We start from the raw sequence: 48572 nt of genomic DNA, 5'->3' as shown, positions 1-48572 counted from the left end.
GCGGCATGGCGCTGATCTCCATTCGTGTCCCGGAACGCTTGCAGACGTCCAGGATCGAGTAGAATCAACGCCATGCGCTCTGTCCAATAATTTTGAACCGGACAGCCGTGGGCTTGTCCCGGGCATCTGCATTTGTGCCGTCATTCCGGGGTGATGCGAAGCATCGAACCCGGAATCTCGAGATTCCGGGTTCTCGCTAACGCGCGCCCCGGAATGACGCAGCTCACTGCTTCTCGATTCCCGCGTCCCTGATCAGCCGCTCCCACAGCACCAGCTGCTCGTTCACGAACGTGCCGAGCTGCTCCGGCGTGCCGGAAAACGCGTCCATGCCGAGCGTGGCCAGCTGGGCCTTGATCTCCGGCTTCTCGACGATCTTCCGGATCTCGGCGTTGAGCCGCGTCACGATCTCCTTCGGCATGCCGGCGGGGCCGAAATAGCCCTGCCATGACGAGATGTCGAAATCCGGCACGCCGGCCTCCTGCATCGAGGGCAGGTTCGGCACCAGCGGCGTGCGGTCCTTGGTGGTGACGGCGAGCGCCCGCAGCGCGTTGCCCTGGACGTGGGGCAGGCCGGTCAGGATGTCCACGAACATCATCGAGACGCGGCCGCCCATGACGTCGTTGAGCGCCGGCGGCGAGCTCTTGTAGGGCACGTGCAACAGGTCGAGCCCGGCATTGTGCGCGAAGGTCGCACCCGACACGATCGCCGAGGACGAGCCCGAGGCGTAGCTCAGCTTGCCCGGATTGGCCTTGCCGTAGGCGACGAGCTCGCCGACGGTCTTGGCCGGGACGTCGGGATGAATCACCAGCATGAAGGGCAAATCGCCGGTGCGTGCGATCGGGGTGAAATCCTTGACGGGGTCGTAAGTGAGGCTCTTGAGCAGATAGGGATTGGCCGAATGCGTGGTGTTGGTGGTCACCAGCAGCGTGTAGCCGTCGGGAGCGGCGCGCGCGACATAGGTCGCGGCGATCATGCCGTTGGCGCCGGCCTTGTTCTCGATGACGATGCCGACGCCGAGCGCCTGCGCGAGATGCTGCGAGATCAGCCGCGTCGTGGTGTCGGTGCCGCTGCCGGCCGCGAAGGGCAAGACCAGCGTGATGTTGCGGCTCGGATAAGTGTCGGCCTGCGCGGTGGAGGCGGCGGCAAGGCACAGCGCGGCGGTGCCGATCGTGCGCAGGTTACGGATCAACGCTGAAAGCATGTCTGGACGTTCCCTCTTTTTCGTTGGCGGGGAACCTAGCGCCTCCTCGTTGAAATCGGAAGGCGCGAGTTAACTTGCTCCCGTGCCCCGGGCGCAGTGCAGCGCGCCGCTCTTCGCGGCGTGATGCGCTGCTGAACCGGGGCCCACGCTTGCGGCAATCTGGGTCCCGGCTCTGCGCTGCGCCGCTTCGCGCTGCATCGCGTCCGGGACACGGGAGCGCAACGTCCGCGTCGCGGAATTACTTCACCGTCGAGCCCTGGCGCGATGCGGTCACGACGCCGGCGAGCACCAGGGCGTAGCCGATCAGGTGGAACGGCTGGAGCTTCTCCCCGAGCAGCAGGATCGCCATCGCCGAGCCGAACACCGGCACCAGATGGAAGAACGGCGCGGCGCGGTTCGGGCCGATCAGCGCCACGCCGCGGTTGAAGAAGAGATAAGCCAGCGTCGAGGGAAAGATCAGGATGTAGCCCAGCGTCGCCAGCGTCATCCCGTCGAATTGCAGGACGCGGCCGCTTGCCGCCTCCCAGATCGCCGCAGGCAGCAGCATCGTCGCGCCGCAGCAGGTGGTGAAGGAGAGAAAGGAGAGCTGGTGGATCTTTGGCCGGCGCGGGATGTAGGCGGAGTAGAGTCCGAATGCCACCAGCGAGGAGGCGAACATGATGTCGCCCCTGTTGAAGCTGATGCTCGCAAGCGCGCTAAGATCGCCGCGCAGGATGATGATCAGCACGCCGAGAAGCGAGACCGCGATGCCGGCGAGCTGCCCGCCCGTCAGCCGCACGCCGAACAGCACCAGCGACCACAGCGCCACGAACAGGGGACCTGCCGACTGGATCAGCAGCGCGTTCAGCGCCTCCGTGTATTGCATCGCCCAGTAGGAGATCGCGTTGTTGAAGGCGAAGCCGACCAGCGACAGGAACAGCATCAGCGGCAGGCTCTTGCGCAAGGCAGGCCAGTCGCGCTTGAGATGCGGCCAGGCGAACGGCAACAGGATCAGGAACACGCCGAACCAGCGGATCGTGGTCATCGTCAGCGGCGGCACATGCGCGCCGACATGGCGCGCGAGCACGATGTTGCCGGCCCAGAACAGCGAGCTCAGGCTGAGCAACAGATAAGGCTGGTTGTTGAGCCAACTGGCCGGATTGGCGGCCGGTGGCGCGGGCGAAGCAATCGTCATTGGCGTCGGATACGAGCTTGCGCCGGATTGCCGTCGTGACACAAGCCACGCCGCCGCAATGCTACAATGCAGGCGTGAGCCGAGGAGATGCCGTTGGTGGCTAATATGTTGGACGCATTCCTGATGCAGTGCGTGCTTCTCCCCCGCTCCCCTTGCGGGACAGGGTCGCTCGCCGCGATAGCGGCGAGACGGGTGAGAGGTCTCTCTCAGCGAGTCCAACTCTTATTTGAGCGCGCGGATAGATATTCCTCCGGCGCCATAGCCGAAGCTTCGCTTCGGCGTTCCTAAGAACGGTGGCCGGGCGCCGCCTATGTCACCTTCTCCCACAAGCGGAGAAGGGAGAAGAACGCCGCGATACTCATTTTTTTCGCTCATTTTGAGCCATCACATCTACGGCAGCGTGGCAGGCCGTCTGCAACAGGCGGCAGACCTCCTCCGTCGACCGCTGCGGGCTCAGCGCTGCAAAAGTCGGATAGCTCGTCAGCACGAAGATCAGATCGACCGAGTCCCGCATGGCGCGCTTTGCCGCGTGTTTGCCGACGATGCGCGACAGCAGCGCGGTCAGCAATTCGCGTCGGCGCTCGTTGCGTTCAAGCAGCGCCTCGCCGAATTCGGGATCGGTTGCAATGGCCTGGTTGAGCCCGCCGACCGCGGCGTCGTGCCCCCAGAACGCACAGAATATTTCGACGACGCGGTCGAGCGCGGCGCGCGGATCCGCCATCGCCATCACCTCGGTCAGTTCGAACAGCCCGCCCCGGCGGGCGATGTCGTCGAACACGGCTTCCAGCAATCCACGCCGCGAGCCGAACTGATTATAGACGGTCAGCCGCGTGACGCCGGCCGCTTTCGCCACCACGTCGAGGGAGAAGTTTGCGATGCTCGCGTCCTTGCGCAACAGGCCCGCGCCGGCCCCGATGATGCGTTCGCGCGTCTCCGCCGCCGCGGAAGCCCGCGCGGAGCTTACATAATTGCGCTTCGGCATGGCCTTGCCATCCTGTTGACGTATTGACTATACATAGTGTATATCAAATTCAGAAGTCGGTTCGGAGTTCGCCATGCAAACTGCCCTCGTGATCGCCCTGTCGCTTCACGTGTTGTCGTCCGTGTTCTGGGCGGGATCAAGCTTCGCGCTGGCCCGCACCGGCGGAGCCGGCGGCGAGCAGCTGGTCTTTCCACAACTCGGCGCGGCGACGATTGCGATTCTGAGCGGCGGCTATCTCGGGCATCTCGCTCATTCTGGCAGTTTCGGCACGGCCGAGCAGGTGCTTGCAGTCGGCGCGGTCTGCGCGCTGATCGCGGCCGGCGTTCAGGCGGCCATCGGTCCCCGTGCGCTCATCACCTTGCGTCGTGGTTCCGGCAATCCGGCGGACCTGCGTTCGCGTATCGCCACCGCCCAGCGCGTGGCGGCGGCCCTGCTCGGCATCGCCGCGCTCTGCATGGGCGCGGCGCGCTACATCTGAATGCGGTTGAGGGGCGTCCTGGAGGCCGACCGGCGGCTTCTTGAGGTGAGCGTTGAGAGTTTTCTGTTCCGCCGGTGTCAGACGATGGCACGTCTCCACCCGTCCTTGAAGGAAAAGCAATGTCCAAGATGATCCTGGTGAACCTGCCTGTACGCGACCTCGCTGCATCGACCGCGTTCTATGTGGCGCTGGGTGCCGCGGTGAATCCCCAATTCTCCGGCGCAAGTTCGACCTCACTGATGTTCTCGGACGCGATCGGCGTGATGCTCCTGATCCACGACCAGTATCGCGAATTCACCCAACGCGAGATCGGCGACGCGCGACGCGACAGCCAGGCCCTGTTCGCTCTTACGGTCGAGGACCGCGATGCCGTCGATGCACGCTGGCTCGCGCCGTGGCTGCGGGCGGTCGCGCTGATCCCAACCCGGCGCAGGATCTCGGCTTCATGTACAACCGACACATTGAAGACCCGGATGGCTATGTTTGGGAGATGGTATGGATGAACCCGTCAGCGAACGCCTGATCGCAGCGATCGACACTCAGCGCGACCGAGGTCGGACCCATCCCGACATGTGCAACTTGATGGGTCCCGAGCCTAACCCGCCTGCTTCCGCGACGCGGCGAACACGCCCGACAGCACCAGCGCAAAACCGATGAAGTGGAACGCCTGCGGGTGTTCGCCCAAAAAGACCATCGCCATGATCGAGCCGAACACCGGCACGACGTGGAAGAACGGCGCGGCGCGGTTGGCGCCGATCAGGCGGACGCCGCGATTGAAGCAGAGATAGGCGAGCGTCGAGGGGAACACCGCGACGTAGAACAGGGTCAGAAGGTTCGGCCCGTCGAGCTTCATCACGGGACGCGCGGTCAGCTCCCAGATCTCCAGCGGAATGAGACAGGCGGCGCCGGCGCCGAAGGTGAAGGCGAGGAACGACAGGCCGTGCATCGGCGGCCGCTTCAGCGTCAGCACGGAATAGAGCGCGAAGATGATCAGCGCGACGATGAAGATGAGGTCGCCCTTGTTGAACTCGATGTTCGACAGCGTGGTGAAATCGCCGTGCAGCAGGATCGTCAGCACGCCGCACATCGACAGCAGCACGCCGAACGCCTGCGCCGCGGTGAGGCGGATGCCGAGGATGACCAGCGACCACAGCGCCACGATCAGCGGCGCGGCCGACTGCAGCAGCAGCGTGTTGAGCGCCTGGGTGTGCTCCAGCGCCCAGTATTGCAGCGTGTTGAAGGCGCCGATGCCGGTGATCGAGAGCGTGACCATCAGCCCGAGCCTGCCCCGGATCGCCGGCCAGTCCTGTGCGAGATGTTTCCAGGCGAACGGCAGCACGAGGAGGAAGGCGAAGAACCAGCGCAGGAACGACAGCGTGACCGGCGGGATGTGGCCGGCGGCGAGCCGTCCGACGATGGCATTGCCGGCCCAGCACAGCGCGGTGATGCTGAGCAGCAGATAAGGCTGGTTGGCGATCCAGTTGTGGCCGGATGTCTCAGTGCCCGTGGTCTGGCCGGTGGCGGACATTGTGATTGTTGTGGCCCCGCATCATACGCCGGAGCCCCGGCCCGGAAAGGTCCGGGCCGGTTCGTCCCCGGCACGGTCCAAAGACACGGAAACAGGCCCGATATCAATGGGGCGGGGCGCATCGCCTCCATGCGCGGTGCGATGCGACAGGAACCTCTCTCAGCCCTTGCGCCCAGGGCGGATCGCGAACGGCTTCAGCAGTTCGGCGCAGGCGAGATAGAGGACGACGAGCAGCGCGATGCCGGCGATGACGATCGGCGGCGGTGCGACGAAGCCGAGCCAGGTCCCGAGCGGCGTGAACGGCAGGACCATCGCGACGAGCAGCGCGATCAGCGAGGACGCCGCGAGCGCGGGATCGGGCCAATTGCGCCAGGGCCGTCCGTTGGTGCGGATGACGAAGATCACGAGGATCTGCGTCGCCATGGATTCGACGAACCAGGCGGTGCGGAATTCCTCCGGCGAAGCCTTGAACAGGAACAGCAGCGTGACGAAGGTCAGGGCGTCGAACACCGACGACAGCGGTCCCATGATCGCGGCGAACCGCACCAGGCGCGACATGCTCCACACCTGCGGCTGCGCCGTTGCCTGCGCCGATACCCGGTCGAAGGGAATGCCGAGCTCGGAGAGATCGTAGAGCAGATTGTTGAGCAGGATCTGCGTCGGCAGCATCGGCAGGAACGGCAGCGCGATCGAAGCCGCGGCCATCGACAGCATGTTGCCGAAGTTCGAGCTCGCGCCCATGCGGACATATTTGAGGATGTTGGCGAAGGTGCGCCGTCCTTCCGCGACGCCGTCGGCGACGACTTCGAGATCCGAAGCCAGCAGGATCATGTCGGCTGCGGCCTGCGCCACGCCGGTCGCGCCGTCGACCGACAATCCGACATCGGCAGTCTTCAACGCCGGTGCGTCGTTGATGCCGTCGCCGAGGAAGCCGACCACCTCGCCGCCCGCCTGAAGCGCCTTCACGATGCGCGACTTCTGGTCCGGCGCGAGCCGGCCGAACGCATCGGTGGAGCGCACCTGCACCGCGAGCGCCTCGTCGCTGAGCTCGGCGATGTCGGCCCCCGACAGCACCCGTTCGGGGTTCAGCCCGACGAGCCCTGCGAGCCGCTTCACCACCACGGGATCGTCGCCCGAGAGGATTTTCAGCCGCACGCCGCTTTCGGCGAGCCGGGCAATCGCCGCCGCAGCCGTCGGCTTCGGCGGATCGGCGAACGCGCAAAGCCCTTCGAAGACGAGATCGGTCTCGTCCTCGGTCTCGACCTCGCGCAGTGAGCCGCTCCATGTCCGCGAGGCGATGGCGACGGTGCGCAGGCCCTCGCTCGCGAGCCCGCCGACGCGTGCCATCGCGGCCGTGCGGGCGTCCTCGTCCATCCTGCACAAGTCGAGCACGGCTTCCGGCGCGCCCTTGACGATCAGCAGCGCGCCTTCGGGGCCGGTCGTGAGCACCGATCCCAGCCGGCGCGAGAAGTCGAACGCCTGCCGGCCGGCCAGCGTCCAGCCTTGCGCGGCGTTCGGCCGTCCGGCGACGAGCGCGGCATCGAGCGAGCCGCGATCGCCGCCGAGCGATGCCGCGATGGCGCCGAGCTCCGCGGCGCGGGCGTCGTCCTTGCCCTCGGCGTCGAGGCTCCTGGCGAGCGTGATCTCGGCCGAGGTCAGTGTGCCCGTCTTGTCCGTGCACAGCACGGTCATGGCGCCGAGATCGTGGATCGCGGCCAGCCGCTTCACGATGACCTTGCGGCCGGCCATGCGCAGTGCGCCGCGCGACAGCGTCACCGTGGTGATCATCGGCAGCAGCTCCGGCGTCAGCCCGACCGCGAGCGCGACCGCGAACAGCAGCGAGTCGAGAACCTCGCGGCCGGACACCACGCGAACGGTGAGCACGACCAGCACCAGCGCCAGCGTGGCGCGCGCGACCACGAGGCCGAATTCGCGCAAATCGCGTTCGAAGGGGGAGCGCGCCTGCGTCTCGGCCAGCGCGGAGGCCGCTGCTCCGAACACGGTGTCGCGGCCGGTCCTGACCACGAGCGCGATCGCCTCGCCGGTCTGGGCCACGGCGCCGCGGAACAGCGCGTTCGACCTGTCGTCGGGATCGGTGACGGCGCCGGCGCGCTTCGGCACGGGATAGGGCTCGCCGGTGAGCGCCGCCTCGCCCGCGGTGAAGGCGGTGCTCTCCAGGATCAGCGCGTCTGCCGGGATGATGTCGCCGGCCCGGACGCGCAGGAGATCGCCCGGCACGACCCGATCGACGTCGATCTCTCCGAAGGCGCCGTCGCGCCTGACCTCGGCCTTCAGCGCCACCGAGCGGCGGAGGATCTCGGCGGCGCGGACCGCATGGCCCTCCTGGACGGTGTCGAGCCCGATCGAGAGCGAGAGAATCAGGACGATGATGAGCCCGCCGATGTCGTCGCCCGTCAGCATCGAGACGATGCCGGCGACCAGCAGGATCAGCGAGAGCGGCTCGAGCAGCCGGCGCAGGATCGCGCGGGCAGCGCCCTCGATGCGTGGCGGCGCGTCGCTGTTCGGCCCGAAGCGGCGGAGGCGGCCGGCGGCTTCGGTCGCGCTTAGGCCCTGCAGGGAGCAGCCGAGCCGGGTGCAGAGCGCGTCGGTCGACAGGCGCCAGAATTGGCTCGAGAATTGGCTCGCCTGGTTGCTCGGTGGCTTGGTCACGGCATGTCCGATACGGAGGCCTCGGGGCCGGGGGAGGGTAAGCTGCCGAGGTGTCAGCCCTCCTTTGGCGCAATCCCGCCCCGGAACGGTTGATGCGCGTCAATTCTGCCGCCCCCGGATCCCGAAGGTTGCGAGATTTTAAGGGGATATCAAAGGCTTGGGCCCCGCCTTGCCCCGTGAAAATGCCCCGTTCTTGCTTGCCTAGAGGGGCTGCTTCCTTTATCCGGTTGGCTGCCTTGCGTGCGGGCGGCTTCGGCCGCCGATAGGGCTGGGCGCAGGCATGATCCCGGAAAAGTGGGCACCGGTTTTCCGCGAGGATCATGCCTCCTAGAGACAGATTGAATAGGGATTACCCGCGAATGGCCAATGTTGTCGTCGTCGGCGCCCAATGGGGCGACGAAGGGAAGGGCAAGATCGTCGACTGGTTGTCGGAGCAGGCGGACATCGTCGTCCGTTTCCAGGGCGGCCATAACGCCGGCCACACGCTGGTCATCAACGGCAAGACCTACAAGCTGGCGCTGCTGCCCTCCGGCGTGCTGCGCGAGCACAAGCTGTCGGTGATCGGCAACGGCGTGGTGTTCGACCCCGCCGCCTTCCTCGACGAGGCGAGCAAGCTCAGGGCGCAGGGCGTTGCGGTCTCTCCGGAGAATCTGCGCATCGCCGAGAACGTCACCCTGATCCTGCCGCTGCACCGTGAGCTCGATGCCCTGCGCGAGTCCTCCAACGCGGCGACCGCGATCGGCACCACGCGCCGCGGTATCGGTCCCGCGTACGAGGACAAGGTCGGCCGCCGCGCCATCCGCCTGATGGACCTCGCCGACCTCGACACGCTCCCGCACAAGATCGACCGGCTGCTGGCTCACCACAACGCCTTGCGCCGCGGTCTCAATCTGCCGGAGTTCGACGGCAAGGAGATTTTGAAGGAACTGAGCGCGCTGGCGCCGCAACTGCTGCCTTACGCCGAGACGGTGTGGCGGCTGCTCGACATCAAGCGCCGTGAAGGCAAGCGCATGCTGTTCGAGGGCGCGCAGGGCGCGCTGCTCGACGTCGACCACGGCACCTATCCGTACGTCACCTCGTCCAACACGGTGGCGGCGCAGGCCGCGACCGGCGCCGGCCTCGGGCCGGGCGCGGTCGGCTACGTGCTGGGTCTCTGCAAGGCCTATACGACCCGCGTCGGCCAGGGCCCGTTCCCGACCGAGCAGGACAACGAGACAGGCCGCAAGATCGGCGAGCGCGGCCGCGAGTTCGGCACCAATACCGGCCGTCCGCGCCGTTGCGGCTGGTTCGACGCCGTGCTGGTCCGCCAGGCGGTCCGCACCTGCGGCATCAACGGTCTCGCGCTGACCAAGCTCGACATCCTCGACGGCTTCGACACGATCGAGGTCTGCACCGGCTACAAGCTCGACGGCAAGGAGATCGACCATTTCCCGGCCGGCGAGGGCGCCCAGGCCCGGGTCGAGCCGATCTACGAGACCATCGAGGGCTGGAAGGAGCCGACCGCCAACGCCCGCTCCTGGGCCGACCTGCCGGCCCAGGCCATCAAATACGTCCGCCGGATCGAGGAATTGGTGGGGTGCCCGGTCGCACTGCTTTCCACCAGCCCCGAACGCGAGGATACTATCCTGGTGCAAAATCCGTTTGAGGCTTAACGATCTCTTACCGGGACGCGCGTATAGTTGAGTAGAAATGGCTGATTACTACCCGCTGATCGCCCGCGCTATTGCCGCCCTGGACCCCAACGCTCCCGGCGAAAGCCGTCGCGCGCTCTATGAGCGGGCGCGCACGGCGCTGATCGCGCAGCTGCGCAGCGTGCAGCCGCCGCTCTCCGAATCCGAGATCACCCGCGAACGGCTGTCGCTGGAAGAGGCCGTCCGCAAGGTCGAATCGGAAGCCGCCCAGCGTGCCCGCGAGGCCTCGCGCCCCGGTGGCGGTGCCCGTAGCGGCGGCAGCGGCGACGCCTTCCGCCGGGCCAGCACCCGTGCGACCGAGGGCAACTCGCCCGCACCTCAAGGCGCTGCCCCGCCGCGTACCCGTCCGGCGCCGCCGCCACCGCGCGCCGACCGCCCGTCCTTCAACGTCGATGATCAGGGCGACGCCCAGCGTCCGCCGCGGGCTCCGCGTTTCGACGCCCCGCGTCAGCAGGGTCCGTCCGCTCCGCCGCCGCCGGAGCCGCCGGCGCCTCCGCCGGCTGGTCGTGATCGCGCCGGTGGGCGCCGTCCGCCGGACGTCGGTCCGCCGCCGCCGCTGCCGCCGGCACCGGGCGTGCGCGGCTTCCGCGACATCACGGCCGATGCCAACGATCTCGGCGGCGCCGCCGCGCAGGCGAGCCGCGCCGCGCGCCGCACCTACGCCAACGTGCCCTCGCCCTCGCCGGAATTCGACCGGCTGGAGCCGAGCCTTGAAAACCGCGCGGGCGAAGGCGATGCGCCCTATTCCTACGACGAGTCGATCGAGGAGGCGGAGCGCTACACGCCGCAGCCGCCGTCGCCGCGTCCGCGCATCGCGCCCGAGCGTGAAGCCAAGAAGCGCGCCCGCACCGGCTCGATGTTCCCGTTCAAGAGTGCGATCGCCGTCGGCATCGTGCTGATCCTGGTCGGTGCCGGCATTCTCTGGGGCAAGCAGCTGGTCCAGACCGTCAACGGCTTCATCAAGCCGTCCGCGACCCAGGTGGTGGAGGCGCCGAAGGATCCGTCGCAGCCGCAGAGCAAGCCCAAGATTCCCGACCGCGTCGGCCAGCCTTCCGCGAGCGACCAGCCGGTCGCGCCTGTCGCGCAGAAGGTCGTGCTCTATGACGAGGACCCGTCCGATCCGAAGGGCAAGCAATATGTCGGCTCGGTGGTGTGGCGGCTCGAGCCGATCAAGGCGTCGGGCGCCCAGAAGGCCGACGTCGCCGTGCGCGCCGACATCGAGATTCCCGACCGCAAGTTCAAGATGACGATGTCGTTCCGCCGCAACACCGACTCGTCGCTGCCGGCGAGTCACACCGCGGAGCTGACGTTCATCCTGCCGCCGGATTTCCCGGGCGGCAGTGTCTCCAACGTGCCGGGCATTTTGATGAAGTCGAACGAGCAGGCGCGTGGCACGCCGCTCGCGGGCCTCGCGGTCAAGGTCACCGACGGCTTCTTCCTTGTCGGCCTCTCCAATGTCGACGCCGACCGCGCCCGCAACGTGCAGCTCCTGAAGGAGCGCTCGTGGTTCGACGTGCCGCTGGTCTACGCCAACCAGCGCCGCGCCATCATCGCCATCGAGAAGGGCGCCCCCGGCGAGCGCGCCTTCAACGAGGCCTTCGCGCAGTGGGGCGATTGAGCTCTTCTCTTGCTACCGAAGAAGATCGTCATGCCCGGGCTTGTCCCGCCTGCGCGGCCGAAGCCGCTTCGGCGAGGCGAAGGCCCGGGCATCCGCGTTCTTTGTGCCTTGGAGCGAGGCGTGGATGGCCGGGACAAGCCCGGCCATGACGGACGCTACGGGATAGCCGGCGCTACTGCGCCGCAGCTTCGCGCTTGCGCGATGCGGCTGTGGCGGCGTGCTCGCGGTCCATCACGGCGCGGCAGCCGGGGCTGACCTGCGACTTGTTCCGCACCATGCAGGCGGTGATCCTGGGGATGTCAGGGATTTCACTGGAGCACAGCCGCATCGCATCGGCCGAGCACATCTGCTGCGCTTCGGACGAGAAGGCGAGGCCGGGCGATGTCTGGAGTGCGAGGGTGGTGGTGGCGAGAGCGAAGAGAGTTGCGATCGTTTGATAGCGTGCCATGAAGAATACGTCCCCGAGTTCCGTGGGCTTGAGCCACTTGGTTTTGGGACGCCGCACGCGGCTTGATCTGCCGCATGTCGCAGCCTTCACGCCGGGAACTCAATCCCGCATGTGGTCGCTCGATTTCTTGATTGTCGAATCGAAAAGTGCTGCGCCGCCCGAGCGAAGTATGCGCCATTGTCACGCGGCTGCAATGGTCGGCGCGAAGGAATTCGCAATTGTTGCACGTGAGTCACGTCGCGTGCGATCAGATCGGTCGATCAGAGGATGCGCTCGCTTGTTCCTCGCTCGCACCGAGTGCTGCGGCGTGTTCCTCGACGGCGGTGGCGCCCTTTGCGGTGAGCTCGAACAGATCGCCGTCCTTCATCACGTAGCCTTCGGCGATCAGCTGCCCCATCTTGCCCTGCCTGTCGTCGGCGAAGGCGACGGATAGGCTGATGTCCCTGAGGATCGAGAGCTGTTCGTCGCGCAGCATGGCTTCAGTCTCCGTTCGCCAAAGGATGGTTTGCCAAGAATGGTTTGCCAAGAATGGTTTGCCAGGCGTGGTTCCGGTCTCCTCACATGCCGTGGCTCTGAAAGACCTTGCTGCAGGACCGCGACAGCTTGGCCCGGTTGGCTTGCAGGCAGCTCTGCACCGCACCGTCATTGCCGAGGTCCTTGCGGCACAAGCGCGATGCGTCCCGCGAGCAGGCGTTCTGTTCCTGCGGCGTGCCGGAATGGCCTTGCGCGAGAACGGGTGCGTTCGACAGCCCGCTCAGGGCTGCCAGCGCGATCGTCGCCAGAACAAATTTGCGGACCATCGGCGGCTCCAGTCTGACAGGGAAATTCAAGTCCTGTCTGAACTCGTCGCCTTGCCACTTGTTCCCCTGAAGGCAGGGCCTGCGGCCCGCTATTCAAGGTTCCCGCGGCGCTGCTATAACACTGGCGAAGTGTGAGGGTGTTTGATGAAACGCTATCTGGTGTTTGCGCTGGTCGGCCCGTTCGTCGGCGGGTTCCTGCTGCTGCTGACGACGACCTATCAGTCCGGCTACTGGGCCCAGACCAGCCTCGGCGAGGTCGGCAAGCTGTTCGTGGTGTTCTTCAAGACCCTGCAATACAGCTATCTGTTCGGCTTCCTGCCGTCGCTGATGATCGGCGCGGTCGACGACATCCTGATCCACATCCGGCGGATCGGACCGGGCTTGCGGATGCTCCTCGTCGGCCTGTTCGCCTTCGTGCTGGCGTCGCTGACCTACAGCTCGCGCGGGCCGGATTCGGGCGCGGTGCAGTTCATCCTGTACGGCCTCGTCGGGTTCGCGCCGGCGGTGATTTCGTCCTGGCTCGTGCATCGATATATCGAGGAGCCGCAACCGGCGGCGGCACCGACCTGAACGCGCGGCGTTCGGGCGCAGTGCAGCAACCTCCGCCGCGTTGGCGCGTTTCCCTCAGGTTATGACCATGTCTGACGACGACATTCTTGCGCCGCGAAAATCCCGTTCCGGGGGCCATTCGCGCGCGACCTTCTCGGGCGGCGAGGCGCGCGGGCCGATCATCGATCAGGAGGGGCACGAGATCCGCCCCGAAACGCTGGAGCAGGGCTTTCGCGAGTTTCGCTTCGAGTTCGGCAAGGACAATCCGTTTGCCGGTAGTCCGTTCGGCAATCTGACGCGCGAGCAGCGCATCGCGCGGATCGAGGCGATCGCAAAGCTGCTCGACGTCGCCTTCATCCTGCCCGGCACCAACATCCGTTACGGCATCGACGGGCTGATCGGCCTGATCCCCGTCGTCGGCGACATCATCACCACCGCGATCTCGCTGTGGCTGGTGCGCGAGGCCCGCACGCTGGGGGCGCCCTGGTACATCACCGCGCGCATGCTCGGCAACGTCGCGGTCGACGGCGTGGTCGGCATCGTGCCTTTCGTGGGCGATGCCTTCGACGTCATGTTCCGCGCCAACATGCGCAACGTGCGCCTCTTGCGCCGCTGGCTCGACAAGCAGCCAAGGATGTAGGAGCACTGCTCTCCGAAATTGAATATGCCCGAATGGTCGTCATGCCCGGGCTTGTCCCGCCTGCGCGGCCGAAGCCGCTTCGGCGAGGCGAAGGCCCGGGCATCCAGGTTCTTCGTGCCGCGGTCTAAGACGTGGATGGCCGGGACAAGCCCGGCCATGACGCTGGGGAGGCATGGCACTCCAAAGCCCCAAAACGCAAAAAGCGCGACGGCCTTTCGGCCATCGCGCTTTCAGCGCACATCGGGCTTGGCGAAAAACTTACGCCGCGTCGGCGTCGGCCTCGACGGCCGGCGCCGGCTTGGGACGGCGGGGCAGCGGGAAGGCTTCGCTCTCATAGAGCGAGCGAATGCCGTTCTGGTCGAAGCGCGCTTCCTCCACCTGGAGATAGGCGCCGTTCAGCGAATCCGTCGGCAACTGCTCCATGGCGAACTGCACGGCCTCGGCCGCGGTGCCGAACCGGCGATAGGTGAAGCCGGCACGCTTCTTCTTGCGGATCGCGGCGGGGAAGAGTTCGGCGGAGGTGTTGAAGTTGAACGGACGCAGTGGACGCATGGTCAAAGACCTCGTGATCTCTCTGGGGCTTTAAGCGCGTGGGGTTTGGGAGGGCAGCAGCCGCAATCGAGCGGGCCCGCCGCACATGTCATTCTCGTCCACTAATATAGGCCGATTTGACAAAATTGCGACCCCTGCGATGGGAGATGATGAATCCGCGCATGGCTGCCCCGCAGGCGAAATAAACCAAATAAATTCAATAAGTTATATGGTCTATAGCTTGCCAAGAAGCAGCAGCACGACCAGCACCACCAGCACGACGCCGCCAATCCCCATGCCGGAATGGCCGAGGCCATAGCCATAACCGCCGATCCGGCCGGACATGCCGCCCACGAGGTAGATGATCACCAGGATGATCAGGATGGTCCCGATTGACATGGCATCCTCCCTGGCGGCCGCCGGACTGCGATGGTCGGCCAGGCCGCCAGAGGAAGAAAAGCACATCGCGCCGCCGGGTTCCATGAGGGAACCCGGCAGCGCGCCTGGTTTGCTCGATTATTTCGGCTCGAGCTTCAGCGCCGCCGAGTTGATGCAGTAGCGCAGGCCGGTCGGCCCGGGGCCATCGGGGAAGACATGGCCGAGATGGCCGCTGCATTTGGAGCACAGCACCTCGGTGCGGATCATGCCGTGGCTGACGTCTCTTTCCTCGTCGATATGGCTCTCGGCGGCAGGCGCGGTGAAGCTCGGCCAGCCGCAGCCGGAATCGAACTTGGCGTCGGATTCGAACAGCACGTTGCCGCAGCCGGCGCAGACATAGGTGCCGGCGCGGTGGTCGTGCTCGTACTCGCCCGTGAAGGGGCGCTCGGTCGCCTTCTCGCGCAGCACCGCGTATTGCATCGGCGACAATTCGTGCCGCCACTGCTCTTCGCTCTTGATGACTTTGCCGTCTGTTGTTTTTGCCTTGGTGTCGGGCATGGGTCTCCCGTTTGTTTCGGTGATCTCGCGATCAGTTGGTGGCCTTGCTGGCACTCACCAGCGTCGGCTTCTCAATGTAGTTATCCGCGAACAGCTTTTTCAGGTTCTCGACCTTGGGCAGGTCGTTATAGGCGATGTAGGGCTGGTTCGGGTGCAGCGTCAGATAGTCCTGGTGATAGGCCTCGGCCGGGTAGAACGCCTTCAGCGCGCCGATCTTGGTGACGATCGGCTTGCTGAACACCTTGGCGCCGTTGAGCTGGGCGATATAGGCCTCCGCCACCTTCTTCTGCTCGTCGGAGGTGGTGAAGATCTCTGATCGATATTGCGTGCCGGTGTCGGGGCCCTGGCGGTTGAGCTGGGTCGGGTCGTGCGCCACCGAGAAGTAGATCTGGAGGATCTTGCCGTAGGAGATCTTCTTCGGGTCGAATTTGATTTCGACCGACTCGGCGTGGCCGGTCCGGCCGCTCGAGACGGTCTGGTAGTCGGCGGTCGCCTTGGTGCCGCCGGCATAGCCGGAGACCGCGTTGACGACGCCCGCGGTGTGCTGGAACACGCCCTGCACGCCCCAGAAGCAGCCGCCGGCGATCACGGCGGTCTGGATGCCGCTTGCGGGCGCCGCATCCACGGCGGGGGCGGGGATCACGACCGCATCCTCCGCGGCCCGGGACGGCGCGGCAAAGGCCAACGAGAGCGCGGTGGTTGCGGCGAGCAGGGACAGGATGGCAGGTCGGCGCATGACGATCCTCTTTCGAAGGGTATGACAGTCTAGGGCGGCGAGGGCCGGGCGAACAGCCTGCCCGGCCGCGTTTTCGCGTCATCCGAGATACGGCCACGGTCGCCGATTGTTACGCCGGGACGGACACGAGGCCGTGAACACCGCCGGGGTGAGACAGCCGGCTTGGCGGGATGCGGAACTCCGCGCTAGATGAACCCGCACGATCGATGATCGACTCAGAAAAATGGTGGCTGGAGCTGGCCTGACAACATGCTGCGCGTCGTTTCCCTGACCCTCGCCGTCCTGCTCTCGGTTCTGGCCACCGGCACGCCGATCGCGGCAGCCGATCCGCAAGCCGGCGACGACCTCGCCATTTGCCGCGACCGTCAGGCGGAGACGCAGGCCCGCGCGACGGCCTGCGACAATCTGTTGAAGGCCGACAAGGTCACCGGCAAGGACAAGGGCGTTGCGCTCTCCGTGCGCGGCAACACGCTGATCAACAAGCGCGACTACGTCCACGCCATCGAAACCTTGTCCATGGCCGTCGACCTCGACTCCGACAATGTCGTCACGCTCAACCTGCGCGGCCTCGCCTATGAGCGGACGGGCCAGGATGATTTGGCGATGGCCGACTACAACCTCGCGCTCCAGAAGCGCCCGGCCTACGGCGTTCCCTACAACAACCGCGGCGTCATCCATCTGCGCCGGAATGCGCTGCAGAGCGCGCTCGACGATTTCAACCTGTCGATCAAATACGCGCCGAAATTCCTGCTCGGCTACACCAACCGCGCCCGGGTCCGCACGCTGCTCAGGGATTATGACGGCGCGATCGCCGATTTCGCCGAGGCCGAGAAGATCGAACCGACTGCGCCGCAGATCTCCGGCCACCGCTGCATCACCTGGGGCATGATGGGCAAGTACGATCAGGCCCTTGCCGACTGCAACGGCCTGATCGAGAAGCAGCCGAAAAACGTGTACGCGATCAACAATCGCGCCGACGTCAGCATGATGAAGGGCGATCTCGACGCGGCGATGAAGGACTACAACAATGCGATCCAGATCAACCCCAACAACGTCCGCGCCCATTCCGGTCGTGGCCAGATCTACGAGCGCAGGAAAGATCTCGCCCAGGCGCGCGCCGACTACCGCGCGGCGGCCTATTCGCTGACGAAGTTCGACGAGCTCGACGTCGCGCGCGCCCGCGCCATCGCGCAGGAGCGGCTCGCGGCGCTGACGCCGCAAACGCCGGGAGGCGTGCCCACCGGGCGCCGTGTCGCGCTCGTGATCGGCAACGGCGCCTACAAGAACGTGCACGCCCTGCCCAATCCAACGCGCGACTCGAAACTGATCGCAGGCGTGCTGCGCGACGTCGGCTTCCAGACCGTGATCTCCGTCAGCGATCTCACCCGCGACAAGTTCTTCGAAGCGCTGCAGAGTTTCGCCGCCGAAGCGGAGAAAGCCGACTGGGCCGTGGTCTATTACGCTGGCCACGGCTTCGAGATCGGTGGGGTGAACTATCTCGTTCCCGTCGATGCCAAGCTCGCCGCCGACAGGGACGCCGAGACCCAGGCGGTGGCGCTGGAGCAGGTGATCGCCGCCGTCGGTGCCGCGCGAAAAATGCGTCTGGTGGTGCTGGATGCCTGCCGTGACAATCCGTTCGCGCCCACCATGCAGCGGACGTTGTCGCTGAAGCTGGTCGACAAGGGCTTTTCCAACATCGAGCCCGGCGCCGGCTTCATGGTGGTCTATGCCGCCAAGCACGGCGAGACCGCGATGGACGGTGACGGCAACGCCAACAGCCCGTTCGCCACCGCGCTCGCCCGCGAGATCAAGGAGCCGAAGGTCGAGATCCGAAAGCTGTTCGACATCGTCCGCGACGACGTCTGGGCCGTGACCAAGCACGAGCAGCAGCCGTTTTCGTACGGCTCGCCGCCGGGACGCGAGGATTTTTATTTTGTGGCGGGGAAGTGAGGGTTCGTAGGGTGGGTTAGCCCTGCAGATGCGCAAAGCGCATCTGCTCGGCGTAACCCACCATGTTGGTATCCGCGGAGACAGAAGAGGTGGGTTACGCCTTCGGCTAACCCACCCTACGGCAGCGTCACACCACGATACTCAACCGCTTCGCCGCCCGCGTGATGCCCGTGTACAGCCACCTGGCGCGGCTATCCTGAAACGCAAAACTCTCGTCGAACAGCACGACGTCGTCCCATTGCGAGCCCTGCGATTTGTGCACGGTCAGCACGTAGCCGTAGTCGAACTCGTCATAGGGCTTGCGCTGTTCCCAGGCGATCTGCTCGACGCCGCCCTCGAAGCAGTCGGCACGCACCGAGACCTTCGTCACCTTGTGCCCAAAATCCTCGTCCGGCGACAGCCGCATGCTGAGGATGCGCGATTTCGAGCGCGAGGCGTTGCGCGACTTCACGCGCCACAGGCCGCCGTTGAACAGCGCCTTCTTGCGGTTGTTGCGCAGGCAGACCAGCTTGTCGCCGGCGACCGGAAACGGATCCTCGATGTTCTGGCGCTGCCGCACCCGCATATTGTACGCGCGTCGCGTGTTGTTGCGGCCGACCAGGACCTGGTCGGCACCCATGACGCGATCGGGATCGAGCTCCTTGCGCGACACCACCTCGCTCTCGCCGTAGCGGCCGATGTCGAGCTCGCGTCCCTCGCGGACGTCCATCGACATCCGCACGATGGGATCGTCCTGGGCCTGGCGGTGCACCTCGGTCAGCATCGCGTCCGGTTCGGTGTTGGTGAAGAAGCCGCCGCCCTGGATCGGCGGCAGCTGCGCGGGATCGCCGAGCACGAGCAGGGGGCAGTCGAACGACATCAGGTCGCGGCCCAATTCGGCGTCGACCATCGAGCATTCGTCGATCACGATCAGCTTGGCTTTCGAGGCCGGCGCGTCGTCCCACAGCTCGAAGCTCGGCTGCTCCTCGCCGGATTCGCGGGTGCGGTAGATCAGGGAGTGGATGGTGGAGGCCTCGTCGCAGCCCTTGTTGCGCATGACGAGGGCCGCCTTGCCGGTGAAGGCGGCGAATTTCACTTCGCCGTCGACGCCCTCGGCGATGTGCCGCGCCAGCGTGGTCTTGCCGGTGCCGGCAAAGCCGAACAGGCGGAAGATCGGCGGCGTGCCATTGCGGCCCGGCTTGGCCTTCAGCCAGTCGCCGACGGCCTTGAGAGCGGCATCCTGATGCGGTGTGAAACTGGCCATATCTGTCTTGAGGAAGGGCGAAACGAGGCGATTCGCCATCCCCCAAAACTAACCATTCGCCCCGCCGGTTCAAGCGCAGGGCCATCGCATTCCAAGGCCGTTTCCCCGCGGCCCATCCTTCGAGACGCCCGCCTTTGGCGGGCCCTCAGGATGAGGACGGAGTGCGGGGCGGCAGTTTTCACGGGAAAAGATGCCGCCCAGCCTCATCCTGGGGAGACCGCGCAAGCGGTCGTCTCGAAGGACGAGGCGCTTGTTCAGGCCCCGCCAGGAGCAGATCGTCCTACTGCCAGCCCGGGACGCCGCGCATGTCGGGCAGGTGGTGGGCGATGCCCTTGTGGCAGTCGATGCAGGTCTTTTCCTTGGTGAACAGGAAGCGCTGGTGCGCCACCGAGGCCCGCGGCGACTGCTTGGTGATGTCCATGGAATCGGCGCTGTGGCAGTTGCGGCATTCCAGGGAATCGTTGGCCTTGAACCGCGCCCATTCGTGCGCGGCGAGCTCGAGGCGATGATCCTGGAATTTCTCGCGGGTGTCGATCGTGCCGAAGATCTTGCCCCAGACTTCCTTGGAGGCCTGCATCTTGCGCGCGATCTTGTCGGTCCAGTTGTGCGGCACGTGGCAGTCCGGACAGGTCGCGCGCACGCCGGAACGGTTGCTGAAGTGGATGGTGGATTTCAACTCGGCGTAGACGTTGTCCTTCATCTCGTGGCAGCCGGTGCAGAACTTCTCGGTGTTGGTGATTTCCAGCGCGGTGTTGAAGCCGCCCCAGAAGATCACGCCCGCAACGAAACCGGCGAGGACCAGGGTGCCGAGGGCGAACACCGAGCTCGGCCGGGTCAGCACCCGCCAGAGCTCCAGCGCAAAGTCCCAGCTTCGTGCGATGAAGCCGCGTTTGGCTTTCAGCTCCGCATCGGGATCATCGGCGGTCGTCGTCATCGGCGGCCACCGGGGCTGGCGCGCGACAGCAGCGTGTCGATGTCGGTGAAGTCGTTGCTGACGGGCGGATTGGCGGTGTTCTGCGGCACGTGGCATTCGGTGCAGAAGAAGCGGCGCGGCGACATCGAGGCCAGGAACTGGCCGTCACGGTCCATGAAATGCGTGATCGAGAGCATCGGCGCCTGCGATTCCGCCGTGCGCGCCCGCGCGTGGCAGGACAGGCACTTGTTGCCGTTGAGATCGATCTGGTAGCCGTCGATATTGTGCGGGATCACCGGAGGCTGCTCCGGATAGTTCCGCGACTCCCTCTCGGAGGTGTTGCGGTTCGGCAGCATCGGCGGCGCCGGGCCCTCGTCATTGAGCGGGGTCGGGCCGCGCAGGCCCGACGTCACCGTCTGCGCGGTCAGGGAGCTCGCGCCCGCGGCGATCGCGAAGGCGAGCAGGGCGATTGCGGATCGTTTCATCATGACAGGTTCACCCGCTCGATGCGCACGGCGCATTTCTTGTAGTCGGTTTGCAGCGAGATCGGATCGGTGGCGTCCAGCGTCACCTTGTTGATCAGCTTGGATTCGTCGAACCACGGCACGAAGACGAGGCCGCGCGGCGGCCGGTCGCGGCCGCGGGTCTCGACCCGGGCGCGGATGAAGCCGCGGCGGGAGACCACCTTCACCTCGTCGCCGCGGCGCAGCTTCATGTCCTGCGCGTCATCGGGATGCATGAAGCAGACGGCTTCGGGGAACGCCTTGTAGAGCTCGGGCACGCGGCGCGTCATGGTGCCGGAGTGCCAGTGTTCCAGCACGCGGCCGGTCGAGAGCCAGTAGGGATATTCGTTGTCGGGCGATTCCGCCGGCGGCTCGTAGGGCAGCGCGAAGATGCGCGCCTTGCCGTCGGGATAGCCGTAGAACTGCACGTCCGTGCCCTGCTTGACGTAGGGGTCGCTGCCCTCGCGGAAACGCCATTTCGTTTCCTGGCCGTTGACGACGGGCCAGCGCAGTCCGCGCTCGCGGTGATAGGTGTCGAACGGCGCGAGGTCGTGGCCATGGCCGCGGCCGAACGAGGCATACTCTTCAAAGAGTCCCTTCTGGACGTAGAAGCCGAACGCCTTGGATTCTTCGTTGCCGTAGCCTGCCTCGATCTCCGTCGCCGGAAACTTGTCGACCTGGCCGTTCTTGTAGAGCACGTCGAACAGCGTCTTGCCGCGAACGTCCGGCTTCTTGGCGATCAGCTCCTCGGGCCAGACCTCCTCGATCTTGAAGCGCTTGGAGAACTCCATGAGCTGCCACAGATCGGACTTGGCCTCGCCGGGCGCGGTGACGAGCTGGTGCCAGAACTGCGTGCGCCGCTCGGCATTGCCGTAAGCGCCTTCCTTTTCCACCCACATCGCGGTCGGCAGGATCAGGTCGGCGGCAAGCGCGGTCACCGAGGGATAGGCGTCCGAGACCACGATGAAATTGTCGGGGTTGCGGAAGCCCGGATAGGTCTCTTCGTTGGCGTTGGGACCGGCCTGGAGGTTGTTGTTGACCTGCACCCAATAGGCGTTGATCAGGCCGTCCTTCAGCATCCGGCTTTGCAGCACGGCGTGCGCGCCGTTCTTGTCGGGAATGGTGCCTTCCGGCAGCAGCCAGAGGTGCTCGGCGTGGTCGCGATGCGCCTTGTTGGTCACGACCATGTCGGCCGGCAGGCGGTGCGAGAAGGTGCCGACCTCGCGCGCGGTGCCGCAGGCCGAGGGCTGGCCGGTGAGCGAGAACGGGCTGTTGCCGGGCGAGGAAATCTTTCCGGTCAGAAGATGGATGTTGTAGACGAGGTTGTTGCACCAGACGCCGCGGGTGTGCTGGTTGAAGCCCATGGTCCAGAACGAGACCACCTTGGTCTTGGGATCGGCATAGAGCTCGGCCAGCGCCTCCAGCCGGTTCAGCGGCACGCCGGACATCTCGGCCGCCTTTTCCAGCGTGTAGTCCGACACGAACTTGACGTACTCGTCATAGCTCATGTCGGTGGAGTCGTTGGCCTTGGCCGCGCCGGTCGCCTTCTTCTGCAGCGGGTGCTCCGGCCTCAAGCCGTAGCCGATATCGGTCTGCCCCCGCCTGAAAATCGTATGCGCGGCAACGAAGTCCTTGTTCACCCGGCCGGTCTTGATGATGTGGTTGGCGATGGCGTTGAGGATGTAGAGGTCGGTCTGCGGCTTGAACACCATGCCGATGTCGGCGAGGTCGAACGAGCGGTGCTCGAAGGTGGAGAGCACGGCGACGCGGACATGCGGCGCGGACAGCCGGCGGTCGGCGAGGCGCGTCCACAGGATGGGGTGCATCTCCGCCATGTTGGAGCCCCACAGCACGAAGGCATCGGTCGCCTCGATGTCGTCATAGCAGCCGGGCGGCTCGTCGATGCCGAAGGTGCGCATCATGCCGGCGACGGCCGAGGCCATGCAATGCCGCGCATTGGGATCGATGTTGTTGGTGCGGAAGCCGGCCTTGAACAGCTTCGAGGCGGCATAGCCTTCCCAGATCGTCCACTGGCCGGAGCCGAACATGGCGACGCCGTTCGGCCCGCGCTTCTTGAACGCTTCCTTCCACTTCGCCTCCATGATGTCGAAGGCTTCGGTCCAGGACACGGGCGTGAACTCGCCGTTCTTGTCGTATTTGCCGCCCGTCTTGCGCAGCATCGGCTGCGTCAGGCGGTCGTGGCCGTACATGATCTTGGAGAGGAAGTAGCCCTTGACGCAGTTGAGGCCGCGATTGACCTCGGCCTTGATGTCGCCATGGGTGGCGACGACGCGATTGTCCTTGGTCGCGACCATCACCGAGCAGCCGGTGCCGCAGAAGCGGCAGGCGGCCTTGTCCCATTTCATTTCGCTGTTGTCGCGCTCCGTGACGAGATTGGCGGCGAGCGCCGGAGCCGGCATGCCTGCTGCGGCAGCCGCAATCGCGGCGGCCTCGAGCTTCAGCATCTGGCGGCGGTCGAGCTTTGGCGATGTCATGATGGCTCTCCCGGCCCTTAGGCGGTTTCGATGGCGTGGAAGACGAGCGCTGCGGAATAGACGTTGGGCAGCGACTGGATGGTGTTGAGCAGGGTGCCGAGGCTGCCGGCATCCGGCGCCTCAGTGACGACGACGAGCTTGCCGCGCGCGTCGCGGCCATGGATCTCGCAGCCGGGCAGCGCGGCGATCTCGGCTTCGAGTTCGGCGAGGCGCTCGGGCCGTGCCTGCACGATGATGCTGGCGATCTCGCAGCCTGGCGGAGAGATGACGCGGTCGGCGCTGAGCACCCGGCCGGTGATCAATGCGCGGCGGTTGAGTGAAGCTTGGGCCATGATGCCTGTCTTTCGCTTGGAGGAGATCAATGCGGGGAGGGCGGCGGGCCGGGAGGACCGGCAAACATCTGGTAGATCCAGACGCCGAGCCCATAGGAGCCGACCGTTCCGACCGCGAGGACGGGCATCACGATCGCGGTCAGGAACAGGAAAGCGAAAATCTCCATGCGCTTACGGCGCACGCGCGAAGTCGTGTCGTCAGGGGCCGACATATTCGGTCTCTTCGGGATGGTATGGGAAGCGGGACGGCATCCGGGCCGTTGCCTTGCCGCCCTTTTGCTGCAATCGGGCCGCGGTGGCGTTGATCTGGATCAACCTGTCGACTTGCGCGGATGTCGCAGCGGCGGCGCCGAGGCGGGTATGCGTCGCCATGCCGGGCTCGGGATCATTCTCCCGCACGGCGGAATTGCTGCTCCGTAGACAGCTCCGCCTCACACCTTAAGATGAGCTTAACAACAATAAGCGGGAGAGCGACGCCATGAAGTTCGGCATCTTCTACGAGCTGCAACTGCCACGGCCCTGGGTGGCGGGCGACGAGCTCAAGCTCTACCAGAACGCGCTCTCGCAGATGGAACTCGCCGACCGGCTCGGCTACGACCACGCCTGGGTCGTCGAGCATCACTTCCTCGAGGAATATTCCCACTCGCCCTCGCCGGAATCGTTTCTGGCCGCCGCGAGCCAGCGCACGAAGAACATCCGGCTCGGCCACGGCATCCTCCAGCTCACCACCAACCATCCCGCGCGTGTTGCCGAGCGCGTCGCGGTGCTCGATCTGCTCTCCAACGGCCGCTGCGAATTCGGCATGGGCGAGAGCGCCTCGATCACCGAGCTCACGCCGTTCGGTCGCGACATGGAGACCAAGAAGGAAGTCTTCGAGGAGGCCGTGGCCGCGATCTTCCCGATGTTCAAGGACGCGGGCTCCGAGCACCACGGCAAATACTTCGACATCCCCCTGCGCAATGTGGTGCCGAAGCCGGTGCAGAAGCCGCACCCGCCGCTGTGGATGGCCTGCTCGCAGCTGCCGACCATCGAGCGCGCCGGCCGTCACGGCTTTGGTGCGCTCGGCTTCCAGTTCGTCAGCGCCGACGCCGCGCACGCCTGGGTGCACGCCTACTACAACGCCATGACCAAGCGGCTGCACAAATTGGCCGACTACGAGATCAATCCGAACATGGCGCTGGTGTCGTTCTTCATGTGCGCGAAGACGGATGAAGAGGCGCGTGCCCGCGCCGACGGCGCCACCTTCTTCCAGTTCGCGCTGCGCTTCTACGGCGCCTCGCAAAACCGCCAACGTCCCGCGCCTTACACCGTGAACATGTGGGACGAGTACAACAAGTGGAAGCGCGACAATCCCGAGGCACAGGAGGCCGCACTGCGCGGTGGCCTGATCGGCTCGCCCGAGACGATCCGAAAGAAACTGAAGCGCTTTCAGTCTTCGCATATCGACCAGGTCATCCTGCTCAACCAGGCGGGCAAGAACAGCCACGAGCACATCTGCGAATCGCTGGAATTGTTCGGCCGCGAGGTGATGCCGGAGTTCCAGAACGATCCGGCGCAGGAGACCTGGAAGCGGAACGTGATGAGCGGCGAGATCGAGCTGGAAGAGATCGACACCGTGGCTTTTACGGATCGCTACGGCAAGCTCGCGATCAATGTCGCCCCAGTGAAAGCGGCGGCGGAATAAGCTGCTCGTTAAGTCATGCTGCTGACGCAATCTCTGTCTTAGTCGTGACAACGTAAAACACTGCGTGGGAACCACTCTGTTCGCACATCGGTTCCATAGCCAAGGGGTTGGCGCGAACCCGCAAAAGTCCGGTGCAAGCTTCATGAACGCTTCCGCGTTCGCTTGCCTTGTTTGCGGTGTCGGGAACCGGGACGACGAAAATCACAGGAGTTATGATGACGTTCCGCTCGAGCGCCGCACTTTGCGGCGCCCTGGTTGCGCTTGCCGTGTCTGTTACCGTTGCTAGATGTGAAACAAGTGGGGTTCACTCAAACGCCGTTGTCGATGCCGCCTCCGGGGATGCGGTCGTTGGCGCTGCATCCACGTACAATCCGTTCAAGCCCGGCAAGGAGGAGGGCGGTCCGCGCACAGCCTCGGGCGAGCGTTATGATCCCTCTGCCTGGACGGCTGCCATCAAGACGACTCTGCGCCGGAAATTCGGCGGGGTCCAATTTGGCGCGAGGCCGACATATGCCCTCGTCGAGGCCGCAGGCAAGAAGGTCATCGTCAAGATCAATGACGTGGGACCACTCAGGCCCGGCCGCATCATCGACCTCAACGAGCGGACGATGCGCCATTTCGATCCGAGCATGGAGCGCGGCGTCATTCATGACGTGAGAGTTATCCCGCTTTCAGGGGACGATTGGACATTGGGGCCGGTGGGCTGAACATCCACATGGGTGAAGGACAGTCGCGTTGGCGACTTCCGTTGGTGGCTGGGAATCGAGCCACGCTGATCCCGTTGTGATGTCGACCGTCGTCAGTAGAGCGGACGCGTGCGGCGCTCGCTTCTGCGGACAAGGCGGCTCACGCGAGGGGCGGATTTTCTTCGAGACGCTCGATCAACAATTCAGTAAGGGCCTGTACCTTCCTTGAGGGATGTTGGCCCGGCGGGCGAACGACGTATGCACCTGCCGAAGGTGGTGGATGGCGTGTCATGACCGGAACAAGCGAGCCCGATGCCACGTATTCATGGATCACGCAATCGGGGAGCCAAGCGACGCCGAGCCCTGCTGCCGCGGCGACGGCGAGAGCTGTGCCGTTGTCGGCCTTAAAGCGGCCCCGCGGATGAACCGTGACGATTTCGTCTCCATCCATGAATTGCCAGGGTTCGGTGCCTTGCATTAGCGCTTCATGGGCGATGAGCTCGTCCAGCGTCTCCGGTGCACCGTGCGCCTTGATATAGTCCGGGCTCGCGACAAGTTTCCCGTAGACCGGCCCGACACGTCTCGCGATCAGGTTGGAGTCTTGAAGATAACCAACCCGAATGGCGCAATCGAATCCCTCGGCAATGATATCGACGAAGCGATCGCTATAGGCGGTGTGGATGTGAAGCTGCGGGTGACGTCGCGCCATTTCTGCGAGTATGGGAGCGAAGTGGGTCGGGCCGAAAGAAAGCGGCACAGCAATTCGCAGGCGGCCGCGAAGATAGCCTGCGGGCCCGATTATTTCCTTGGCCGCATCGATCTCGGCGCGGACTATGGCTGCATGGTTTCGAAAGGTGATCCCGGCTTCTGTGAGAGCGGCGCCACGGGTGGTTCTTGCAAGAAGCTGGACACCTAGCTCCGCTTCAAGCCGGAATAGCCGCCGGCTGACGATCGACTTCGAGACGCCGAGCCGGCGCGCGGCGGCCGAAACGCCCCCAGCGTCGGCAACTTCGACGAATGTAATCAAGTCTTCAATGTCCAACTCGGCGTTCCCCACTTTGCGACACAGCTTCGCAGAATAGGGCGCTATCGTATCACAAATGGGAATGACAAGTGTCTGGGCACGGCGCCGCAGCCGGCGCACGTCTCACCACAAGAGAGGATAAATTCATGAGCTTTCGTAATGGGCTTGCTTCGCTTCTTCGCCCTGAAGATTCGGTGCTCGTTCTGATCGACCACCAGCCTTACCAGCTTGCGAATCTGAACAGCCACGATCCGCACATAGTGGTCAACAATTCGACGGCGCTGGCGAAGGCCGCGAAGGCCTTCGGCGTTCCTACCATCCTGACGAGCGTGATCGCCGATCGCGGCGGTCTCATCTTCCCCCAGATCACGGATGTCTTCCCCGGTCAGAAGGTGATCGACCGGACGTTCATCAACACCTGGCAAGATCGAAAGGTGGTCGACGCGGTCAAGGCCACCGGCCGCAAGCAGCTCATCATCGCCGGCCTATGGACCGAGATTTGCGTTGCGATGCCGACGATCCAGGCGCTCGGCGAAGGTTGGGACGTGACCGTTGTTACCGATGCGTCCGGCGGCACTTCGATCGAGGCCCACGAGGTCGCCATCCAGCGCATGATCGCGGCCGGCGCGAACATGATGACCTGGCTGGCCGTGGCTTCGGAGTGGCAGCGCGACTGGGCCCGGACTGAGCATGCCGCCGAGCTTTCTGAGCTGCTTGTGCAGCATGCCGCCGGCAGCGGCATCGCCTTCTTGTGGGAGCAGCAACTGCTCAATACGCCCGTGCCGAGCGCCGCAGGCTGATCTAACCGGGAGTGACGAGAACCACGAGCGAGGCGCCGCGAGACCTGACCGCTCGTCGAGCCTCGTCATTCCCCCTCCCTATGAGGTCGTCCGTGCCTGGAACGCGGGGTCATCGATGACGTAAAAGTCAGCCCGCTTTCAGGGGACGATTGGACACCGGGGCCGATGGGCTGAACGTCCCACGGGAAAGAGGTCGTGCAGGTCTTGGAAAACAGGTCTTGGAAAACAGGTCTTGGAAAACAGGTCTTAACTGCCGCCGAGCTGGTCTTGATCGTACGACTGCAGGATCCGGACGAAATCAGCCATGCTGGATCGATCCCGGTTTTCGGCGATATCCGCAACCTGGGAATCGGACGCGAGCTGGCTCCCTTGCCAGAACCGCATGAGGAGATCGGCGATGTTTCTCATGGCGTACTCTCCGCGACCAACCGTGGCAGTAGGCACCAATTGAGCGGCAACGCGCCGCTAAAGCATGATCCGGACCCGAAGGGGCGCGTCAGCGCAAAGTGCGAAGCGGTTTTCCGGAAAGATCATGCGTCAACAACAACCTTGAGGTCGAGAAAGACCGGCGGGCGTTACGCCGCCGACCCTGCTCCGCAACTGCCGGCCCGCGAGACCGGTTCCGTTGCTTTTCACTCTGGATTTATTGGTAGCATCAGCATTCGGTTGGCGCCATTGCGCACGGGTATGAAGGGGGCATACCTAGGTAGGCCTGGTCTGGTGGATCTGACTCAGTCGACCAGGTATCGACGTCCGTTGATGCCCCTAGCCGACCCGCCTGGCGCTTCCGGGCGCCCTTGCATTCCCCCGAAGCGTGATTGCGGCCTGTGTCCGCAGACGCTGGCCTCTCGGCCTTCCGCGGAAATCAGCTTGCTGCTATCCTCTCGCAAAACAACGTCTTGCGGAGGAAAACTATGCGGTCTCAGGCGGTGCCTGCAAATCCGTCGGCGGGTGATGTCACGTCCGCGGTGCTCGCCATCGGCCGCTCCGATTTCCCGAATGTTCTGATCGACACGCTGCGCCGGCAGGCCGATGTGGGCCATTGCATGGTGTTCGCGCTGCGCCGGGCCGGCGCTGCGAGTTGTCTGCTCGATGCCGGCAATATCCCGATCGGCGGCGATCTCGGCGCGGCCTATGCCGGCCAGTTCCACGAATCCGATCCCAATCGCGATACGCTGTTCGAAGGCGAGGGCGATGGGCCGATCATGCTGCCGGCCTTCGCCCCGCGCATGTACGGCGCGCGCTACCGGAAAATCTTCTTCCAGGACTCCAACATCGTCGATAAATGCGCCGCCGCGATCTGGACCGGCGACACCTGCTTCTACGTCAACTTCTACCGCATCACGGCGCAGGGGCGTTTCAGCTCCGCGCAGCGCGAACGGCTTCAGGTCATCGGACCCGCGATCGCCGCAAGTATCGCGCGCCATTTTCAGGAGAAGGCAGCGCCCGACCTCGCGACGCTGTTCGCGACGCGCGCGCCACTCTCCGCGTTGACGCCGCGCGAGCAGGATGTCTGCCGCCGCATCCTCGCAGGCTTCAGCTCCGAAGCGATCTCGCAAGAACTCGGCATCAGCCTGCATTCGACGCTGACCTACCGCAAGCGCGCCTATGAGCGGCTCGGCATCTCCTCGCAGAACGAGCTGTTTGCGATCGTGCTGCGCCTGCTCACGCGCAGTCTGAATTGAGGCGCCGGCAACCATGCCGCGCTCAATGAGCGCCCGCTACACGGAAAGTCGCGACCGATAGGGCGCGGTGAGCAGCAGCATGAACAGCGCTCTTTCGGCTTGGTACTTTGCGGCGGGTCGACTGGATTCCCGGCCCTGCATCACGACCGCGCCCTGGACGGTGCAGACGCTCCAGGTCCATTTCCTTCGCCTGCGCTGTGCCAAGGTCACTTCGAAAATCGAAAACTCCGGTCTTGCCATCCCCGCCGCTTCTCGTCAGACATCCAACTTGGGCGGAGTTGAACCCGGAGGGCGACCTGGTGTCTTCACCCATTTGGGTGAAGGGGAGCTTGCCGGTCTGGCTTGATTAGGCTTGGCCTCAATCATTAAGTGGCAATTTGGGGATGGCCCCGAACAGCGCAGCTGCGCTCTTCTGGTTGCGCGTACCCGTCTTGGCCAGGACTGCCTTGATCTGCGTGCGGATTGTTTCGCGACTTAGCCCGTGGTGCGCCGCGATGTCGCCGGTCGTCTGTCCTTGCGCGATTCCGCGCGCAACGCGCGCCTCGCTGGGGGTGAGATCGAACAGGCCACGAATGAGCGCCAGGCTCGGTGCCTGGGAGGCGGTGACTGGCGTCGCAATGAGGAGGCCAACCGCCCCATCAAATAGATCGCGTGCTTCACCCGGCATCGAAACGAGATGAAGGACCACCCGATCGAGATCGCTGGTGCGACGCGCGGCGAACGAGCACACGGCTTTGTCCGGCGAATCGAGTTGAGTCAGGCCGGCGCGAAGCAGGGCGTCGGCCGCGCGGTCTTTTATGGCGATCCGGTCCTTCGGCAACCAATGCAGAACGTCCGTCATGGCTTCGATCAAGGCGTTCGCTGCCAAAACCCGTCCGGAGCGCGTGATCGCGAGGGCTGGCAAACCGACCAGCGACAATGCCTCGGTCGCCGCCCGCATCCGCGTGAGACGCCAGCGCGTTGACAGCAGGGCTGCCCGCGCGAGATGGGGACGAAACCGGTCGAGAAAATCGAGATCCTGCCGCGAAAAAGCGGGGCGGCCGGCCAATCTTTCCATATGGAAAACGATGATCTCACCGGAAGGGCTACGGACGGCCGTCGCGCAAGCGTGCTCGAAGCCCCACACCTTGTTCCATTCCACGCGATATGGATCGCGCTCCCATTCCTCCGGCGAAAACGCCTCCTGCTCGCCGACGAAGCCGGGGTGATCAAGCGCCAGGAGTCGCGGGGTCGTCTCCGTCCGGCTGGAGAGGTCGCTACGCAGGAACGCCGAGAATGCCTCGCGGATCGACGGCGACGTCACGACGCCATTCCAGACGCCGGCCCACTGATCGGAGTCCGAAGTAATCATGACCATGCCATGCGCACCTGCGGCATGAGCGATGTCTTCCAGGACGTCCGGCCAGAGCTCCGGGACAGTCGCGGCCTCATGGATGCGATCCACGATGTGCTCGAAATCGATGCCCGTCATTGTTCGCGATGAACCCATCAGATTCGACCGATCCTTCAGAGGCGCGGCGCGCATTTCCGTATGAGCCGTTGTGCTTCGCTCGTCCAAGGCCCTTGATAGCAACCCGTTTCAGTGGAACTCAATTGCTACTTTTTCCCGAGTGGGCCTGGGTGGACGCATGGCAGAAGTCATGGTCATATTTCAACTATTTGAGAGTCCTCGGGTTTATCCCGGCGGCGCGATCTCAGGTCTCGGGGGCATGGCTCGCCGGTCAGGAATGGTTTGCAGCCTGCCTGCCCCAATCGCGGGGGGACAGACGGCCGCCTTCCGAAGGCGCTTGCCTTGGTGTCGAGGAGACGACAAGGGAGCGAAGCTCGAGCGCTGCGCCGCGCATCGACATTGGATTCTGGGCCGACCCCTGTCCGATGCTCGCGAAAGATGCGCAAGCACCCCGCCGGCGTCTGCGCCTCGCGCGCAATGATCACCGACGTCGCGCTGCCGACAGCGTTCGAGCGTGCCGGGCGCATCGATTGAGAAGACACCGGATGAGCACACCCTCGAAGGTGAGCACCAAAATGCGGCTGACACAATCAAGCAGCACGGTAGAACAGTCCGGCCGCGTCTCAACAACTGCTGGTCCCAACCTGTTGGCTGACGGATGCCTCACCATTGTACCGGCTTGGACGACTTGAGTGGCGCGGCAATCTAAGCTCTGATCCATTCAATACGCCGATGAAGACAATCCAAGGATTTTCAGCTCGTGTAGCAATAGTTCTATTTGGAGGCGGCGATGAAGGACGACGGCGCGGTATCTGGAGGGAGTTCAAGACGCGAATTTCTTGGGCTAGCCGGCGCGGCAGCGGCGGCCTTTGGCGGTACGACGTTGGATTCCGCGCTGCAGGCAGCGCAGGCGGAGACGTCGCCTGAACCACCGCGCCAGCGGACGAGCCGCGGCAGACCCAACATTCTCTTCATCTTCACGGACCAGGAGCGCTACAGCACGAAATGGGCGCCTGGTCTGTCCTTGCCTGCTCATGAGCGCCTGCAGAAAACGGGCGTGACCTTTCACAATCACTATTGTCCGGCGGTGATGTGCACGTCTTCGCGTGCTGTGCTCTTGACCGGGCTTCAAACACCCGACAACCGGATGTTTGAAAATTGCGACGTGCCATGGGTCAGGAATCTGTCGACCAAGATACCGACCATCGGCCACATGTTGCGGAAGGCGGGCTACTACACGGCTTACAAGGGCAAATGGCACCTCAACCGCAAGTTCGACAGCGAGGATCCGGACCGGTTGTTCACCAAGGAAATGGACGAGTACGGCTTCTCGGATTATTTCTCTGTCGGAGACATCATTGGTCACACGCTCGGCGGATATCAGTTCGATCCGCTGATCGCCAGCAGTGCGATCACCTGGCTGCGCCGCAATGGACGTCCGCTGACCGATGACAGCAAGCCGTGGGCCCTGTTCGTCAGCCTCGTCAATCCACACGACGTCATGTATTTCAATACTGATCGTCCCGGGGAAAAAGTCCAGGACACCGGAGCCTTGATCAAGCACGCGGCGCGCGCGCCTGAACACCAGATGTTCAAGGCCACCTGGGACGTCTCACTGCCGAAGAACATCAAGGAGCCCATGGACGCAGCCGGGCGCCCGAAGGCTCACGGCGAATTTCTGAAGGTCTGGGACTACGTGCTCGGCCATATCCCGCCGGAGGAGGAGCGTTGGCGGCGCTTCCACGACTATTACGTCAATTGCGTGCGTTCTGTCGATTTGCAGGTCGATCGGGTCCTGCAGGAGCTGGATGCGCTCGGGCTGACCGACAATACCGTCATCTGCTTCACCTCCGACCACGGTGAGATGGCGGGAGCGCATGGATTGCACGGCAAAGGCCCGTTCGCCTACGAGGAGACGACTCATCTCCCGTTCTACATGGTGCATCCGGATGTCCGCGGAGGCCAGGAATGCCGCGCATTGACCGGACATATCGATGTCGTGCCGACGCTGCTGTCGATCGCCGGAATACCCGCGAGCAAATCGGGCGAGATCGCCGGACGCACCTTGCCCGGGAAGGACATGACGAGCCTGCTGACGAACCCTGGTGCGGCGGATGTTCATGCGTCACGCGAGGCGGCCCTGTTCACGTATAGTGGCCTTGGTGCCAACGACAGCACCTTGTGGCAGGTCGTTGCGGATGCGCGCGTTGCAGGCAAGAAGCCCGCGGTGGAGCTCCTCAAGCACGGGTTCAAGCCTGATCTGAAGAAGCGCGGCAGCCTGCGTTCCATGTTTGACGGCCGCTACAAGTTCACGCGCTATTTCGCTCCCGGAGAGCGCAATCGTCCCGCAAGCCTGGATGAGCTGTACAAGCACAACGACGTCGAACTGTTTGATCTGAATAACGATCCTGACGAGATGAAGAACCTGGCCGTGGACAGGGCCGGCAACGCTTCGCTGATCGCCGCGATGAGCGACAAGCTCGAACGAACGATCAAGGCGGAGATCGGCGTCGATGACGGACGCGAGATGCCGAAACTTCCCTTGATCGACTGGAGCATCGAACGCGTCGATTTGTGAATTTGAGTGACACATGATTTCACTCCTGAAGACATGTCCCGAGGCCGCCTGTCCCAATTGATGGGGACAGACGGCGGGCCCCGAAGGCGCTAGCCTTGGTATCGAGGAGAACAACAAGGGAGCGAAGCTTGAGCACCGCGCCGCGCATCGACATCGATCCTGCCGCGTTCTGGGCCGATCCCTATCCGATGCTTGCCAAAATGCGCAAGGAGGCGCCGATCGCTTTCGTGCCGCAGCTCGGCTCGACGTTGCTCAGCTGCCGCGACGACATCTCGATCTCAGAGAAGCAGATCGACGTGTTCTCCTCGCACCAGCCCGCAGGCCTGATGAACCGGCTGATGGGGCACAACATGATGCGCAAGGACGGCGAGGCGCATCAGGTCGAGCGGCGCGCGATGTTTCCGACGGTGTCGCCGAGAACGGTGAAGGCACATTGGACCGCGCAGTTCCAGGCCCATGCCGATCGCATCATCGACGCGATCGAGCCGGGGCGGATCGATTTCATGCGCGACTTCGCGCTGCCGTTCTCAGGCGAATGCCTGAAGTCGATCACCGGCCTCACCAATATCGGCTTTCAGGACATGGATGCGTGGTCGCAGGGCATGATCGAAGGCATCGCCAACTATGCCGGCGATCCCGCGATCGAGGCGCGCTGCCATGCTGCGACGTCGGGCATCGATGCCGCCATCGACGACATCCTGCCGGTCATGCGCAAAAACCCGGATCAGAGCATCCTCGGCGTGCTGCTCGCTTCCGGCATGGCCATGGAGAGCGTGCGCGCGAACGTCAAACTCGCGATCTCGGGCGGCCAGAACGAGCCGCGCAAGGCCATCGCCGGCACGGTGTGGGCGCTGCTGGCCCATCCCGAGCAGCTCTATCTCGTGCGCAAGGGTGAGGTGACCTGGCTCGAGGCGTTCGAGGAATATGCCCGCTGGATCTCGCCGATCGGCATGTCGCCGCGACGCATCGCCAAGCCGTGGAGCATCCGCGACGTTGCCTTCGAGACGGACGAGCGCGTGTTCCTGATGTTCGGCTCGGCCAATCGCGACGAGAAGCATTTTGAGCGCGCCGACGAATTCGATGTACGTCGCGATACGTCCAAGAGCGTCGCCTTCGGCGCCGGCCCGCACTTCTGCGCCGGTGCCTGGGCCTCGCGCGCGATGATCGCCGACGTCGCGCTGCCGACCGTGTTTGCGCGTGCCAAGCAGCTGGAGATCGCCGATGACGAGCCGGTGCGGATCGGCGGCTGGGCGTTCCGTGGGCTGCAGAATCTGCCGGTGAGGTGGCATTAGGCCGAGCAGGTGCCTGCGCGCGGGATCGAGGCACGCTTCGCGTCATACGTTCGGTGTCATCGCCCGCCTTGTGCGCAGTTGCGCACTGGGGCGGGCGATCCAGTACGCCGCGGCAGTTGTGTGAAGCGCTGGCGTCTCTGGAATGGAATACTGGATTCCCCGCCTTCGCGGGGAATGACAGCGGAGGTGGCGGAGACAGCTGCGCGCCTCAGCAGCCCAGTCCGCCACGATGCCATCATGCTCCTGTTTTGCCCGACGGGTCAAGTCGATTTCGGATAATTCGTAAGTCGTTGTTTTTCCAAGCTTGGGCTACTGTGCATGGGGTTGTTTCGACATTTCATGTTTCGGCCATGAGAGCGTCGGTCCGAATCCGTGCGGCTCTCACATTCCCGTGCGGAAAAATTCTCTCTGCATTCACTCGGCCGCTTGAAAGATTAATCATGCGCTCTGCCACGCGCGCAGTGCGCGCATCGCTATTTTTCCGCGCGTCTCGACACCCCCGATAAGGCGCACCATCATTCTCGAAACGCGAATGATGACGGCCGCCCGCGGCCGGGAGTGTGGAATGCGACGTCGGGACTTTCTGAAGCTATCTGCTGGAACCGCAGCGCTCGCGGCGCTGTCTGCGCCCGCGATCGCGCAAGGCGCGGTGAAGGAAATTCGTATCGGCTACCAGAAGACCGGCGTGCTGGTCATTACGCGTCAGCAGGCTTCCTTGGAAAAACATTTCAACGCGCAGGGCATCGAGGTGAAGTGGGTCGAGTTCTCCTCGGGCCCGCCGATGATGGAGGCGATGAATGTCGGCAGCGTCGATTTCGGCGCGGTCGGTGATTCCCCGCCGGTGTTCGCGCAGGCCGCGGGTGCCGCGATCGTCTATGCCGCCGGCCAGCCCATCACCAACGGCCAGGGCATCCTGGTGCCGAAGGATTCGCCGATCCGCGTCATCGCCGACCTGAAGGGCAAGCGCATCGGCTTCACCAAGGGATCGAGCGCCCACAACGTCGTGGTGCAGACGCTTGAGAAGGCCGGCCTCACCTATGCCGACATCACGCCGGTCTATCTGACGCCGCCGGACGCCGGACCTGCCTTCGCCAATGGCAGCATCGAGGCCTGGGCGATCTGGGATCCGTATTTCGCGATCGGCGAGACCAAGCAGAACGGCCGCATCCTGATCAATGCGCGCGAGGTCACCAAGACCAATTCCTTCTACATCGCCAACCGCGACTTCGCGAAGAATAACGGGGCGATCCTGCAACAGATCGTCGACGTGACGACCGCGGCCGGCAAATGGGCCGAACAGCATCGCGACGAGGTCGCCAAATCGCTCGCCGCGATCACCGGCGTTCCGCTGGACATCCAGACGGTTGCCGCCAACCGCGCGAATTTCGTGGTCGGCCCCGTCACCGACGATATCGTCGTGACCCAGCAGGGCGTCGCCGACCGCTTCCACAAGCTCGGCCTGATCCCGAAGCCGATCGTCATCCGCGACATCGTCTGGCGCAATCCGGCAGCCTGACCGTGCCGACCACTCTCCCCATTTCAAAAGGTCTGAACATGAGGCGTATCATCCAGCGTCTGATCGCAGCCGTCGTGCTGTCGATCGGCATCGTCGCCGCCGCGGTCGGCACCTCCTACGGTCAGGACAAGGTGGTCCGCATCGGCTACCAGAAATACGGCAAGCTGGTGCTGCTCAAGAGCAAGGGCTCGCTGGAGCCGAAGCTCGCCGCCGACGGCTACAAGGTGGTGTGGACCGAATTCCCCTCCGGCCCGCCGCTGCTCGAAGCGCTTAATGTCGGCGCGATCGATTTCGGCAACACCGGCGAAGCTCCGCCGATCTTCGCGCAGGCCGCCGGTGCGCCGATCCAGTATGTCGCCTATGAGCCGCCGGCGCCGAAGGGCGAGGCGATCCTGGTGCCGAAGGACAGCCCGCTGAAATCGGTCGCCGAGCTCAGGGGCAAGAAGGTTGCGCTGAACAAGGGCTCCAACGTCCACTATCTCCTGGTCAAGGCGCTGGAGAAGGCCGGCGTGAAGTATTCCGAGATCGAACCGGTGTTCCTCGCGCCGGCCGATGCCCGCGCCGCCTTCGAGCGCGGCGCGGTCGATGCCTGGGTGATCTGGGATCCGTTCCAGGCCGCGGCGGAAGCCGCCACCGGTGCGCGCACGCTGGCTGACGGCGTCGGCATCGTCGCCAACTACCAGTTCTATTTCTCCTCGAAGAAATTCCTCGAGGCCAATCCGAAGGTCGTCGATGCCGTGCTCGCCGAGCTCAGCACTGTCGACGACTGGGCCAAGGGCGACATCCATGCGGTTGCCGAGCAATTGGCGCCGGCGATTGGCCTGTCGGTGCCGGTGGTCGAGGTGGCCTTGAGGCGGCAGTCCTACGGCATCAAGCCGATCACCGATGCCGTCATCGCCGACCAGCAGCAGGTTGCGGATGCGTTCTTCGCACTCAGCCTGATCCCCAAATCCATCAAGATTTCCGACGTGGCGCGCAAGCCAGGATCATGAGCAAGCACATGAGTAAGCAATCCAACGCCAACATCCTCTGGTTCCTGCCGACCCACGGCGACGGCCGTTATCTCGGCACGGGCATCGGCGGCCGCGAGGTCAATTTCAACTATCTGCGCCAGATCGCGCAGGCCGCCGACCAGCTCGGCTATTTCGGCGTGCTGTTGCCGACGGGGCGGTCGTGCGAAGATTCCTGGATCGTCGCCTCGGCAGTCGCGCCCTTCACCGAGCGTCTGCGCTATCTCGTGGCCGTCCGCCCTGGCCTGCAATCGCCGAGCGTTGCCGCGCGCATGACGGCGACGCTCGACCGCGTTACCAACGGCCGGCTTCTCGTCAACGTCGTCACCGGCGGCGATCCCGTCGAGAACAAGGGCGACGGCATCTTCCTCGGCCATGACGAGCGCTATGAGGTCACCCGCGAGTTCCTCAACGTCTATAGCGACCTGCTTGCCGGCAAGACCGTCAATGTCGAGGGCAAGCACATCCATGTCGAGGGCGGCAAGCTGTTGTTCCCGCCGGTGCAGTCGCCGCGGCCGCCGCTGTATTTCGGCGGCTCGTCCGATGCCGGCATCGACGTCGCGGTCGACACCGTCGACAAATATCTCACTTGGGGTGAGCCGCCGGCCCTGGTCGCCGAGAAGATCGCGAAGGTGAGGGAAGTCGCCGCCGCGCGTGGCCGCAAGCTGTCCTTCGGCATCCGCCTTCACGTGATCGTCCGCGAGACCAATGACGAGGCGTGGCAGGCTGCCAACGAGCTGATCAAGCATGTCAGCGACGACACCATCGCACTGGCGCAGAAGAACTTCGCCCGCATGGATTCCGTCGGTCAGCAGCGCATGGCGCAGCTCCATGGTGGCAAGCGCGACAAGCTCGAGATTGCCCCGAACCTGTGGGCCGGCGTCGGCCTCGTGCGCGGCGGCGCCGGCACGGCGCTGGTCGGTGACGCCCAGACCGTCGCGGCCCGCATCAGGGAGTATCAGGACATCGGCATCGATACCTTCATCATGTCGGGCTACCCGCATCTGGAGGAAGCCTATCGCTTCGCCGAGCTGGTGTTCCCGCTGCTCTCGCTCGAGCAGCCCTCCAACGTGACCAAGCTGCACTTCAACGGCGGTCCCTTCGGCGAGACGGTCGGCAGCGATTTCCGTCCGCAGCATCGGGTGTCGCAGTCATGAGCCTGATCGACAGCGTTTCACTTCCGCGCAGCTTCCGCCTGCCGCGGGTCGAAGGCCTGATCCAGTGGATCGTGCCGCTCGCCATCATCGCGATCTGGCAGGTCGCCTGCGTCACCGGCTTCGTGCCGACGCGCGTGCTGCCGGCGCCGAGCAACGTCGCGCTGGCGGGCTGGAAGCTGCTGCTCTCCGGCGAGCTCGTCCGCAACATCTGGGTCTCGTTCTGGCGCGCCTCGATCGGCTTTTTGATCGGCGGCAGCATCGGCTTTGCGTTCGGGCTCGCCAACGGCCTGTCGCAGCTTTCCGCAAAGCTCACCGACACCACGCTGCAGATGGTGCGCAACGTGCCGCATCTGGCGCTGATCCCGCTGGTCATCCTGTGGTTCGGCATCGACGAGAGCGCAAAGCTGTTCCTGGTGGCGCTGGGCGTGTTCTTCCCGGTCTACCTCAACACGCTGCACGGCATCCGCACCGTCGATCCGCAGCTGATCGAGATGGGCCGCATCTACGGCATGACCGACGGCGAGCTGTTCCGCCGCGTGATCTTCCCGGGCGCGCTGCCCTCGATCTTCGTCGGCATCCGCTTCGCGCTCGGCATCATGTGGCTGACGCTGATCGTCGCCGAGACCATCGCGGCCTCCTCCGGCCTCGGCTACATGGCGATGCAGGCGCGCGAGTTCATGCTGATCGACGTCGTCGTGCTCTCGATCCTGATCTACGCCCTGCTCGGCAAGCTCGCCGACAGCGCCTCCCGCGTGCTGGAGCGCCTGACCCTCTCCTGGCACCCCGCCTATTGGAAACGTTGAGCAGAAATACTGGGAATCACATGCAGACAGCCCTTCGTACGTCTCTTCCGGAAACCGAGCTCGCCAGCCGCGCCAATTTCGCCCCTCACGCCCGTGTGGTGCGCGAGGAGCGCCAAGAAGAACGCCAAGAAAAACGCCAAGTGCAGGGCAGCGGTCTGCCGCTCAGCATCCGCGGCCTGCGAAAATCCTTCGGCGACAATGAGGTGCTGCGCGGCATCGATTTGCATATCCCCGCCGGCCAGTTCGTCGCCATCGTGGGAAAAAGCGGCTGCGGCAAGAGCACGCTCTTGCGGCTGATCGCCGGCCTGGAAAGGATCGACGCAGGCAGCATCAGCTTCGGCCAGGATACCCAGCCCGAAGACATCCGCGTCATGTTCCAGGAGCCGCGGCTGTTGCCCTGGGCCCGCGTGCTCGCCAATGTCGAGGTCGGCCTCGGCCGCGAGCGTGCGTCCGGCGATGCGCATGCGCGCGCGGAGAAGGCGCTGACCGAGGTTGGGCTTGCCGACAAGCGCGACCAGTGGCCCTCGGTGCTGTCGGGCGGCCAGAAGCAGCGCGTCGCGCTTGGCCGCGCGCTGGTGTCCCGTCCGCGCGTGCTCGCCTTCGACGAGCCGCTCGGCGCGCTGGATGCGCTGACCCGGATCTCGATGCAGCGCCTGCTGGAGCGCGTCTGGCGCGACCAGGGCTTTACCGCGATCCTGGTCACCCACGACGTCGCGGAAGCCGTCGCGCTGGCCGACCGGGTGCTGGTGATCGAGGAGGGGCGGATTGCCCAGGACGTTACGGTTAACGCGGCCCGCCCCCGTGAACGTGGTTCGGTCGAGCTTGCGGGCCTCGAAGGCTCGATCCTGAGCCATCTGTTGTCGGCGGACGATCGTACCTAAATACAAGGGAACCCCGCTTTCGGGGGAGCATGCCATGAACGTAGTCCCCCGCAATATCATGCCCGATACCCTCGTCTCGTCTGCCGATTTCCGCGGCGCCATGCGTCACCTCACCGGTGGCGTCAGCGTCATCACCGCCGGGCGGGGCAGGGACATCACCGGCATGACGGTGACCTCGGTCACCTCGCTGTCGGTCGATCCGCCGACGCTGCTGGTCAGCATCAACCGCGATGCCTCGTCCTTTCCGCTGATCCGCCGTTACGGCGCTTTCGGCGTGAACATCCTCAATGCGGATCAACTCGATGTCGCCGAGCGCTTTGCGGGCAAGGGCGGCCTCAAGGGCGCCGATCGCTTTGCCGGCGCCCAGTGGGTGACATCAGTCTCCGGCGTTCCCCTGCTGGTCGGGGCCTTGTCCGCCGTCGATTGCGAGGTCGAGGAGATCGTTGAGCGGCACTCGCACGGCATCGTCATCGGCCGTGTCAGGGACGTCAGGAATTCGACCCGCAACGCTGCGCTGGCCTATTGGCACGGCCAGTATGTGGCGGTCGATCAGGACGAAGACGCCGCCAGGCTTGCCGAAGTGAGCGTTCCCACGCACGGTCGGCGCGGCGCCTGATCGCCGATTTCCGCGCAGGCTGGCCTTTTCCCCGTCATCGCTCTAGAAGCGCTGCCTGAGCCTTCCCGCCGGAGGGCGGTGGAGCGGAACGATGAAGCGCGTCGCGACCTGGGCCTTCTACGCCGTCGGCGCGCTGGCGCTCGCCTATCTCGCGCTCTACGCCTACGCGATGTTCTCGGGACAGCCGATCGTGCCGGGCGACCCCATCCATATTTTCCGCAAGCCGGATGCGCCGAGTTATTCGTGAGGCTTGGTCGGTCCCGTAGGTGGGTTAGCCGAAGGCGTAACCCACCGCTGTCTATTTCCGCGGAAGCAGAAGAGGTGGGTTACGCCGAGCGACTGCGCTTCGCGCGGCCGCAGGGCTAACCCACCCTACAAAGCACCGGCACCTTGATTCACCCCCGCAAAATCGCCAGCGCCAGCGCCTGCGCGCGCGGCACGATGCTGTCGATCTCGAGATATTCCTCCGGCGTGTGAGCGAGCCCGCCGACCGGACCGAGGCCACAGATGGTCGGCGTGCCCACCGCTGCGGTGAAGCCGGAATCGGCGCAGCCGCCGGAGAACTCGCCCTGCAGCGTGGTGAGGCCGACCTGCCTTGCGGCGGCCTGATAACCTTCGAACAGCGCCTTCGACTCCGCGCTCTGCACCACCGGCACGAACTCGCCCTTGATCGTCAGCGTTGCACTCGTGCCCGGCACGTAAGAGGTCGCGATGATCCTTTCGATTGCGGCCATCACCGTCGCGCGGTCGGCCGGATCGACATAGCGCATGTCGATCTGGCCCTCGGCGGAGGGCGCCGTGGTGTTGACGGACTGCCCGCCCGAGACGAGGCCGACATTGAGCGTGATGCCCTTGTCGAGATCGGTCAGCGCGTGGATCTGCACGATCTTGTGCGCGAGCTCGCCGATGGCGCTGATGCCGGCGGCGAAATTGGCGCCGGAATGCGCGGCCTTTCCGGTGATGGTCATGTGCATGAAGATACCGCCCTTGCGCCCCGTCACGACATTGCCGGTCGGGCGGCCAGGCTCGGAGTTGAACACGGCGCGGGCGGCGCGCCCTTCGCGCTCGATCACCGGGCGGCAGGAGGGCGAGCCGATCTCCTCGTCCGAGGTGATCAGTACTTTGATCGGATGCGGTGAGCCGCCGAACTTATGGAAGGCGGTCGCCACGAACACGTTCATGACGACGCCGGACTTCATGTCGGCGACGCCAGGTCCATAGGCGCGGCCATCCTTGATGGTGAACGGACGCCGCCCGGCCTCGCCCTTGCCGAACACGGTGTCGCGATGCCCCATCAACAGCACCGGCTTCTCGTTGCTGCCGGGCTTTGCCACCTCGGCATGGATCGCATCGCCGAAGGTGGCGTTGGCCTCGCGCCGGAACGGAATGCCGTGCTCGGCAAAATGCCGCTCGAACCGCGCACCGACGGCATCGACGCCTTCCTTGTCATAGGACCCGGAATCGATGTTCACGACATCGCGCAGCAGATCGATCATCGCCTGTCGCTGCGACGCCAGCCAGTCCGTGATTTGAGCTTGAGACATGTGGTTCCTCGCGTGGTTCTCTCCGCGCTTATAAAGCCTTGTGCAAGCGCGACCTAGTCGCCGAATGCGGTGCCGCCATGTCGCGTGCTGTGGATTGGGACGCACAATGCCTCCACAGCGTCGTCCTGGCGAAAGCCAGGACCCATACCGCGGAATCTATCGAGTATGGGCGGCAGGAGTACCGGACGACGAATCTTCGCCAAATTCCTCCCTGGGGTAATGGGTCCTGGCTTTCGCCAGGACGACACTGGGGGTGCGGCGCTTGCATTCAATCCAGCAAAAACAAAAATGCCCGGGACTGGCCCGGGCATTCGCATTGTCTCAAACAGCCTGGACGGCGCCGCTACGCCCCTATCATCGGCATCCGCGGATACTCACCCGGTGTCCCCGCCGGCGTGATCGGAATGCCGCCGTCGGCGTATTCGTTGAGCTTGTTGCGCAGGGTGCGGATCGAGATGCCCAGGATGTTGGCGGCATGGGTGCGGTTGCCGAGGCAGTGCTTCAGCGTCTCCAGGATCAGGTCGCGCTCGACATCGGCGACGGTGCGCCCGACAAGTGCCCGCGTCACCTGCTCGGCGGCCATCGTCGCGTGCGCCACGGCCGGCGCCGTCTTGGCGAGATCGAGACGATCGCCGTCCGGGGTGATGATCGCGTCGGGGCCGATCTCGTCGCCCTGTGCCATCAGCACCGCGCGGTGCATGGTGTTCTCGAGCTCGCGGACGTTGCCCTGCCAGCGGTTGGTGGAGAGCACGCGGCGCGCCTCCGCCGAGATCGGGCGCATCGGCACGCCGTTGGCCTCGGCATATTTCTTCACGAAGTGCTGGGCAAGCTCGAGGATGTCGGCAGGGCGCTCGCGCAGCGGCGGGATCTTCAAATTCACGACGTTGAGGCGGAACAGCAGGTCCTCGCGGAACGTGCCCTCACGCACGGCTTCGGCGAGGTTGCGGTTCGAGGTCGCGATGATGCGGATGTCCACCGGCACCGGCTTGGTGCCGCCGACGCGGTCGATCACGCGCTCCTGGATGGCGCGCAACAGCTTGGATTGCAGTCGGACGTCCATCTCGGAGATTTCGTCCAGCAGCAGCGTGCCGCCGGTCGCCTCCTCGAACTTGCCGATGCGGCGGGCGACCGCGCCGGTGAAGGCGCCCTTCTCGTGGCCGAACAGTTCGGACTCCAGCAGGTGCTCGGGGATCGCGGCGCAGTTGATCGAGATGAACGGGCGCTTGGCGCGGGTCGAGCGGGTGTGGACATAGCGGGCCAGCACTTCCTTGCCGGTGCCGGATTCGCCGGTGATCATCACCGAGGCGTCCGAGCCCGCGATCTGCTGGGCGAGCTTGATGACCTTCGCCATCGCCTCGTCGCGATAGACCAGCTCGCGGGAATCGTTGGCGACCGCGGCCAGCACCGCGGCAATCAGCTCCGGCTCGGGCGGCAGCGGGATGTATTCCTTGGCGCCGGCATGGATCGCGGCGACCGCCGCGCGGGCGTCGTTGGTGATGCCGCAGGCGACGATCGGGGCGTGGATGTGCTCGGCTTCCAGCCGCATCACGAGGTCGCGGATGTCGAGGGCGACGTCGACCAGCAGGAGGTCTGCGCCCTTGCCGCCGCGCAGCACGCGCATCGCCTGCTCGTGATCCTCGGCATGGGTCACGGTGGCGCCGTTCTCCATCGCGATCTTGGTGGCGGTGGTGAGCTGGCCCTTCAATGTGCCAACGATGAGAAGCCGCATGTCAATCTCCTGTCCGTCTGGTCGCGCTGCCGCGCGTCATTCCTGCGATCGCTTTAGGCGCGTTCGGTCTTGATGATTTCGGTCATGGTCACGCCGAGCTTGTCCTCGACCAGGACGACTTCGCCGCGGGCGACCAGCTTGTTGTTGACGTAGATGTCGATGGCCTCGCCGACGCGGCGGTCGAGCTCGAGCACGGTGCCGGGTCCGAGCTTCAACAGCTCGCTCACGTCCATCTTAGAGCGGCCGAGCACCGCCGAGACCTGCACCGGCACGTCGAACACCGCCTCGAGGTCGGCGGCGGCGCGCGTCGCGTATTCGTCCTCGTTGTAGCCGACGTCGGTGCCGGCAGGCGGCATCGGGCCGTTGAGATCGGGCAGCGGGACCTGTCCGTCGGTGTCGCTCATGGCTTAGCTCCCCCTGCGGGACGCGATATAGCGTCCGACCATTTCGTCGATCTTGGCTGCGATGGCGCCGCGCTCCAGCACGACGCCGCCATCGGCCCATTCGATCCGGCAGTCGCCGGTGGTAATTTCAGGCTCGGCGAGGATCACCAGCCGGCCCTCGAAGCCGCTCTGCTTGGCGAGGCGCTCGATCTTCTCGCGCGCGGCGTCGTAGAGCGAATCGTTGATGCGGACGACGAGATGCGGCGTTGCGACCAGGTGCGAGAAACAGTCCTTGACCAGCGCGACGATCTCGCCGAGCGGCTCGGCGGCGACGAGGTCGGCGCACAGCTTGCGCGCCACCGCGACCGCGACGTCGACCGCCTCGGTCTCCATCTTGAATTCGATGTTGCCGATGCCGGATGCGATGCCCCGGACACCGATGTTGATCTCCTCCATGGCGAGCGCGACGCGGCGGTCGCTCTCGGCCTTGGCCTCGTGCTGGCCGGCGGCAAAGCCCTCCTGATAGGCACGCGCCTCGGCTTCCGCGATCTTCTGGGCGATCTCGGCGGCGGTCGCAGCCTTCTCGCGCGTCGTCCGCTCGGGCGCCGCGAAGTCGGTGTCGAACAGGAATTTGGCCGGAGCGCCCATCAATACACCAGCTCGTCGTCGGCGCGGTTCTTGGTCAGCATGATCTCGCCCTTGGCGGCGAGGTCCTTGGCCAGGTTGACCAGCAGCGCCTGGGCCTCGTCGACGTCGCGCAGGCGCACCGGGCCCATCGCCGCCATGTCGTCCTGGAGCATCTTGGCCGCGCGCGAGGACATGTTGCCGAAGAAGAAGTTGCGGACGTCCTCGTTGGCGCTCTTGAGCGCGACGCCGAGCTTGTCCTTGTCGACGTTCCGCATCAGGGTCTGGGCCGAGCCGGAATCCAGCTTCACCAGATCGTCGAAGGTGAACATCAGCGCCTTGATGCGCTCGGCGGATTCGCGGTTGTCCTCTTCCAGCGAGGTGATGAAGCGGGTTTCGGTCTGGCGGTCGAAATTGTTGAAGATTTCGGCCATCACCTCGTGGGCGTCGCGCCGGCGGGTCTGTGACAGATTGGACATGAACTCGGTGCGCAGCGTCTTCTCCACGCTCTCGATCACCTCCTTCTGCACCGCCTCCATCTTCAGCATGCGGTTGACGACGTCGAGTGCGAGCTCCTCGGGGAAGATGCCGAGCACGCGGGCGGCATGTTCCGGCTTCAGCTTCGACAGCACGACCGCGATGGTCTGCGGATATTCGTTCTTGAGATAGTTGGCGAGCACCTCTTCCTGCACGTTGGAGAGCTTCTCCCACATGTTGCGGCCTGCGGGGCCGCGGATCTCGTCCATGATGCCGTTGACGCGCTCCGGCGCCAGATATTGCTGGAGCAGGCGCTCGGTGGCGTCGAAATTGCCCATCAGCGCGCCGGAGGCCGACATGCGCGAGACGAATTCGAGCAGCATGTCCTCGACCGTATCGACCTCGACGGTGCCGAGCGTCGACATCTCCAGCGAGAGCTGGCGCACCTCGTCGTCGTCGAGCAGTCCCCAGATCTTGCCGCCATACTGCTCACCCAGCGCCAGCATCAGGATCGCGGCGCGCTTCGGCCCCGCCACCGCTTCGGCCTTGCCCGTGCGACTGCCGGCACGCTGGCCGAGCGTGGAGATCACGCTGGTGATGTCGTTGGAGTTGGCGTTTTGCAGATTGGCGGCCATGTCAGATCACTTCTTGATTCACTGGCTTAAGTTACTTGGCGTTGGATTATTTGGCTGGTTCGGTCAGCCACTGGCGGATGATGGCAACGGTTTCGTTGGGGTTGCGCTCGGCGAGCTCGCCGACGCGATGAACGGATTGGGCGTGGACCTGGCCCTGGATGGTGGCGACGTCGATCGCGCTGGCGGCACCGCTCGGCAGGAGCGGCTGGCCGGCCGGCGCGGCCTCTTCCGAGGCGGCCGGGCCGGTGAGCACGCCGGAAATGGCGGCAACGACTTCGTCGGAGGCGAGGATGCGCTTCACCAGCGGACGGATCACCATGAACATCACGACGAGGCCGAGCAGCATCATCACGCCGAGCTCGACGAAGTACATGACGTCGTCCTTGGTGAACTGGAGCATGCCGAGGAAGCCCGAGGGCTCGGCGATCGGGGCGGTGGAGGGGGCGTCGGCAAAGCGCAGGTTGACGACCTCGACCTGGTCGCCGCGCTTCTGGTCGAAGCCGATCGCCGAGCGCACCAGCGTGGCGATGCGGTCAAGTTGCTCCTTGGTGCGGTCCTGATAGGCCAGCTCGCCCTTGTCGTTCTTGGAGTAGATGCCGTCGACCAGCACCGCGACCGAGATGCGGTTGACCCGGCCGGCCTCGGTCACCTCGGTCTTGGTGGTGCGGGAGATCTCGTAATTGTTGGTCTCTTCGGACTTCTTGCTCTGGTCCTTGGCCGCGACACCGTTGTTCTGCTGGTTGCCGGGCAGCTCGTTGTTGACGGTGACCTGGCCGTTGGTGTCGGCGGTCATGCTCTGCTCTTCGCGGGTCTGGCTCGAGCGCAGCACGCGGCCCTCGGGGTCGAACTTGTCCGAGGTCTGGGTGACCTTGTTGAAGTCGAAATCGGCGGAGAGCTGGACCCGGGCGCGGCCCGAGCCGACCACGGAGGAGACGATGTCCTCGACCTGCTTGCGCATCCGCTTCTCGAAGGAGATGCGGCGCTCGTCGCCGACCGCCTGCTCCGGATCGGTCGCGGCGCCGTCGGCCAGCAGCTGGCCGGCCTCGTCGACGATCGAGACCCGCTGCGGCTTCAGCCCGTTGACGGCGGAGGCGACGAGGTGGCGGATGGCGCGGATCTGCTGGGCCTCGAGCGAGCCGCGGACGCGCACCACGATCGAGGCCGACGGCTCCGGCGCCTCGCGCGAGAACAGCGGGCGCTCGGGCAGCACCAGGTGGACGCGGGCCGCCTGGATGCGGTCGATGGCGCGGATGGTGCGGGCGAGCTCGCCTTCCAGTGCGCGGAGATGATTGATGTTCTGGACGAAAGAGGTGGTGCCGAGCGCGTCGGACTTGTCGAACACCTCGTAGCCGACCCCGCCGCCCTTGGGCAGGCCGCCCTCGGCGAGCTTCATCCTGAGCCGGGTGACCTTGTCCTTGGGCACCATGATGATGCTGCCCTCATTCCGGATCTCGAACTGGATGCCTTGGCGCTCCAAGTCCTTGATAATTCCAGAAGAATCTTCGACCGAGAGGTCGGTGAACAGCGTCGTCATCTGCGGCGTGGTCACGCGCATGATGACGAACGCGAAAAAGCCGACGAGCGCGGCGGTGACCGCGATCATCGCCCCGAACCGGGCGGCGCCGATACCCTTCAGAAAGTCCGCAAGACCTTGCAAGCAACCGCCCCAAAAGATTCGGCTGCTTTCCCTGGAAAGGCCGACTGGGCAATTATTGCCTAGGTGATGGTTTCGATATGGTTAACGAAGGTTAAGAGCTCGGACAAAAGTAGCGTCATGAAAAAAATCGGCCTCGCAGGGCGGGGCCGATTTTCGTCAAAGGCCGCAGATTTCCGGATCGCCTACTGGCGATATTGCTGGATGCGGGTGGTGCGAAGACCCGCCAGACCATGCTGGTCGATGGAAAACTGCCAGGAGAGGAATTCGTCGACCGTCAGGGTATAACGGCTACAGGCCTCCTCGAGGGAGAGAAGCCCGCCGCGAACAGCGGCAACGACTTCAGCCTTGCGGCGGATGACCCAGCGTTTGGTGCCGGGTGCAGGCAGATCCGCGATCGTCAACGGACTACCGTCCGGCCCGATGACGTATTTTACCCTCGGGCGATGGGGTTCTGTCATGGCGTACTCACAAACTCTCAACCACTGAACTCACGCCGTAACCCTACGCCGGGCGACTTAAAAATCCGCTAAGCCTAAGGCTTCAATACAATTCTCGTTGAAAATGGCGGGAACGCCGTCGTCTCGACGGGCCAAACGGCCGGTCGAGGGGGTGTTCGTAAATACTTTACTAACGAATGGGGGCCTGCGGGCGGTGTTGCCAGGCCCCTAACAGTCGTCCTGGCGAAAGCCAGGACCCATTACCCCAGCGCGTAGTTTGGCGAAGGCTCGGGGTTACGTCCTCGCACTAGAACGACGTTCGGTTGCTATGGGTCCCGGCTCCCGTGCGCAATTGCGCACTAGGTGTGGAGCCTCAAGAGGTTGTCCTTGGACAAACCGAGCCTGCTGATCGGCGTTTGGGAGTCTATACCACCGTGGGGTCTGTGCCAGTTGTATTGGTGTAGCCAGACCGGCAGTTCTTGGGCG

48 protein-coding genes and 2 pseudogenes are annotated in these 48572 nt (G+C 64.7%); 20 read left to right on the top strand and 30 right to left on the bottom strand.

Translation table 11 applies throughout. From position 1 onward, the window contains the following. Positions 1–223: 223 nt before the first annotated feature. From RAD15_RS40305 to RAD15_RS40295, 3 genes are all read right to left on the bottom strand, one after another. Positions 224–1201 (bottom strand): Bug family tripartite tricarboxylate transporter substrate binding protein, encoded by a 978-nt coding sequence (locus tag RAD15_RS40305; RefSeq protein ID WP_458184256.1) that lies wholly within the window; start codon positions 1199–1201, stop codon positions 224–226. A 238-nt stretch (positions 1202–1439) separates the two neighbouring features. Continuing rightward, complete coding sequence (locus tag RAD15_RS40300; RefSeq protein ID WP_458184255.1) at positions 1440–2375, bottom strand: DMT family transporter; 936 nt, start codon at positions 2373–2375, stop codon at positions 1440–1442. Between the two features lie 358 nt (positions 2376–2733). Next, positions 2734–3270, bottom strand: a complete 537-nt coding sequence (locus tag RAD15_RS40295; protein ID WP_458184254.1) for a TetR/AcrR family transcriptional regulator — start codon at positions 3268–3270, stop codon at positions 2734–2736. A gap of 160 nt (positions 3271–3430) precedes the next feature. On the opposite strand from RAD15_RS40295, the gene RAD15_RS40290 reads away from it, so the two are divergent. Next, positions 3431–3835, top strand: a complete 405-nt coding sequence (locus RAD15_RS40290) for a hypothetical protein (protein WP_458184253.1) — start codon at positions 3431–3433, stop codon at positions 3833–3835. 119 nt (positions 3836–3954) lie between these two features. Further along, positions 3955–4358, top strand: a pseudogene (locus tag RAD15_RS40285) (VOC family protein). Positions 4359–4430: 72 nt separating this feature from the next. Here the strand turns inward: RAD15_RS40285 and RAD15_RS40280 are convergent. Continuing rightward, positions 4431–5363 (bottom strand): DMT family transporter, encoded by a 933-nt coding sequence (locus RAD15_RS40280; protein WP_458184252.1) that lies wholly within the window; start codon positions 5361–5363, stop codon positions 4431–4433. Between the two features lie 159 nt (positions 5364–5522). Continuing rightward, positions 5523–8033 (bottom strand): magnesium-translocating P-type ATPase, encoded by a 2511-nt coding sequence (gene mgtA, locus RAD15_RS40275; protein ID WP_458184251.1) that lies wholly within the window; start codon positions 8031–8033, stop codon positions 5523–5525. A 359-nt stretch (positions 8034–8392) separates the two neighbouring features. Here mgtA and RAD15_RS40270 point away from each other — a divergent pair, with 359 nt between their 5' ends. Further along, the gene (locus RAD15_RS40270) at positions 8393–9685 is read left to right on the top strand and encodes an adenylosuccinate synthase (protein ID WP_458184250.1); all 1293 of its coding nucleotides are present in this window, start codon (positions 8393–8395) and stop codon (positions 9683–9685) included. Positions 9686–9722: 37 nt separating this feature from the next. Continuing rightward, complete coding sequence (locus tag RAD15_RS40265) at positions 9723–11342, top strand: hypothetical protein (protein ID WP_458184249.1); 1620 nt, start codon at positions 9723–9725, stop codon at positions 11340–11342. Between the two features lie 172 nt (positions 11343–11514). On the opposite strand, the gene RAD15_RS40260 is transcribed toward RAD15_RS40265, so the two are convergent. The 3 genes from RAD15_RS40260 to RAD15_RS40250 form a co-directional block, all read right to left on the bottom strand. Further along, positions 11515–11790 (bottom strand): hypothetical protein, encoded by a 276-nt coding sequence (locus RAD15_RS40260; protein ID WP_458184248.1) that lies wholly within the window; start codon positions 11788–11790, stop codon positions 11515–11517. Positions 11791–12037: 247 nt separating this feature from the next. After that, positions 12038–12265 carry a hypothetical protein gene (locus RAD15_RS40255; RefSeq protein ID WP_458184247.1) on the bottom strand — a complete coding sequence of 76 codons (228 nt, stop codon included), beginning with the start codon at positions 12263–12265 and terminating at the stop codon, positions 12038–12040. Between the two features lie 82 nt (positions 12266–12347). Next, on the bottom strand, positions 12348–12590 hold the full coding sequence (locus RAD15_RS40250) for a hypothetical protein (RefSeq protein ID WP_458184246.1): 243 nt from the start codon (positions 12588–12590) through the stop codon (positions 12348–12350). A gap of 144 nt (positions 12591–12734) precedes the next feature. Here RAD15_RS40250 and RAD15_RS40245 point away from each other — a divergent pair, with 144 nt between their 5' ends. Beyond that, positions 12735–13160, top strand: a complete 426-nt coding sequence (locus tag RAD15_RS40245) for a DUF5413 family protein (protein ID WP_458184245.1) — start codon at positions 12735–12737, stop codon at positions 13158–13160. A gap of 61 nt (positions 13161–13221) precedes the next feature. Continuing rightward, positions 13222–13779: a DUF4112 domain-containing protein gene (locus RAD15_RS40240; protein WP_458184244.1), complete on the top strand. Its 558-nt coding sequence runs from the start codon at positions 13222–13224 to the stop codon at positions 13777–13779. Between the two features lie 258 nt (positions 13780–14037). Here the strand turns inward: RAD15_RS40240 and RAD15_RS40235 are convergent, their stop codons facing one another. The 4 genes from RAD15_RS40235 to msrA all read right to left on the bottom strand — a co-directional run bounded on the left by RAD15_RS40235 (position 14038) and on the right by msrA (position 15982). Next, the gene (locus RAD15_RS40235; RefSeq protein ID WP_458184243.1) at positions 14038–14331 is read right to left on the bottom strand and encodes a hypothetical protein; all 294 of its coding nucleotides are present in this window, start codon (positions 14329–14331) and stop codon (positions 14038–14040) included. A gap of 213 nt (positions 14332–14544) precedes the next feature. Beyond that, complete coding sequence (locus RAD15_RS40230) at positions 14545–14709, bottom strand: DUF3309 family protein (protein ID WP_458184242.1); 165 nt, start codon at positions 14707–14709, stop codon at positions 14545–14547. A 117-nt stretch (positions 14710–14826) separates the two neighbouring features. Further along, positions 14827–15246 (bottom strand): peptide-methionine (R)-S-oxide reductase MsrB, encoded by a 420-nt coding sequence (gene msrB, locus RAD15_RS40225; protein ID WP_458184241.1) that lies wholly within the window; start codon positions 15244–15246, stop codon positions 14827–14829. 31 nt (positions 15247–15277) lie between these two features. Next, positions 15278–15982, bottom strand: a complete 705-nt coding sequence (msrA, locus tag RAD15_RS40220) for a peptide-methionine (S)-S-oxide reductase MsrA (RefSeq protein ID WP_458184240.1) — start codon at positions 15980–15982, stop codon at positions 15278–15280. Positions 15983–16231: 249 nt separating this feature from the next. Between msrA and RAD15_RS40215 the strand changes: the two genes are divergently transcribed. After that, on the top strand, positions 16232–17932 hold the full coding sequence (locus RAD15_RS40215) for a caspase family protein (RefSeq protein WP_458184239.1): 1701 nt from the start codon (positions 16232–16234) through the stop codon (positions 17930–17932). A 127-nt stretch (positions 17933–18059) separates the two neighbouring features. Here RAD15_RS40215 and RAD15_RS40210 read toward each other — a convergent pair whose 3' ends face one another. From RAD15_RS40210 to RAD15_RS40180, 7 genes are all read right to left on the bottom strand, one after another. Continuing rightward, a complete protein-coding gene (locus tag RAD15_RS40210; protein ID WP_458184238.1) occupies positions 18060–19175 on the bottom strand; it encodes an ATP-dependent DNA helicase in 1116 nt (371 codons plus the stop codon). A 280-nt stretch (positions 19176–19455) separates the two neighbouring features. Continuing rightward, complete coding sequence (locus RAD15_RS40205) at positions 19456–20109, bottom strand: NapC/NirT family cytochrome c (RefSeq protein ID WP_458184237.1); 654 nt, start codon at positions 20107–20109, stop codon at positions 19456–19458. After that, entirely contained in the window at positions 20106–20576 is a 471-nt protein-coding gene (locus tag RAD15_RS40200; RefSeq protein WP_458184236.1) for a nitrate reductase cytochrome c-type subunit, read from the bottom strand. The genes RAD15_RS40205 and RAD15_RS40200 overlap by 4 nt, the downstream gene beginning before the upstream one ends. Beyond that, entirely contained in the window at positions 20573–23086 is a 2514-nt protein-coding gene (gene napA, locus RAD15_RS40195) for a nitrate reductase catalytic subunit NapA (protein ID WP_458184235.1), read from the bottom strand. Before napA ends, RAD15_RS40200 begins: the two co-directional genes overlap by 4 nt. Positions 23087–23103: 17 nt before the next feature. Continuing rightward, positions 23104–23418 (bottom strand): chaperone NapD, encoded by a 315-nt coding sequence (locus tag RAD15_RS40190; protein WP_458184234.1) that lies wholly within the window; start codon positions 23416–23418, stop codon positions 23104–23106. Between the two features lie 26 nt (positions 23419–23444). Then, entirely contained in the window at positions 23445–23630 is a 186-nt protein-coding gene (gene napE, locus RAD15_RS40185; protein ID WP_018318384.1) for a periplasmic nitrate reductase, NapE protein, read from the bottom strand. Then, on the bottom strand, positions 23617–23790 hold the full coding sequence (locus tag RAD15_RS40180; protein ID WP_458184233.1) for a hypothetical protein: 174 nt from the start codon (positions 23788–23790) through the stop codon (positions 23617–23619). Before RAD15_RS40180 ends, napE begins: the two co-directional genes overlap by 14 nt. A 106-nt stretch (positions 23791–23896) precedes the next feature. Between RAD15_RS40180 and RAD15_RS40175 the strand changes: the two genes are divergently transcribed. Next, positions 23897–25102 carry an LLM class flavin-dependent oxidoreductase gene (locus RAD15_RS40175; RefSeq protein ID WP_458184232.1) on the top strand — a complete coding sequence of 402 codons (1206 nt, stop codon included), beginning with the start codon at positions 23897–23899 and terminating at the stop codon, positions 25100–25102. A 212-nt stretch (positions 25103–25314) separates the two neighbouring features. Then, positions 25315–25809, top strand: coding sequence for a septal ring lytic transglycosylase RlpA family protein (locus RAD15_RS40170; RefSeq protein WP_458184231.1), 495 nt, complete (start codon positions 25315–25317; stop codon positions 25807–25809). 139 nt (positions 25810–25948) lie between these two features. On the opposite strand, the gene RAD15_RS40165 is transcribed toward RAD15_RS40170, so the two are convergent. Further along, a complete protein-coding gene (locus RAD15_RS40165) occupies positions 25949–26830 on the bottom strand; it encodes a LysR family transcriptional regulator (protein ID WP_458184230.1) in 882 nt (293 codons plus the stop codon). Positions 26831–26958: 128 nt separating this feature from the next. Between RAD15_RS40165 and RAD15_RS40160 the strand changes: the two genes are divergently transcribed. Continuing rightward, positions 26959–27612 carry a hydrolase gene (locus RAD15_RS40160; protein ID WP_458184229.1) on the top strand — a complete coding sequence of 218 codons (654 nt, stop codon included), beginning with the start codon at positions 26959–26961 and terminating at the stop codon, positions 27610–27612. Positions 27613–27858: 246 nt separating this feature from the next. On the opposite strand, the gene RAD15_RS40155 is transcribed toward RAD15_RS40160, so the two are convergent. Further along, the gene (locus tag RAD15_RS40155) at positions 27859–28020 is read right to left on the bottom strand and encodes a hypothetical protein (RefSeq protein WP_458184228.1); all 162 of its coding nucleotides are present in this window, start codon (positions 28018–28020) and stop codon (positions 27859–27861) included. 506 nt (positions 28021–28526) lie between these two features. Here RAD15_RS40155 and RAD15_RS40150 point away from each other — a divergent pair. After that, positions 28527–29297: a helix-turn-helix transcriptional regulator gene (locus RAD15_RS40150; RefSeq protein WP_458184227.1), complete on the top strand. Its 771-nt coding sequence runs from the start codon at positions 28527–28529 to the stop codon at positions 29295–29297. Between the two features lie 358 nt (positions 29298–29655). Here RAD15_RS40150 and RAD15_RS40145 read toward each other — a convergent pair whose 3' ends face one another. Beyond that, positions 29656–30768, bottom strand: a complete 1113-nt coding sequence (locus RAD15_RS40145) for a helix-turn-helix transcriptional regulator (protein WP_458184226.1) — start codon at positions 30766–30768, stop codon at positions 29656–29658. A 769-nt stretch (positions 30769–31537) separates the two neighbouring features. Here RAD15_RS40145 and RAD15_RS40140 point away from each other — a divergent pair. The 9 genes from RAD15_RS40140 to RAD15_RS40100 all read left to right on the top strand — a co-directional run bounded on the left by RAD15_RS40140 (position 31538) and on the right by RAD15_RS40100 (position 40847). After that, positions 31538–33325: a sulfatase-like hydrolase/transferase gene (locus tag RAD15_RS40140; RefSeq protein WP_458184225.1), complete on the top strand. Its 1788-nt coding sequence runs from the start codon at positions 31538–31540 to the stop codon at positions 33323–33325. A 128-nt stretch (positions 33326–33453) separates the two neighbouring features. After that, positions 33454–34617, top strand: a complete 1164-nt coding sequence (locus RAD15_RS40135) for a cytochrome P450 (RefSeq protein ID WP_458184224.1) — start codon at positions 33454–33456, stop codon at positions 34615–34617. A gap of 565 nt (positions 34618–35182) precedes the next feature. After that, entirely contained in the window at positions 35183–36133 is a 951-nt protein-coding gene (locus RAD15_RS40130) for a sulfonate ABC transporter substrate-binding protein (RefSeq protein WP_458184223.1), read from the top strand. Positions 36134–36171: 38 nt separating this feature from the next. After that, entirely contained in the window at positions 36172–37125 is a 954-nt protein-coding gene (locus RAD15_RS40125) for a sulfonate ABC transporter substrate-binding protein (RefSeq protein WP_458184222.1), read from the top strand. Then, complete coding sequence (gene ssuD, locus RAD15_RS40120) at positions 37122–38300, top strand: FMNH2-dependent alkanesulfonate monooxygenase (protein ID WP_458184221.1); 1179 nt, start codon at positions 37122–37124, stop codon at positions 38298–38300. The genes RAD15_RS40125 and ssuD overlap by 4 nt, the downstream gene beginning before the upstream one ends. After that, positions 38297–39103 (top strand): ABC transporter permease subunit, encoded by an 807-nt coding sequence (locus RAD15_RS40115; RefSeq protein WP_458184220.1) that lies wholly within the window; start codon positions 38297–38299, stop codon positions 39101–39103. The genes ssuD and RAD15_RS40115 overlap by 4 nt, the downstream gene beginning before the upstream one ends. Before the next feature lie 20 nt (positions 39104–39123). Beyond that, entirely contained in the window at positions 39124–39984 is an 861-nt protein-coding gene (locus tag RAD15_RS40110; RefSeq protein WP_458184219.1) for an ATP-binding cassette domain-containing protein, read from the top strand. 34 nt (positions 39985–40018) lie between these two features. Beyond that, positions 40019–40600: a flavin reductase family protein gene (locus RAD15_RS40105; protein ID WP_458184218.1), complete on the top strand. Its 582-nt coding sequence runs from the start codon at positions 40019–40021 to the stop codon at positions 40598–40600. A gap of 91 nt (positions 40601–40691) precedes the next feature. After that, positions 40692–40847, top strand: coding sequence for a hypothetical protein (locus tag RAD15_RS40100; protein ID WP_458184217.1), 156 nt, complete (start codon positions 40692–40694; stop codon positions 40845–40847). A 148-nt stretch (positions 40848–40995) separates the two neighbouring features. On the opposite strand, the gene RAD15_RS40095 is transcribed toward RAD15_RS40100, so the two are convergent. The 8 genes and pseudogenes from RAD15_RS40095 to RAD15_RS40060 form a co-directional block, all read right to left on the bottom strand. Then, positions 40996–42144 carry a M20 family metallopeptidase gene (locus tag RAD15_RS40095; protein ID WP_458184216.1) on the bottom strand — a complete coding sequence of 383 codons (1149 nt, stop codon included), beginning with the start codon at positions 42142–42144 and terminating at the stop codon, positions 40996–40998. A 343-nt stretch (positions 42145–42487) separates the two neighbouring features. Continuing rightward, positions 42488–43873 carry a sigma-54-dependent transcriptional regulator FlbD gene (gene flbD / locus RAD15_RS40090; protein WP_458184215.1) on the bottom strand — a complete coding sequence of 462 codons (1386 nt, stop codon included), beginning with the start codon at positions 43871–43873 and terminating at the stop codon, positions 42488–42490. Positions 43874–43926: 53 nt separating this feature from the next. Next, a complete protein-coding gene (gene fliN, locus RAD15_RS40085) occupies positions 43927–44277 on the bottom strand; it encodes a flagellar motor switch protein FliN (protein ID WP_007614079.1) in 351 nt (116 codons plus the stop codon). 3 nt (positions 44278–44280) lie between these two features. Beyond that, a complete protein-coding gene (locus RAD15_RS40080; RefSeq protein ID WP_458184214.1) occupies positions 44281–44904 on the bottom strand; it encodes a FliH/SctL family protein in 624 nt (207 codons plus the stop codon). Continuing rightward, the gene (fliG, locus tag RAD15_RS40075) at positions 44904–45992 is read right to left on the bottom strand and encodes a flagellar motor switch protein FliG (RefSeq protein WP_458184213.1); all 1089 of its coding nucleotides are present in this window, start codon (positions 45990–45992) and stop codon (positions 44904–44906) included. Before fliG ends, RAD15_RS40080 begins: the two co-directional genes overlap by 1 nt. 46 nt (positions 45993–46038) lie before the next feature. Continuing rightward, positions 46039–47649 (bottom strand): flagellar basal-body MS-ring/collar protein FliF, encoded by a 1611-nt coding sequence (fliF, locus tag RAD15_RS40070; protein ID WP_458184212.1) that lies wholly within the window; start codon positions 47647–47649, stop codon positions 46039–46041. A gap of 182 nt (positions 47650–47831) precedes the next feature. Beyond that, a complete protein-coding gene (gene sciP / locus RAD15_RS40065; RefSeq protein ID WP_002714638.1) occupies positions 47832–48107 on the bottom strand; it encodes a CtrA inhibitor SciP in 276 nt (91 codons plus the stop codon). Positions 48108–48445: 338 nt separating this feature from the next. Then, a pseudogene (locus tag RAD15_RS40060) lies at positions 48446–48572 on the bottom strand (IS481 family transposase); the annotation flags it as partial.

This window comes from Bradyrhizobium sp. 14AA, assembly GCF_054185205.1.
Note: the sequence above shows the minus strand (reverse complement) of the source record. Positions and strands in the feature narration are given on the sequence as shown.

Bases quoted from the DNA above. Each gene is read 5' to 3' on its own strand.
- RAD15_RS40305 (WP_458184256.1), bottom strand. From the start codon at position 1,201: ATGCTTTCAGCGTTGATCCGTAACCTGCGCACGATCGGCACCGCCGCG.
- RAD15_RS40300 (WP_458184255.1), bottom strand. From the start codon at position 2,375: ATGACGATTGCTTCGCCCGCGCCACCGGCCGCCAATCCGGCCAGTTGG.
- RAD15_RS40290 (WP_458184253.1), top strand. From the start codon at position 3,431: ATGCAAACTGCCCTCGTGATCGCCCTGTCGCTTCACGTGTTGTCGTCC.
- RAD15_RS40280 (WP_458184252.1), bottom strand. From the start codon at position 5,363: ATGTCCGCCACCGGCCAGACCACGGGCACTGAGACATCCGGCCACAAC.
- RAD15_RS40270 (WP_458184250.1), top strand. From the start codon at position 8,393: ATGGCCAATGTTGTCGTCGTCGGCGCCCAATGGGGCGACGAAGGGAAG.
- RAD15_RS40265 (WP_458184249.1), top strand. From the start codon at position 9,723: ATGGCTGATTACTACCCGCTGATCGCCCGCGCTATTGCCGCCCTGGAC.
- RAD15_RS40260 (WP_458184248.1), bottom strand. From the start codon at position 11,790: ATGGCACGCTATCAAACGATCGCAACTCTCTTCGCTCTCGCCACCACC.
- RAD15_RS40255 (WP_458184247.1), bottom strand. From the start codon at position 12,265: ATGCTGCGCGACGAACAGCTCTCGATCCTCAGGGACATCAGCCTATCC.
- RAD15_RS40250 (WP_458184246.1), bottom strand. From the start codon at position 12,590: ATGGTCCGCAAATTTGTTCTGGCGACGATCGCGCTGGCAGCCCTGAGC.
- RAD15_RS40245 (WP_458184245.1), top strand. From the start codon at position 12,735: ATGAAACGCTATCTGGTGTTTGCGCTGGTCGGCCCGTTCGTCGGCGGG.
- RAD15_RS40240 (WP_458184244.1), top strand. From the start codon at position 13,222: ATGACCATGTCTGACGACGACATTCTTGCGCCGCGAAAATCCCGTTCC.
- RAD15_RS40235 (WP_458184243.1), bottom strand. From the start codon at position 14,331: ATGCGTCCACTGCGTCCGTTCAACTTCAACACCTCCGCCGAACTCTTC.
- RAD15_RS40230 (WP_458184242.1), bottom strand. From the start codon at position 14,709: ATGTCAATCGGGACCATCCTGATCATCCTGGTGATCATCTACCTCGTG.
- msrB (WP_458184241.1), bottom strand. From the start codon at position 15,246: ATGCCCGACACCAAGGCAAAAACAACAGACGGCAAAGTCATCAAGAGC.
- msrA (WP_458184240.1), bottom strand. From the start codon at position 15,982: ATGCGCCGACCTGCCATCCTGTCCCTGCTCGCCGCAACCACCGCGCTC.
- RAD15_RS40215 (WP_458184239.1), top strand. From the start codon at position 16,232: ATGCTGCGCGTCGTTTCCCTGACCCTCGCCGTCCTGCTCTCGGTTCTG.
- RAD15_RS40210 (WP_458184238.1), bottom strand. From the start codon at position 19,175: ATGGCCAGTTTCACACCGCATCAGGATGCCGCTCTCAAGGCCGTCGGC.
- RAD15_RS40205 (WP_458184237.1), bottom strand. From the start codon at position 20,109: ATGACGACGACCGCCGATGATCCCGATGCGGAGCTGAAAGCCAAACGC.
- RAD15_RS40200 (WP_458184236.1), bottom strand. From the start codon at position 20,576: ATGATGAAACGATCCGCAATCGCCCTGCTCGCCTTCGCGATCGCCGCG.
- napA (WP_458184235.1), bottom strand. From the start codon at position 23,086: ATGACATCGCCAAAGCTCGACCGCCGCCAGATGCTGAAGCTCGAGGCC.
- RAD15_RS40190 (WP_458184234.1), bottom strand. From the start codon at position 23,418: ATGGCCCAAGCTTCACTCAACCGCCGCGCATTGATCACCGGCCGGGTG.
- napE (WP_018318384.1), bottom strand. From the start codon at position 23,630: ATGTCGGCCCCTGACGACACGACTTCGCGCGTGCGCCGTAAGCGCATG.
- RAD15_RS40180 (WP_458184233.1), bottom strand. From the start codon at position 23,790: ATGGCGACGCATACCCGCCTCGGCGCCGCCGCTGCGACATCCGCGCAA.
- RAD15_RS40175 (WP_458184232.1), top strand. From the start codon at position 23,897: ATGAAGTTCGGCATCTTCTACGAGCTGCAACTGCCACGGCCCTGGGTG.
- RAD15_RS40170 (WP_458184231.1), top strand. From the start codon at position 25,315: ATGATGACGTTCCGCTCGAGCGCCGCACTTTGCGGCGCCCTGGTTGCG.
- RAD15_RS40160 (WP_458184229.1), top strand. From the start codon at position 26,959: ATGAGCTTTCGTAATGGGCTTGCTTCGCTTCTTCGCCCTGAAGATTCG.
- RAD15_RS40155 (WP_458184228.1), bottom strand. From the start codon at position 28,020: ATGAGAAACATCGCCGATCTCCTCATGCGGTTCTGGCAAGGGAGCCAG.
- RAD15_RS40150 (WP_458184227.1), top strand. From the start codon at position 28,527: ATGCGGTCTCAGGCGGTGCCTGCAAATCCGTCGGCGGGTGATGTCACG.
- RAD15_RS40145 (WP_458184226.1), bottom strand. From the start codon at position 30,768: ATGACGGGCATCGATTTCGAGCACATCGTGGATCGCATCCATGAGGCC.
- RAD15_RS40140 (WP_458184225.1), top strand. From the start codon at position 31,538: ATGAAGGACGACGGCGCGGTATCTGGAGGGAGTTCAAGACGCGAATTT.
- RAD15_RS40130 (WP_458184223.1), top strand. From the start codon at position 35,183: ATGCGACGTCGGGACTTTCTGAAGCTATCTGCTGGAACCGCAGCGCTC.
- RAD15_RS40125 (WP_458184222.1), top strand. From the start codon at position 36,172: ATGAGGCGTATCATCCAGCGTCTGATCGCAGCCGTCGTGCTGTCGATC.
- ssuD (WP_458184221.1), top strand. From the start codon at position 37,122: ATGAGCAAGCACATGAGTAAGCAATCCAACGCCAACATCCTCTGGTTC.
- RAD15_RS40115 (WP_458184220.1), top strand. From the start codon at position 38,297: ATGAGCCTGATCGACAGCGTTTCACTTCCGCGCAGCTTCCGCCTGCCG.
- RAD15_RS40110 (WP_458184219.1), top strand. From the start codon at position 39,124: ATGCAGACAGCCCTTCGTACGTCTCTTCCGGAAACCGAGCTCGCCAGC.
- RAD15_RS40105 (WP_458184218.1), top strand. From the start codon at position 40,019: ATGAACGTAGTCCCCCGCAATATCATGCCCGATACCCTCGTCTCGTCT.
- RAD15_RS40100 (WP_458184217.1), top strand. From the start codon at position 40,692: ATGAAGCGCGTCGCGACCTGGGCCTTCTACGCCGTCGGCGCGCTGGCG.
- RAD15_RS40095 (WP_458184216.1), bottom strand. From the start codon at position 42,144: ATGTCTCAAGCTCAAATCACGGACTGGCTGGCGTCGCAGCGACAGGCG.
- flbD (WP_458184215.1), bottom strand. From the start codon at position 43,873: ATGCGGCTTCTCATCGTTGGCACATTGAAGGGCCAGCTCACCACCGCC.
- fliN (WP_007614079.1), bottom strand. From the start codon at position 44,277: ATGAGCGACACCGACGGACAGGTCCCGCTGCCCGATCTCAACGGCCCG.
- RAD15_RS40080 (WP_458184214.1), bottom strand. From the start codon at position 44,904: ATGGGCGCTCCGGCCAAATTCCTGTTCGACACCGACTTCGCGGCGCCC.
- fliG (WP_458184213.1), bottom strand. From the start codon at position 45,992: ATGGCCGCCAATCTGCAAAACGCCAACTCCAACGACATCACCAGCGTG.
- sciP (WP_002714638.1), bottom strand. From the start codon at position 48,107: ATGACAGAACCCCATCGCCCGAGGGTAAAATACGTCATCGGGCCGGAC.